This is a genomic window from Candidatus Zixiibacteriota bacterium, assembly GCA_040753875.1.
GTDB lineage: Bacteria > Zixibacteria > MSB-5A5 > GN15 > FEB-12 > DATKJY01.
Map to the genome: position 1 here is coordinate 1 of JBFMDV010000022.1, position 57,671 is coordinate 57,671.

The 57,671-nt window shown below is 55.7% G+C and carries 36 protein-coding genes, 1 tRNA gene and 1 pseudogene (1 of these 38 running past the window's edge); 15 read left to right on the forward strand and 23 right to left on the reverse strand.

Annotated elements, in window-relative coordinates:
* The 6 genes from AB1644_07340 to AB1644_07365 form a co-directional block, all read right to left on the reverse strand.
* On the reverse strand, positions 1-1,687 hold a 1,687-nt coding region (locus tag AB1644_07340; GenBank protein ID MEW6050859.1), incomplete at its 3' end, for an Ig-like domain-containing protein.
* Positions 1,688-1,702: 15 nt separating this feature from the next.
* The gene (locus AB1644_07345; GenBank protein ID MEW6050860.1) at positions 1,703-11,656 is read right to left on the reverse strand and encodes a tandem-95 repeat protein; all 9,954 of its coding nucleotides are present in this window, start codon (positions 11,654-11,656) and stop codon (positions 1,703-1,705) included.
* 23 nt (positions 11,657-11,679) lie between these two features.
* Entirely contained in the window at positions 11,680-14,331 is a 2,652-nt protein-coding gene (locus tag AB1644_07350) for a FlgD immunoglobulin-like domain containing protein (protein ID MEW6050861.1), read from the reverse strand.
* Positions 14,332-14,387: 56 nt separating this feature from the next.
* On the reverse strand, positions 14,388-16,814 hold the full coding sequence (locus tag AB1644_07355; GenBank protein MEW6050862.1) for a cohesin domain-containing protein: 2,427 nt from the start codon (positions 16,812-16,814) through the stop codon (positions 14,388-14,390).
* A gap of 562 nt (positions 16,815-17,376) precedes the next feature.
* Positions 17,377-19,962 carry a T9SS type A sorting domain-containing protein gene (locus AB1644_07360; protein MEW6050863.1) on the reverse strand — a complete coding sequence of 862 codons (2,586 nt, stop codon included), beginning with the start codon at positions 19,960-19,962 and terminating at the stop codon, positions 17,377-17,379.
* Positions 19,963-20,314: 352 nt separating this feature from the next.
* Positions 20,315-21,409: a hypothetical protein gene (locus AB1644_07365; protein MEW6050864.1), complete on the reverse strand. Its 1,095-nt coding sequence runs from the start codon at positions 21,407-21,409 to the stop codon at positions 20,315-20,317.
* Positions 21,410-22,212: 803 nt separating this feature from the next.
* Between AB1644_07365 and AB1644_07370 the strand changes: the two genes are divergently transcribed.
* The 6 genes from AB1644_07370 to AB1644_07395 all read left to right on the forward strand — a co-directional run bounded on the left by AB1644_07370 (position 22,213) and on the right by AB1644_07395 (position 27,796).
* Positions 22,213-23,118: an alpha/beta hydrolase gene (locus AB1644_07370; GenBank protein MEW6050865.1), complete on the forward strand. Its 906-nt coding sequence runs from the start codon at positions 22,213-22,215 to the stop codon at positions 23,116-23,118.
* A gap of 24 nt (positions 23,119-23,142) precedes the next feature.
* Positions 23,143-23,499 (forward strand): hypothetical protein, encoded by a 357-nt coding sequence (locus tag AB1644_07375; protein ID MEW6050866.1) that lies wholly within the window; start codon positions 23,143-23,145, stop codon positions 23,497-23,499.
* A gap of 89 nt (positions 23,500-23,588) precedes the next feature.
* Entirely contained in the window at positions 23,589-24,791 is a 1,203-nt protein-coding gene (locus tag AB1644_07380) for a hypothetical protein (protein MEW6050867.1), read from the forward strand.
* A gap of 11 nt (positions 24,792-24,802) precedes the next feature.
* Positions 24,803-25,690, forward strand: a complete 888-nt coding sequence (locus AB1644_07385; GenBank protein MEW6050868.1) for a metal ABC transporter substrate-binding protein — start codon at positions 24,803-24,805, stop codon at positions 25,688-25,690.
* Between the two features lie 2 nt (positions 25,691-25,692).
* Positions 25,693-26,526, forward strand: a complete 834-nt coding sequence (locus tag AB1644_07390) for a metal ABC transporter permease (protein ID MEW6050869.1) — start codon at positions 25,693-25,695, stop codon at positions 26,524-26,526.
* Positions 26,527-26,611: 85 nt separating this feature from the next.
* Positions 26,612-27,796: an FprA family A-type flavoprotein gene (locus tag AB1644_07395; GenBank protein MEW6050870.1), complete on the forward strand. Its 1,185-nt coding sequence runs from the start codon at positions 26,612-26,614 to the stop codon at positions 27,794-27,796.
* 4 nt (positions 27,797-27,800) lie between these two features.
* Here the strand turns inward: AB1644_07395 and AB1644_07400 are convergent, their stop codons facing one another.
* The 3 genes from AB1644_07400 to AB1644_07410 all read right to left on the reverse strand — a co-directional run bounded on the left by AB1644_07400 (position 27,801) and on the right by AB1644_07410 (position 31,093).
* Positions 27,801-28,868 (reverse strand): glycosyltransferase family 1 protein, encoded by a 1,068-nt coding sequence (locus tag AB1644_07400; GenBank protein ID MEW6050871.1) that lies wholly within the window; start codon positions 28,866-28,868, stop codon positions 27,801-27,803.
* A gap of 117 nt (positions 28,869-28,985) precedes the next feature.
* On the reverse strand, positions 28,986-29,747 hold the full coding sequence (locus AB1644_07405; protein ID MEW6050872.1) for a response regulator: 762 nt from the start codon (positions 29,745-29,747) through the stop codon (positions 28,986-28,988).
* Positions 29,748-29,749: 2 nt separating this feature from the next.
* Entirely contained in the window at positions 29,750-31,093 is a 1,344-nt protein-coding gene (locus AB1644_07410; GenBank protein MEW6050873.1) for a phosphomannomutase/phosphoglucomutase, read from the reverse strand.
* Between the two features lie 510 nt (positions 31,094-31,603).
* On the opposite strand from AB1644_07410, the gene AB1644_07415 reads away from it, so the two are divergent.
* Complete coding sequence (locus tag AB1644_07415) at positions 31,604-31,861, forward strand: FlgD immunoglobulin-like domain containing protein (GenBank protein ID MEW6050874.1); 258 nt, start codon at positions 31,604-31,606, stop codon at positions 31,859-31,861.
* Between the two features lie 117 nt (positions 31,862-31,978).
* On the opposite strand, the gene AB1644_07420 is transcribed toward AB1644_07415, so the two are convergent.
* The 5 genes from AB1644_07420 to AB1644_07440 all read right to left on the reverse strand — a co-directional run bounded on the left by AB1644_07420 (position 31,979) and on the right by AB1644_07440 (position 41,098).
* On the reverse strand, positions 31,979-35,248 hold the full coding sequence (locus AB1644_07420; protein MEW6050875.1) for a T9SS type A sorting domain-containing protein: 3,270 nt from the start codon (positions 35,246-35,248) through the stop codon (positions 31,979-31,981).
* 209 nt (positions 35,249-35,457) lie between these two features.
* Positions 35,458-37,611, reverse strand: coding sequence for a hypothetical protein (locus AB1644_07425; GenBank protein MEW6050876.1), 2,154 nt, complete (start codon positions 37,609-37,611; stop codon positions 35,458-35,460).
* Positions 37,612-37,746: 135 nt separating this feature from the next.
* The gene (locus AB1644_07430; GenBank protein ID MEW6050877.1) at positions 37,747-38,613 is read right to left on the reverse strand and encodes a hypothetical protein; all 867 of its coding nucleotides are present in this window, start codon (positions 38,611-38,613) and stop codon (positions 37,747-37,749) included.
* Between the two features lie 86 nt (positions 38,614-38,699).
* Positions 38,700-39,728 (reverse strand): hypothetical protein, encoded by a 1,029-nt coding sequence (locus AB1644_07435; GenBank protein ID MEW6050878.1) that lies wholly within the window; start codon positions 39,726-39,728, stop codon positions 38,700-38,702.
* 137 nt (positions 39,729-39,865) lie between these two features.
* Positions 39,866-41,098: an aminotransferase class I/II-fold pyridoxal phosphate-dependent enzyme gene (locus tag AB1644_07440; protein ID MEW6050879.1), complete on the reverse strand. Its 1,233-nt coding sequence runs from the start codon at positions 41,096-41,098 to the stop codon at positions 39,866-39,868.
* Between the two features lie 300 nt (positions 41,099-41,398).
* Between AB1644_07440 and AB1644_07445 the strand changes: the two genes are divergently transcribed.
* Both AB1644_07445 and AB1644_07450 read left to right on the forward strand, forming a co-directional pair.
* A complete protein-coding gene (locus AB1644_07445; protein ID MEW6050880.1) occupies positions 41,399-41,647 on the forward strand; it encodes a hypothetical protein in 249 nt (82 codons plus the stop codon).
* 202 nt (positions 41,648-41,849) lie between these two features.
* Positions 41,850-43,745 carry a YCF48-related protein gene (locus AB1644_07450; GenBank protein MEW6050881.1) on the forward strand — a complete coding sequence of 632 codons (1,896 nt, stop codon included), beginning with the start codon at positions 41,850-41,852 and terminating at the stop codon, positions 43,743-43,745.
* Positions 43,746-43,753: 8 nt separating this feature from the next.
* Here AB1644_07450 and AB1644_07455 read toward each other — a convergent pair whose 3' ends face one another.
* Complete coding sequence (locus tag AB1644_07455) at positions 43,754-44,314, reverse strand: IS5 family transposase (protein MEW6050882.1); 561 nt, start codon at positions 44,312-44,314, stop codon at positions 43,754-43,756.
* Positions 44,315-44,370: 56 nt separating this feature from the next.
* Positions 44,371-44,559, reverse strand: a pseudogene (locus AB1644_07460) (transposase).
* A gap of 76 nt (positions 44,560-44,635) precedes the next feature.
* Here AB1644_07460 and AB1644_07465 point away from each other — a divergent pair.
* Positions 44,636-45,418 carry a hypothetical protein gene (locus tag AB1644_07465; protein MEW6050883.1) on the forward strand — a complete coding sequence of 261 codons (783 nt, stop codon included), beginning with the start codon at positions 44,636-44,638 and terminating at the stop codon, positions 45,416-45,418.
* 208 nt (positions 45,419-45,626) lie between these two features.
* Here the strand turns inward: AB1644_07465 and AB1644_07470 are convergent, their stop codons facing one another.
* From AB1644_07470 to AB1644_07500, 7 genes are all read right to left on the reverse strand, one after another.
* Positions 45,627-45,830, reverse strand: a complete 204-nt coding sequence (locus AB1644_07470) for a hypothetical protein (protein MEW6050884.1) — start codon at positions 45,828-45,830, stop codon at positions 45,627-45,629.
* A gap of 580 nt (positions 45,831-46,410) precedes the next feature.
* On the reverse strand, positions 46,411-46,614 hold the full coding sequence (locus AB1644_07475; GenBank protein ID MEW6050885.1) for a hypothetical protein: 204 nt from the start codon (positions 46,612-46,614) through the stop codon (positions 46,411-46,413).
* A 918-nt stretch (positions 46,615-47,532) separates the two neighbouring features.
* Positions 47,533-48,780: a glycine C-acetyltransferase gene (gene kbl / locus AB1644_07480; GenBank protein ID MEW6050886.1), complete on the reverse strand. Its 1,248-nt coding sequence runs from the start codon at positions 48,778-48,780 to the stop codon at positions 47,533-47,535.
* 3 nt (positions 48,781-48,783) lie between these two features.
* Positions 48,784-49,029, reverse strand: coding sequence for an acyl carrier protein (locus tag AB1644_07485; GenBank protein ID MEW6050887.1), 246 nt, complete (start codon positions 49,027-49,029; stop codon positions 48,784-48,786).
* A 30-nt stretch (positions 49,030-49,059) separates the two neighbouring features.
* On the reverse strand, positions 49,060-50,796 hold the full coding sequence (acsA, locus tag AB1644_07490) for an acetate--CoA ligase (protein MEW6050888.1): 1,737 nt from the start codon (positions 50,794-50,796) through the stop codon (positions 49,060-49,062).
* Between the two features lie 40 nt (positions 50,797-50,836).
* Positions 50,837-51,817: an L-threonine 3-dehydrogenase gene (locus tag AB1644_07495; protein MEW6050889.1), complete on the reverse strand. Its 981-nt coding sequence runs from the start codon at positions 51,815-51,817 to the stop codon at positions 50,837-50,839.
* A 273-nt stretch (positions 51,818-52,090) separates the two neighbouring features.
* A complete protein-coding gene (locus AB1644_07500) occupies positions 52,091-53,254 on the reverse strand; it encodes a HAMP domain-containing sensor histidine kinase (protein ID MEW6050890.1) in 1,164 nt (387 codons plus the stop codon).
* A 286-nt stretch (positions 53,255-53,540) separates the two neighbouring features.
* Between AB1644_07500 and AB1644_07505 the strand changes: the two genes are divergently transcribed.
* The 5 genes from AB1644_07505 to clpX all read left to right on the forward strand — a co-directional run.
* A complete protein-coding gene (locus AB1644_07505) occupies positions 53,541-54,479 on the forward strand; it encodes a tetratricopeptide repeat protein (protein MEW6050891.1) in 939 nt (312 codons plus the stop codon).
* A 75-nt stretch (positions 54,480-54,554) separates the two neighbouring features.
* A tRNA-Leu gene (locus tag AB1644_07510) sits at positions 54,555-54,636 on the forward strand.
* Between the two features lie 110 nt (positions 54,637-54,746).
* Complete coding sequence (gene tig, locus AB1644_07515; GenBank protein ID MEW6050892.1) at positions 54,747-56,006, forward strand: trigger factor; 1,260 nt, start codon at positions 54,747-54,749, stop codon at positions 56,004-56,006.
* 40 nt (positions 56,007-56,046) lie between these two features.
* Positions 56,047-56,676, forward strand: coding sequence for an ATP-dependent Clp endopeptidase proteolytic subunit ClpP (gene clpP, locus AB1644_07520; GenBank protein MEW6050893.1), 630 nt, complete (start codon positions 56,047-56,049; stop codon positions 56,674-56,676).
* 45 nt (positions 56,677-56,721) lie between these two features.
* A protein-coding gene (gene clpX / locus AB1644_07525) for an ATP-dependent Clp protease ATP-binding subunit ClpX (GenBank protein MEW6050894.1) crosses the window boundary here: on the forward strand, positions 56,722-57,671 show its 5' portion. The gene runs 334 nt beyond the window's last position; the window shows 950 of its 1,284 coding nt (coding positions 1-950); it begins with the start codon at positions 56,722-56,724; the stop codon falls past the right edge of the window.

Here is a 57,671-nt window from a genome sequence, read left to right on the forward strand (position 1 = left end):
GCAGCGGCGTTGTGGTCGTGAAGGAGGGTGTCGTGCCGTCGGCATCAGCCGCCGAAACTACGAAATTGAGTGTTGCACCTTCCACGACCGATCGCGGACCGATCGTCGCCAGTACCGGCGCCTGGTTGACGTTGGTCACGGTTATGACCACTTGCTCGGAATCGATGATCGTGCCATCGGAAGCATAAAACATCACATTGAACGTACCAGCCTGGCTGAAGCTCGGATTGAAGTTGAATGTACCGGTGCCGTTGCCGTTGTCGGTAAACGTGGCGTTCGCCGGAAGCGGCGTGGTGGTTGTCAGGATCGGCGTGGTGCCGTCTGGGTCAGTCGCCGACACGCCAAAATTCAGATTAGCCCCTTCGTTCACCGAACGAGGACCGATCGCCGCCAGCACGGGCGCCTGGTTGACGTTGTTAACCGTGATGACAACCTGCTCGGAGTCGATAGCGATGCCGTCCGAGGCGTAGAATGTCACGTTGTAAGTGCCCGCTTGTGCGAAGGTCGGATTGAAGTTGAAGGTCCCTGTCCCATTGCCGTTATCGAGGAAAGTGGCATTGGTCGGAAGCGGTGTTGTCGTAGTCAGGATCGGCGTAGTACCGTCGGCATCGGTGGCCGAGACGCCGAAATTCAGGTTGGCTCCCTCGTTCACCGATCGCGGGCCGATGGTTGCTAACACCGGCGCAATATTGCCAAGGTATGTGTACCCTCCGGTAAGCGTGCCTGACAGAGCCGAGGCGGTGTTAGTCACGACCACATTGGCCGCACCGGCCGTGCCGGCCGGCGTGACACCGTTGATCTGGAAGGGGGATACAACGGTGACGGAGGTCATGGCGGCGCCGCCGATCGTGGCAGTGGCGCCATTGATATCGAAACCGGAGCCGGCAATCACGACCGAAGTTCCGCCAAACGCCGAACCGGTGTTTGGTGCTATGGAGGCTATGAACGGAGCTACCGGTGCAGCAGTGTTGACAGTCAGGATTGTGGAATGCGGGCCCAGGTTGCCGGAAGCATCCTGAGCGATCAGCAGGTAATGGAATGAACCGCCACCGCTAACAGTGTTATCAACGAAGAAACTGTCGGCCACACCGGGATTGGTCAACAAACCGGCAGGATTGTCAATCCGGAAGAACGAACCGCCGGAGGTTGCGGGGCGCCGATACACGTGATATGACTGCCCGGCCACGCGCGTCCATGTGAGAACAACTGAAGTGGTAGAAACCACACGCCCGGCCATACCGGCGGGTGACGCCGGCCACACCACCGTCCCCAGGGTAATATCTTCCTGCTGGAACGAGTTGTTCGGAATCGGCTTGGCCAGCACCGCCCCTTCTCCATTAGTCGTATTGAAGAACCGGTACATGTACGGGTTCCCGGGCGTCTTGGAGAGAAAATTCTGGAAATCATCGAACCAGTTGCCGGCATCGTACCCGGCGCCAATCGAGGATTCCAGTCGGATCTCATCGTCGGTGTTGTCGGTGAAGCCGTAAAAGCTGATCTCCCCGTTGGCCGGGGTGGTCAGATTGGCGTTCCGCACCACGCCGAATATGGAGCCTTGCGCGAACGCCACCGATGTATGCAATAACAGCAGCAGTATTGAAAGTCCAATCAACCTCTGCATCCTAAACAGACCTAATCTCCTTGCCACTCTGGCACCTCCATATATGTCGAAGCACTTTCTTCCCATAGCATTCTCCTGCCGTTAATGCGGAAAGACGTCGTTGATGGCATTGTTGGCCTGATACGGACGTCCTGCTCTCACCGGGAAATTGACGCCAAACCCTGCGGCAAAGCGCGACTGATAGCTCTGTGACGCCGCCACAAAGTTGTTGAGCGTGTTGAAGCTCCCGGGAGCGTTATTAAGCACATCCTGTGCGGTCAGGAACTGCGACTCTCGGTCGAAGGGTACCGACAGGAAACTGTAATCCGTGGTTGCGGTGGTGACCAGTTGGTAACTGATGGCCCCGGGGGCAGGGACACGACCCGCCACCGAGAAGATGGTCGCGGCGGCAGCGTTCACCTGATACACACCGCCGGGGATGACAGTGAAATTGACACCAAAGCCGGCGGCGAACCGAGATTCGAAGCTCTGCGACGTGGGCCGATAATTGTTCACCGTACGCACGCTGGTTCGGCCGATAGCGTCGATCAACTGATCAGCTGTTGTGATGCCGCTATTCTCAAACGGTACACAGATCAGGTTGAAGCTGGTTGTGGCCGTTGTAACGATCAGATAATCGTATTCGCCCACCCGGTTGGAGACCGCCGACCGGTTGCCGTAAATGTCATAAGCCAGGACCACATAGAAGTACTGGTGAAGCGTATCTCCGACCACATTGACGCCAAAAATATTGTTGTCGATAAACGTCTGCGTCGTCGCCGAGACAGCGCCGATGGAATCAAAGGAGCTGGGGGTGAAGTAGGCCATGGTATCCCGATAGACGATATACCCGCCAATGGAGGTCGGCACGTTGGCTGTGTCGACCGTAATCGCCGACCAGTTCAAAACAATGTTATCCGCCGAAATGGCTATAGCGAGGTCCGCGATGGCCTGCGGCGGAGCCGCGTTGATCGCGCTCACCTGAACCGTATCGGGAACGGAGAATAGGGAACCGTCGGACACAATGAGCTCGAACGCGTAGGTCGCCGGAAGCGGCGGGACGAACGAAGGAGTTGCGGTGCTGCTGCTGTTCAGTGTCACGAGCGGCCCGCTCACCTGCGTCCAGCCATATGTTATGGCCTGGGCGTCCGGATCGAACGACGCCGTTCCGTCCAGTAGGACCGTGGAATTCACGAATACATCTATCTGGTCGGCGCCGGCGTTCGCGACCGGCAGTCGGTTGGTATTGCCAACGGTAATAGCCACAACCTCACTGTCAACGTACTGGCCATCCGAGGCGTAGAAGGTGACGCTATACGCGCCGGACTGCGTGAAATTCGGAGTCCAGTTGAACGACCCGGTGCCGTTTCCATTATCGGCAAAGGTCGCGCCCAAGGGGAGTGCTGTCGTGGTCAGAACCGGGAAGGTTGCATCCGGATCGGAGGCCGACACGGCAAAGTTGAGATTGGCGTTTTCGTTCACCGATTTTGCCCCAACAGCAGCCAGTACCGGCGGCAGATTCACCTGATTCACGGTGATCACCACCAGTTCGGAGTCCGTGTCGACGCCGTCCGATGCATAGAAGGTGACCGGGTAAGTGCCCGCCTGAGCAAAAGTAGGCGTCCAGCTAAAGGCGCCGGAACCATCCCCGTTGTCAAGGAAGGTCGCGCCAGTTGGAAGTGTCGAGGTCGTCAGTGCCGGGATATTCCCGTCACCGTCAGTGGCCGTCACGCCGAAGGCCAGATTCACGTTTTCATCGACCGTCTTGGGACCGATAGTCGCCAGGACCGGCGGCTGGTTGACGTTGCCGACCGTGATCTGCACAACTTCCGAATCCACCGCGGCTGAGTCATCAGTTGCGAAGAACGTAACACTGTAAACGCCGGACTGCGCGAGGGTGGGGGTCCAGTTGAAAACGCCCGTGCCATTGAGATTGTCCACGAACGTAGCGCCGACGGGCAACGGTGTGGCCGTAAGCACCGCTATAGTGCCGTCAATATCGGTAGCCGATACGTTGAAGTTCAGATTGGCGGCCTCAGCCACCGACTTGGATCCGATCGGCGCAAGCACCGGCGGAGCATCGGCGTTCAGAACGGAGATGATGACAACCTCGCTGTCGCGCAGAGACCCGTCTGATGCGTAGAACGTCACCACGTACGAGGCCGCCTGAGTGAAGCCGGGAGTCCAGTTGAACGTGCCGGTCCCATTGAGATTATCGACGAATGTCGCGCCCAGCGGCAACGACGACGTCGTCAACGCGGGTGTCGTGGCGTCCGGGTCGCTGGCCGTCACCACCACGTTCAGATTCCGGTTTTCGTAGACCGATTTCGGCCCGATCGTCGCCAGTATCGGCGCCTGGTTGCCTGCCTCGATGACAGTAACCGACACGACCTCGGAATCCGTGAGGGCGCCATCGGTAGCCCTGAATACTATCGAATACGATCCGGCTTGTATGAACGTCGGCGTCCAATCGAATGTACCGGAGCCGTTGCCGTTATCGACGAAGCTTGCGCCGGACGGCAGCACCGAGGTCGAGAACGACGGGATCGTCGCATCCGGGTCGGTGGCCGAGACATTAAATGTCAACCGAATCCCCTCGGTGGTTGAGCGCGCGCCGATCGTTGCCAGCACGGGCGACTGATTGCCTGCCTCCGTGACGGTAATGACGATCCTCTCCGAATCCACCGCGACACCGTCAGACGCGTAGAACGTGACCGGGTAACTTCCGGCCTGGATGAAACTCGGTGTCCAGGAGAAATTGCCGCTGCCGTTGCCGTTGTCTACAAAAGTCGCGCCGGTCGGCAGGGTTGATGTCGTAAGAGCCGGAATTGTCGAATCCGGATCAACAGCCGTTATCCCGAAGGCGAGCAGTACATTTTCGGAGGTAGTTCGATTTCCAACCGCCGCCAGCAATGGCGCCTGGTTACCGGCATCGATCACCGTGATACTTACAACCTCGGAGTCAACCGCCAGCGAATCATCGGTGGCCCGGAACGTGATCGAGTATACACCGGCTTGATTGAAGACCGGCACCCAACTGAAAGTGCCGGTGCCATTGTTGTTGTCTACAAACGATGCGCCGCTCGGCAGCGTTCCGGTGGTCAGGGTCGGGGAGCCTCCCTCGGCGTCCGTTGCACTTATACCAAACGAGAGAATCACGCCTTCGGTCGTGCTTCGAGAACCGATAGCGGCCAGAACGGGCGGTTGATTGCCGGCATCGATAACGGTGATGACAATCGCCTCCGTATCACGCAGCACACCGTCGGTTGCAAAGAAGGAGACATTGTAAGTCCCCGACTGGACGAAATCAGGCGACCATGTGAAACTCCCTGTGCCGTTACCGGCATCGACAAAGCTCGCCCCGCGCGGCAGCGTAGAACTGGTGAGCACAGGCGTGGTGCCATCGGGATCGGACGCGATTACCCCGAAGGCAAGGGTGAGTCCCTCAGTGATAGACTGTGGCCCGACTGGCGCGATAATCGGTGCACGGTTACCGGCCTCAAGTACGTTTATCGAGACAATTTCTGAATCCGTCAACGAGCCGTCCGATGCACGAAAAACGACATTATATCCGCCGGATTGGGTGAACGATGGCGTCCAGTTGAACGTGCCTGTTCCATCGCCGTTATCGACGAAGGTCGCACCGGTCGGCAGCGTGCCGGTCGACATGATCGGAGTTGTACCGTCCGGGTCCGTCGCCGCCGTGCCAAACGTGAGGTTGACCCCTTCGGTTGTTGATTTCGCTCCGATCGACGCCAACACCGGCAGCTGATTGCCGGCATCGAGCACCGTAATTGCCACAACCTCCGAGTCCACCAGTAAGCCATCACTGGCCCGGAAGGTGACGTTGTACGTCCCGGCCTGAGTGAAACCGGGGGTCCAGATGAACGAACCGGTGCCGTTGCCGTTGTCTGCAAATGATGCACCGCTTGGAAGTGTTGAGGTCGTAAATGTCGGCGTCGTGCCGTCAGGATCACTCGCTGAAATCGCAAACGCCAGGTTGATCCCCTCTGTTGTCGTCTTGCTGCCGATGGTCGCCAGGACCGGCGGCTGATTACCGGCATCGATAACCGTGATAGCAACCGTTTCCGTATCTATAGCGACACCATCGGTGGTTCGGAATGTCACATTGTATGCTCCGGCCTGAATGAAGCTCGGCGTCCAATTGAATGTCGCGGTTCCGTTACCGTTATCGACAAACGTGGCACCGCTGGGGAGAGCCGAGGTCGTGAACGTGGGCGTCGTGCCGTCAGGGTCGGACGCGGAGATGACAAAATTCAGATTGACACCCTCGGTCGTAGACTTGCTGCCAATAGCCGCCAGCACCGGCGCCTGGTTGCCGGCGTCCGCCACGGTGATAGCAACGATCTCTGAGTCGGTTGCGATGCCATCGCCGGCTCGGAACGTCACATTGTACGATCCGGCCTGTACAAAACCAGGCGTCCAGCTAAACGTTCCGGTGCCGTTGCCATTGTCGACAAAGGTTGCGCCTGTTGGCAGTGTACCGGACGTCATGATCGGTGTTGTGCCGTCGGGATCGGTAGCCAACGTCCCGAACGTGAGATTCGCCCCCTCAGAAGTTGATTTGGCACCGATCGCGGCCAGTACCGGTGCCTGGTTTCCAGCTTCGTTCACCGTGATAACAATCGTTTCGGAATCTATAGCCGCGCCATCAGTAGCCCGGAAGGTAACATTGTACGGTCCCGCTTGCGTGAATCCGGGCGTCCAACTAAACGTACCCGTGCCATTGCCATTGTCGACGAACGTCGCACCGCTCGGAAGAGTCGAGGTTGTGAAGGTGGGAGTCGTTCCGTCAGGATCGGTTGCTGAAACGCCAAACGAAAGATTAATCCCCTCCGTAACCGATTTGTTGCCGATCGCCGCCAGTACCGGCGCCAGGTTGCCGGCATCGATAACCGTAATTGCCACCCTTTCGGTATCCGTGGCAACACCATCCGTAGTTCGGAAAGTCACATTGTACAATCCGGCTTGTGTGAAATCGGGCGTCCAATTGAACGTCCCGGTTCCGTTGCCGTTATCGACGAACGTGGCACCGCTGGGGAGAGTCGAGGTTGTAAACGTGGGCGTCGTGCCATCCGGATCGGATGCCGAGATCACGAAATTCAGATTGACGCCCTCGGTCGTCGACCTGTTGCCGATTATCGCCAGTACCGGTGCCTGGTTGCCGGCATCATTTACTGTGATGACTATGGTTTCGGAATCAGTGGCGGTGCCGTCGGCAGCCCGGAAGGTAACGTTGTACGGTCCAGCCTGCGTGAAACCGGGTGTCCAACTGAATGTCCCGGTTCCATTACCATTGTCGGCGAAGATGGCGCCGCTCGGAAGAGTGGAGGTCGTGAAGGATGGTATCGTACCGTCCGCATCAGTGGCCGACACATTGAACGTGAGGTTAAGCCCCTCCGTAACTGAACGGTTGCCAATAGCTGCCAGTACCGGCGTCTGGTTGCCGGCTTCATTCACGGTGATCGTCACGATCTCCGTATCAACCAGTACGCCATCGCTGGCACGGAAGGTGACATTGTATATCCCCGCTTGAGTAAAGCCCGGCGTCCACGTGAACGAACCGGTGCCGTTGCCGTTATCGACGAACGAAGCTCCGCCTGGAAGAGCCGAGGTCGTGAACGTAGGGGTCGTCCCATCGGGATCGGAGGCAGAGATCGCAAACGAGAGATTGACCCCCTCGGTAACCGATTTGTTGCCGATTGCCGCCAGCACCGGCGCCAGATTGCCGGCGTCGAACACCGTTATGACGATTACTTCGGAATCGGTAGCGACACCGTCGGTCGCGCGGAATGTCACATTGTACGGACCCGCCTGGGTGAAGCCGGGGGTCCAATTGAATGTCCCGGTCCCATTGCCGTTATTTGTAAATGTCGCCCCTGTCGGCAGAGTCGAGGTCGAAAGCACCGGCGTTGTGCCGTCGGGGTCAGTGGCCGAGATGTCGAAAGTCAGATTAACACCCTCAGTAGTCGATCGATTGCCCACCGCCGCCAGAACCGGAGGCTGGTTACCGGATTCGAATACATTAATGGAAATTCGTTCCGAATCGATCACCAGACCATCGGAAGCATAGAAGGTCACGTTATATGAACCGGCCTGGGTGAAACCGGGCGTCCAGCCGAAGCTGCCGGTACCGTTGCCGTTGTCGACAAAGGTGGCGCCGGCAGGCAGTGTCGAGGTCGTGAATGCGGGTATGGTCGAATCAGGATCCGCTGCTGAAACCTGGAAGCTGAGATTCACTCCTTCTGTAGTCGCCTTATTCCCGATGGACGCGAGAACCGGCGCCTGATTGCCGGCCTCAAGAACCGTGATCAGAACCACTTCCGAATCGACTGCAGAGGAATCATCGCGGGCATAGAATGTCACGTTGTACGAGCCGGCGCGATTGAAAGTCGGAGTCCAGACAAAGGTACCGGTCCCGTTCAGGTTGTCTACAAATGTGGCTCCGGCCGGAAGTGTACTCGTCGTCAGGCCCGGCGTGGTGCCATCGGGATCCGATGACGATACGCCGAACGTGAGATTGACACCTTCGGTGGTGGAGCGGTTGCCGATGGCCGCCAGGATCGGGGGTAGATTCACCTGATTGACTGTGATACTGACAATCTGCGAATCTCGAAGTGCTCCGTCGGATGCAAAGAACGTGACAGTGTATGAACCTGCCTGACCGAAGTCGGGACTGAATGTGAAGGTACCGGTGCCATCGAGATTGTCCACGAATGAGGCGTTGGTCGGTAACGGAAGCGAACTTGTAAGCGCCGGGATGGTGCCGTCAGGATCGGTCGCCGACACGGGCAAATTCAGCACCTGTCCCTCACTGACTGCCTGGGCGCCGATTGCCGTCATCACCGGCCTGAGGTTCACGTTGTTGACCGTGATCACGACCAGTTCCGAATCGACAGCCACGCCGTCGGACGCGTAGAACGTCACATTGAATGTACCCGATTGCGTGAAATCCGGATTGAAATTGAACGTACCGGTACCGTTGCCGTTGTCTACGAATGTCGCGTTGGCCGGAAGGGGCACGGTGGTAGTCAGCGCGGGAGTGGTCCCATCAGCATCGGTGGCTGAGACGCCAAAATTAAGATTTGCACCCTCGTTCACCGAACGAGGACCGATTGACGCCAGAACCGGTAGCTGATTCACTCCGCCGACAGTGACCGTCACAACTTCCGAATCCGTGATCGAGCCGTCGGACGCATAAAACGTGATGGTATAGACTCCCGCCTGTGTGAAATCAGGGCTGAAATTAAACGTCCCGGTCCCGTTGCCGTTGTCGATGAACGTCGCATTGGCCGGAAGCGGTGTAGTCGTGGTCAGGATCGGCGTCGTGCCATCCGGATCGGATGCCGAAACACCGAAGTTCAAGTTGGATCCTTCATTTACGCTGCGAGGACCAATGGTGGCAAGAACGGGCGCTTGATTCACGTTGTTAACAGTGATGACTACTTGCTCTGAATCAATGATCGATCCATCAGAGGCATAAAACGTCACGTTGACCGTCCCGGCTTGAGTAAAGTCTGGATTGAAATTGAACGTGCCGGTACCGTTTCCATTGTCAACGAACGTCGCGTTGGTCGGCAGGGGGGTTGTGGTTGTCAGGAGCGGTGTTGTCCCGTCAGCGTCAGTCGCCGAGATGCCAATGTTCAGATTGGCGCCTTCATTCACAATGCGCGGACCGATTGCCGCGAGAACGGGCGCCTGATTCACATTGTTGACAGTGATGACGACCTGCTCTGAATCAATGATCGAGCCATCCGACGCATAGAATGTCACGTTGAACGTACCGGCTTGCGTGAAGTCCGGATTAAAATTGAAAGTCCCCGTGCCGTTCCCGTTGTCAACGAAGGTCGCGTTGGCCGGCAGCGGTGTAGTCGTGGTCAGGATCGGTGTCGTGCCATCCGGATCGGATGCCGAAACACCGAAATTCAGGTTGGATCCTTCATTTACGCTGCGAGGACCAATGGCGGCAAGGACGGGCGCTTGATTCACGTTGTTAACAGTGATGATTACTTGCTCTGAATCAATGATCGATCCATCAGAGGCATAAAACGTCACGTTGACCGTCCCGGCCTGAGTAAAGTCCGGAGTGAAGTTGAACGTCCCCGTCCCATTGCCGTTGTCAACGAAAGTTGCGTTGGTCGGCAGGGGGGTTGTGGTCGTCAGGAGCGGTGTCGTCCCATCGGCATCAGTCGCAGAGACAGCGAAGTTCAGATTCGCGCCTTCATTCACACTGCGCGGACCGATTGTCGCGAGTACCGGTGCCTGATTCACATTGTTGACCGTGATGACGACCTGCTCGGAATCGATGATCGACCCATCAGATGCGTAGAACGTCACGTTGAACGTCCCAGCCTGAGCGAAATCCGGGTTGAAATTGAACGTCCCGGTCCCGTTCAGATTGTCAGTAAAGGTAGCGTTGGCTGGAAGTGGGGTCGTGGTGGTCAGGATCGGTGTTGTCCCATCGGCGTCAGTCGCAGAGACAGCGAAGTTTAGATTCGTGCCTTCATTCACACTGCGCGGACCGATTGTCGCCAGTACCGGAGCCTGGTTCACATTGTTGACCGTGATCACGACCTGCTCTGAATCAATGATCGATCCATCCGAGGCATAGAATGTCACATTGAATGTGCCGGCTTGCGTGAAGTCCGGATTGAAGTTGAACGTTCCGGTCCCGTTGCCGTTGTCAATGAATGTCGCATTGATCGGAAGCGGTGTGGTTGTAGTTAGTATCGGTGCTGTACCATCAGGATCGCTCGCGGACACGCCAAAGTTCAGATTCGCCCCCTCATTTACTGCCCGCGGTCCGATCGCAGCAAGAACAGGTGCTTGATTCACATTATTGACCGTTATAGCCACCTGTTCGGAATCTATGATCGCCCCGTCGGACGCATAGAACGTCACGTTGATCGTCCCGGCCTGCGTGAAGTCCGGATTGAAGTTGAATGTTCCGGTCCCGTTGCCATTATCCACAAATGTCGCATTGGCAGGCAGCGGCGTCGATGTTGACAGAATAGGTATGGTGCCATCGGCATCGGTCGCTGATATGCTGAAGTTCAGATTGGCCCCTTCGACGACGGAGCGCGGGCCGATGGTCGCCAGAACGGGTGCCTGGTTGCCTGCCTCGGTCACCGTGATCGCCACGATCTCCGAGTCGATAGCCGTGCCGTCGGAGGCACGAAACGTGATGTTGTACACACCGGCCTGGGTGAAGTCCGGAGTAAAGTTGAATGTGCCGGTCCCATTGCCGTTATCGATAAACGTGGCGTTGGCGGGCAACGGCGTCGAAGTCGTCATGATCGGCGTCGTACCATCCGGATCAGTTGCGGAGACGTTGAAGTTCAACGTGGCATTCTCTGCTACTGAGCGCGCACCAATTGCGGCCAGGATCGGAGTCTGGTTGCCGGCCTCTGTGACGGTGACCGCGACAATCTCGGAGTCAATCGCAGTGCCGTCCGAGGCGCGGAAGGTGATATTGTAGACACCTGCTTGCGTGAAGCTTGGGCTAAAGTTAAACGTGCCGGTGCCGTTGCCGTTGTCAACAAACGTCGCATTCGTCGGCAGCGGCGTTGTGGTCGTGAAGGAGGGTGTCGTGCCGTCGGCATCAGCCGCCGAAACTACGAAATTGAGTGTTGCACCTTCCACGACCGATCGCGGACCGATCGTCGCCAGTACCGGCGCCTGGTTCACATTATTGACCGTGATTGTAACCTGCTCGCTGTCAACGTCGGTCGTGACAGCATCGGTGGCATAAAACGTGATAATTATGGTGCCCGCCTGAGTGAAATCCGGGTTAAATGTGAATGTCCCTGTACCGTTGAGATTATTGACAAACGATGCGTTCGGCGGCAACGCAGAGGTGGACATCACCGGAGTGGTGCCGTCCAGGTCGGTGGCCGTATCGTTGAAGGTTAATGTGAGCCCTTCGTCGATAGCTCGCGCACCGATCGGATTGAGCACAGGCGGCGCGGTTTGCGCCGCGGCAGTGGCCACAATGACCGTCAGAAGCCCCGTGAGGAGAAGCAGTCTCTTATGCATAACAGTATCCCAACCTACTTGCCCTATTTGAGGAAAAGCATCTTCCGGGTTTGACTTTCAGACCCCACCGTCAAGCGATACAGATAGACACCGGTCGCAACCCGTTGCCCGGAATTCGAGGTTGCATCCCATTCCACTTTGTGATCGCCTGCGCTCATAGGTCCATCAACGAGCGTCTTCACCCTCTGCCCGAGTATGTTGAAGATATCCAGATTCACCTGCGATTCGCCGCCACCGGCGACATAGAACTCGATGGTCGTCGACGGGTTGAACGGGTTCGGATAATTCTGCCGCAACATGAACGTCTGCGGCAACTCAGCATCAACTCCGGACACTTCGACGGCCCCGGCGGTCGAGGTCGACAGCAGCGCCTGGGTCAGCCGGAGCTGGCTCTTGTTTCCTACTTTTATATCGGAACGAGCGATGATAGGTACATTCACCAGGTCCGCCGTCCCCACCTGAAGCAACTCGTTTTCCTTGAACGGCGCCATGTGATACAACACGATTTTCAGTCGGCCGTTGCCGTCATCACGATACTGCAGTGTGAAATTGCCGTTGTCCGCCGTCTTGGACGGCATCCCCAGACCTACCGAGCTCGGGTCGTACTGAAGCTCCAGTTGAACGCCGGCGATCTGCTCCGGAAGCTCCGATTTGACTTTAAGAATATCCTGGCTCCCCTGGGACATATCACTGTACGCCAGCGATACGATGGCATGGTCCTTTGGGGTGACGGGCGCCGGTGAAACCGGTATGCCATAAATAAGATTGACATCGGCTACTAAGTCGAACACGTCGACGAATAAGTCGGTGATCAGGTCACCGGCATCGAACTGCCGCGAGTTCAAATTGAAGTTGCCGATAATACTCCCGACAATACTCACCGGGTCGGCCACGTCGATAATCTGGTCGAGGTTGACGTCTCCGCGCTGGTCGATAAACACGACACCCGAATCGGTCACCAGCTCAACGGATCCGATATTGGGATTCGGATTGATCGACTCCCGTCCGCCGGTCAGTCTCATTCGGGCGTTGTTCCACGGAACGGCGGTGGAATCGATCGATACCACCACAAACAACACAGCCGTCGGGTTTAGCGTGTCAGTCGTGTCCTGCTCGATCACCGGTTCATTGTTGAGCCCGAATGTCACGACGCGAATATCCCCCGGTGTCTGGCCAATGTTATCGTATATGACATACTCAGGAATGCGTCCGCTCGGAACAACCGAATCGACCGTCAGGACAGTGCGCGGATAATTGAGGTCAAACTGAATACCATAGACGGTCTTTGAACTCACCAGGTTGACCGGGAAAAACACTCCCTCTTTGCCGGGCAGACCGCCCACCGGCCGCTGACCTTCCACCGAGGTGGAAAACAGTCGGTCGAACTGAAGCTGCTCGACCACGATGGTAACGGTGAGAGTCCCCACATTCCCCTGTGGGTCCTGCGCCCGAAATTGCACCTGGAACGTCCCTACCTGGCTTGTGCTCGGCACCCAACTGAACGAGCTGCTGACTGAGTTGAGATTAGTGGCCGACGGGAATGATGCCCCTAGCGGCATGGTCGCCGAATTAGCCGACAGCGTTATCTGCCCCCCCTCCGCATCGGTGGCTGATACAGTGAATGAGACCGTCTCGCCGGCCTTGAGTGTATACAAGCCTTGTGGCGCTGTAACAACAGGCGCTCCGGCAGTAGTTCCACCTACGGTGATCGTGAGACTTGCAGTATCCCGGTTTGGTTCGTTATAGGCAATCGCTCGGTACGTTGTCGTCACCGTCGGGCTCACGTTCACGATACCAACAGAGGAGGTGCTGCTTCGGAACGGCGTCGTACTGGGCAAAGCAAAAATGGCTACCGAATCGGCGTCAGTGGTGAGCCAGGTCAGAGCCACCGTTGCACCTGCTGTTATGGACGAGTCGGTCGCCTCAATTTGCACCGTCGGCACTGCTGCCAAGGGAGTAGTGTCTACTTTGAAGGCGGTCGTAGGCGTCTGCGGATAGACAGTGTTGCTGAAAGTTGCGCCTCCCAGCGTCCAGGCCTGTGCCTCTTCGGTCATATCGCAGGCAATCGCGATACTGTCGATTCCGTTTGGCGCAAGAACACGCGTCGTTTTCATGAAGAAATTGAACTGTCCGGAATCTCCAATCGCGGCAAGTGGATTCACTATGAACTTTATTCCGAACACAACGTCATCGCCGGCCTCAATACTGTCCAGCACGAACTCCGGACTTGTCGTATCGGTAGGATCGAAATAAGGGTTCGGACGATACGAGGCCAGGACGCTCACCACATCCCTTCGATTAGGATAGAAGAAGGCGCTAAACCCATTAAGCGTGTCGGTGTTGTTTTGGACCGGATATGTTGTGTCGACAAGATAGCGTGGACTCATGATCACAAACTCGATTGCCGTAGAATCGGTAGGTGGGATCATCGGACTGAGCTTGGTCGTATCATATTGGATGAGCATTCGGAAGCTGACGATGTTGGAGTCGTTCTTGATACGCACCGGGGCAACGACCGTGTCTCCGGGACCACCATTGAAACGCTGAACATATACCAGGTCCAGAGGGGATCGCCCGCGGTCCTCGCAAGGCGTTACCGGTGTCTGCGCCCGCAGGTCAGCCGAAAACACCCCAAGAAGCACCAGGCTCAAAAAAACAAGCTTGATTAGTCTCATAGCCGCCTCAGTATGTAAATATGACATCTTCTCCATCACAGTTCTCCCATCACCCTCTATTTCAAAAGCATCATCTTTCGTGTTTCATTCCCAGCGGGCGTCTCCAGACGGTAGAAATAAACTCCGGACCCGACCGACTCTCCCCGCTCGTCCCGACCATCCCACACGACCGTGTGATTTCCAGCGGCGTAGTCGCCATCGGCAACTGTCCGCACCGTACGTCCAAGCAGATCGAACACAGTCAGGGTGATGCGCCCGCTCTGCGGAAGCGCAAAACTGATTGTCGTCTCAGGGTTGAACGGATTCGGATAATTCTGCCCGAGCACGAACGTACTCGGCACATTCGACGTGCCCGAACTCATCGTTACATTCACATACCGCCCGTCGGCGCCGGCCATATCAACCCTGGTAATCTCCGACAGACTCACACCTGCCATGCTCAGAATGTCGTGCATCCCTGCGGGCATGGCGTGCCCCTCGAGGCTGTATATCAACACTCGCGTAACTGAGCCGTCCTGTCGGACCTCCGTGGTCATATTCGAGATCGCGGGGAATTGGGACACCAGGTCGGCACTCCCCTGATATTCGAGGTATATGGCGCCAACGGCAAACGAAGCGTCGTACGACAGCACGCAGGCATCCGCTCCGGCGCTGCAACAGACTCGCGCCTCGAGCGGTGAGGTTTCGACCGGCTTGAGCGCCTCCAAACCCTGTACAATGACATTTATCAGCCGAACCAGATCGGCTACCGTGGCGACATAGCCATCGCCGTTGACATCCGAATTGGCAAACTGCAACGCATCGAACGGATACGCTGTCGGATTCATGAAGTGGTTGGTGAAATTCACCGCGTCGGCGATCTCGAACGGAATCCCGTTGAGGTTGATATCGCCGATACGAACGACCCCGATACTATTGATCATCACGAGGCCGTTCGTGTAAGCGATACCGGTTTGCGGAATTTTCACGCCGACGCTGTCTTTCATGGTGTTGTCGTTGTACACCGGTGTGTCGAAGAATACGAATCGAACCGGTATCCCCATCCCGGCGTAATCGATCGAATTGGCCGCCCGAAAGGAAATCGTAGTCACTGAGCCAGTTCCGACCCCAAGCGGCGTTCCGACACCAACGGCAGCGGCGCTCCCAATGATGCGAAGCCGTCCGGCAAAACCGCCATCGTTGTTTGTCACGGTATATGATTCGAAATACTCCACCCGTGTCCCGGTCTTGGTGGCCGTCATAAACGTCAGCACCGCCGGGTCGTAGCTGATGAGCAGATTGAAGGCCGACACAGGAAGTTCGTTCTGAAGCAACACGGTCACATCGACCAACTGCCCGGGGTCCACGGCCACCGTATCCAGAGACAACGTGTATAGCGTAGCCCTCTCCACCTGTATCTGCACGCGCGCCGTATCCGTCAGGCCGCCTGGATCGGACACAACAAAATCGACCGTCTTCAGACCGCTGTCGGTAATACCCGGCGTCCACGAGAAAGTGGCGGGGTTTGAGCCTGTCAGAGTCGACCCTGACGGCTGATTGAGCACCAGCCAGGTGACCGACTCGAAGTCCGGCTCGTATACGCTCAGACCAAAACTCAGATTCTGCCCGGCCTTCACGCTTTGGGACAATGGCGCCGTTATGACCGGGTTCCGGTTTTTGTTGGTGACTGTCACGAAAACATCCTTGTCGACCGAAAGAGCGCCATCGGAAACCCGGAAGGTGCACCGAAACGGCGATCCAGCCGACGAGTTCGGGCCAAGGAAATCCGGCATCCATGTCAACAGCCCGGAACCGTTCGTCCCTGGCGTAAAAACCGCTCCGGTCGGCTTGGTGAGGCAGGTCAAAGTGAGATTGTCAAGATCGGGATCGGTAGTCTGTATACTGAACTTCAGGCTGTCACCCTCCGCCACGGTCGGTTCCAGTGAGGGGACGAATTGCGGTGCGCGATTGACCGGTATCACGACAATCTTGCCGGCTTTGAACGCGGGGCGAATACTGGTCGAGGTCGTATTTTCGGTAAGCACCAATTCGCCGCCGGGTGCCATAAACTGTGAATCGATAACCAACACTTGTCCCGGAACAGCGCTCGACGAAACCCGAAACTGCAATGTGAAGATCATTCCGTCACCGACCGGAACGGGCGCTTCGGCAAGTTTCACCACGCTGACGACAAAATGGCCGACTATGGCAGGAACGCTGCTCGGGCTGATGATCTTCGACTGGATATATTCGCACCGCGATCCCACAAAGCTTATCGCAGTCAACGACAGCGTCGATGTGTCATATGCGAGCGGGACCGCAAGCGAAGACAATAGCTCATCGTTGCGCAAATTCACCCGGACGTTCACATCCTGCCCCGGATATGCGGTTAACGAGTCGATATACACGTTGTCAACTGCCCCAAAGTTGTCGGTCTGGGCGAGTAACGGGTCGCCGACAATGGTGAATACTACAATAAGTAAAAGTACCTCAAAATACCTCATAATCCCCAACACATAGCCTTATTCACAGCATGCGTCATCACAGGATGAGCAAGATTCGGACCAGAACACCTCTGTTGCTCGATTGGCGGCCTTTGGCTTCCGTGGCGGCCATCGATCAGTTTTTCAGCATGCCCAGGTCTTCTCTCAAGTCCCTGTAATGAGAAGCTACTTAGGGGCTTACCGGCACTATGCCGTATCAAACTCAGTCAGTAGCGATTTGGGCGGTGGGGCCTCTCTTTGTAAAAACGGCTGTGAGGTATTGCAAGGCGGGGTGGACTCTGTAACGCGGAGTCTGCAATCGTACGCAAAGCCGCAAGCGGCTGCGCAGCAGGCCATTCTTTAACAAAGGAAATCCGGCCTAAGTAATTGACGACGACAAAGATAACGTCAGTACAGTCACGTCGATTCAGGTCGTTGGTCATCGTCACTCTTCTCGCCGGTTCATCTCAACCGATCATTCTGTCAATCCGTTAGCTTAGTGCTCGATTTGGTCTCCTTCCGAAGTTATCCCCCGGAAGGGCGTGTGCCTTTCCGGGGGGAAATGAAGCAGTAATCGAAATGATTACTTCACCAGCATCATCTTCTTGGTATCAGAGAAGCTGCCGGCGTTCAGGGTGTAGAAGTACACGCCCGAACCGAAGTTGCTCATGTCGACTGACTGTACGACCGGACCGGCCTGGTTTTCACCAGCCAGAGTCATCACTTCCTGACCAATCACGTTGTAGATGGTCAGGGTCCACTTGGTGTTGACCTTCAAAGTGAAGCTGATCTGGGTGTTCGGGTTGAACGGGTTCGGATAGTTCTGATCCAGCGAGAAGCTGGTCGGAACGTTCTTCGCCGTCACCGGAGCACCGTCGGCTGTCGCCATCTCGATCGATACGATCTGGCCAGGAACGCTGACAAACGAACCAGAGAAGCTCTGGGTCGAACTCACGCCCTCGAACGGCGGGTAGACCAATATCTTGGTGTTCACGCCATCGAATTCATGGGCAATCGCCATGTTCTCGGCAAGCAGGGTCGGGGTCACGTTGCCCTGGGCCACGATGTACGCAGCGCCCATTTCAGCATCAACCGACACCACACCGTCCGTGACCGCGTAGTTCACGGCCACCGGGTTGATCTTCGGATACGGCTGAGCATCGCCGATGACCACACGAATCAGGTAGACCAGGTCGGCAACCGACAGGCCGATACCGTCAGCGTTGACATCGGAGGCAGCGATCTGACCATTCACGTTGATCGTGAAGGCGGCCAGACCCTTGATGAAGTAGTTGGTGTAGTTGACCGCGTCGGCGATTTCGTACGACAGACCGTTCAGGTTGATGTCACCGCGAGCATCGACGGAGTCGGCGCACACGATGTCAATACCACCGTTGATGAAGTCGATCGCAGGCACCGGCGCCGGCTTGCCCTGACCACCGCCGACGAGGCAGAAGTCCTGCACGCCGAGGTAGGTCGGGAAACCAACGCTGCCGTTCGCGATGTTCACCAGCGTGAACTCGTAGTCGGCCACGGTGCAGCTGACATACAGCTTGTCACCAGCGTCGTTCGAGAAGGTATTGTCTTCGCAACCCAGCCAGAAGAACCGGATCGGTACATACTGGCATTCCAGGGTCAGGTCATTGCTGACCAGGAAGTTCAGGCTGAACAGAGTCGTCGGAACGGACGGAGGCATGGTGCAAGCCGGATGGTTCGGACCATTGTTGGTCTCGGCCAGACCGACCACGCGGACCAGACCGCTCGGGCATCCGCCGCTGCAGTTGCCATCAGCGCCGTAACGATAGGTGAAATACTCCCAGCCGCAACCCGCCGGACCGAAAGCGGCGCCGAGAGAAGCGTTCTGGAAGGAGAGAGCGGAGTTGTCATAGGCGATCAGGATGTTAAAGCCGCCGAAACCCTCACCCGCGTCGCCGCGAATCAGAGTCACCGGCACTGACCAGTAACCGCCCTGCGGAACATTGTGCTCTTTCGAGATCTGCAGACCAAACGGGCAGCCCTCGATAATGTTCACAAACAGGCTGCAAGCGTCTGACAGATTGCCATCAGTTGCCGTCACCTCGATACCGAACAGCCCGCCCGGTGCGACCGGGTTGGCCGTGATCAGCCCCGTGTTCGGGTCGATGCTGATGGTACCGTTGTAGCCGGGATCCACAGTCATCGAATAAGTCAGCGGGTCGTTGCAGCCATCAGTCGCGTCGACATCGATGAGTCCGGTGTTACCGGTCGAGATCAACGTGGTGGTGCCGCACACGGGTGACTGAAGCACAGGCGCTTCGTTGGTCACAACGATGTTGACCGTGCAATCCGAACCGTCCTGAGCATCATTCGCGTCCACTACCAGAGTGATAGAGGCACCGACATCACCAAGCGTCGCACCATTCCACGACCATACGCCCGTGTTCGGGTCAATGGAGCCGGGGCCGGAAACGAGCTCGAACGTGTACGGATCCTGCTCAGGATCAGCAGCGTCGAAATCATAGGTAAAGGTGGTGCAGTGGCTGCCGGTAATGTTTACCGGGCAGTTTGTGATGTCAGGAGGAAGATTCGGTACGTTGTAGATGGTGTAGCAATATGGGCCACCCCATGACGGGAACCAGTTCAAACCACCGGGACCGGCCCATTTCCAGGTACCACCCGGACGGAAGAACGCAGAGTCGACACACACGTGCAAGCTGTCATCAGCCATATCAAATGTACCGATGCTCAGGCCATACGGCACGCCGTTGAAATTGGCCGGCATGCCCGCTGCGCTGATCTTCGCCCCGATGATACCGATAGTATCGGCATCCTTCGGAGTGTCGACCCCAGGCAGCGTGTCGAAAATGTTCATGGCGAAATTCAGATCCCAGTTGGAACGCGGAATCGCGCCGGTCAGGGTGTCGCCTGCCACCGGGCCGGACCACGTGGCGCCATCAGGCGAGTAAATCTCATATCCGTTGGAGATATTGAAATTGACTGCCCCGGCGTCAGTGTTGTTGTAGCGCAGCTTGAAAATGATCGGCGTGTTGGTCTTGACCGTGTCGATCGCACCACCGCCGAATTTCCCTACCACGTCATCAATCGTGATAGCACCCTGCTGCGCATACGAGAGCCCGAAAGAAAGAACGAGCACTGAAAAGAGAGCAACTAAAAATGAAATGCGCTTCATTTTTGTCTCCTATGTAGTTCATTACCAATTGCGAGTTGCTACGTCCGACAAAATCTTTTGCTTTCCCCTCAATTCCACTCTGCCTATCTCGGACGAGAGCCAATCAATCCAGGAAGGCATCGCGAGAATATTGGATTTCATCAAACGTTCTTTCTTTGAGCGCGTGTAATGATACCTCTTCTAAGCGTCCTCCTTTCCAGCTATGAATGTTTCCCTTGAGTTCGTGGCCCCGGTCGACCGGGGCCGGTTATCATTCGGTTCTGTTTTGTCGTTCATCTATCATATTGGCGTGTTCGGCCCGTCTTTGAGGCCGGTTATTTCCTCGTTAGGCGTACGCCGCATCAATTCACCTCTACGGACACGGCGGCAGCTCCGCCCCGAAGAACAAAAAGTCGATCAGTTTCTGCAGGTCCGAGATATCCACCTCGCCCGCCGGACTGCCATCCACATTTGCTTCATCCAGGCAGTCATTGACCTGCCCGCCGAAGAACAGAAAGTCGATCATGGTCGACAGGTCGGAGATATCGACAATATCACCCGGGTCCCCGTCGACATTGCCCGTGCTGCTCCCATTGCAGCAGCCCGGGAGCACGGTCAGCGAGCCATCCACCAGGAGAACCTTGCTGGTATCCAGAATCGCAACGGTATCGGTTTCGTAGGAGAGAGAGTCACAGGGAGGGAAGGTCACTTTGCGCCAGTCGACGCAATTGCCGCCAAGATACTGGAAACATCGCCAGCAGACCGTATCCGGTACATATATATGTGTAATGCCGATCGAGTTGCCGTTCGGCTTGGAGAAACTGAACTTGTCCATAAAATCGTGCTGGATGAATATCCGCACCGTCCGGTCCTGAAGGGTATCCGGGACGCTGAGAACGTCAGCCCGCAGCTTGAATAACGTTCCGCCCGACTGCGGCGGCCGCGGAGGTGTGGTAGGCCCCCCCAGTTGGTTCGCCAGGCCGGTCACCAAGAGGTCGGTGCCAACGCCCGACAGGGACCGCGTGGTGACATATTCCCAGCCCCGGATCAGGGTCCCCACAGTATCGATATTACCGATCTGGGCTTCGACCGTGTCCACGTGCATGAAATGCCAGCCCACGGACGTGTCCTTGGGAACCGACACGGAATCCACACAATTGGGGCCTGAATACTGGGTGCACCGCCAATACGTGGTATCCACCACCGTATCGAGTTCGGTCTGGAATTTGATGATGTCCGGACGGTTGGTCTGAAGCCAGACCGTGAAACCGGCGATCGTGTCAACGTAGTTGTCCATGTAAACCGTGACAACCGAGTTCTGTTCGCCGGAATTGCCGGTGGTGTCGCTCACGGTCACGACCAATTGGTAGACGGCCTGGGCGTTGGGAGCGAGGGTGAAAAGTGTTGTAAGCCCTAAAAGAAACCCGAGAAGCGCACTTGCTCGCCGAGTCCGAGAGTGACAGGACATGCCTGCCTCCTTCCTGACGTTGCTGAGAACCATCCCTTAGCTTTCTCCTTACAAAACGTGCCGCAAGCCGACCCTGACACGACACGATTCATCCGGCTGAGCCAAACGAACCCGCGCGAACTTGAAGTCGCCTCAACAGCCTCTGGCTATGTCGGTTTCTTTAGCAGTAGTGCGTTTGTAAGTAACCTGTTTGTAACCTTTCGGAACGCCCCCACAGCCGTCCGAAAAGGAGACCAACACTGACAGTTCAGCTTCGGAAAAGTCGCCGGCCCCTACTGAGCCGTGAGCAAGTGTGTTTCTCTACCTTGGAAATCGTCACCTATCATCCAGCGTCGAATATACCGACGAACGTGACTCTTGTCAACACAAAAAAGGGGATTCCTCACACTTTTTGGCGTCAATGGCCGATTTTCCTCTGATCATTGTCAGTCGCGCACACCAAGCGACCCGAATATGTCCCCTTGATGCGCGCACGGTTACATTTGCGTTTTTGAAACGCCACCGCCGATCCGGGTCTGCCGCCATGCAGCCAGGCATATCAACATTTTCGTCATTCCGCCGCGTGTCTTTATTGATCATGGCGCCTGCTATGGCTCTCCTGACCTGCCTGATCTGGCCGGGAGCATTCTCGTGCTCCCGGGAGCACGATTCGGAGCACGCGGGGAGGCCGATACGAGCATGGTCCGAACGTTTGTCCCCGCCTTAGACAAGAACCGTTTATTTATAGATTGACGGCGGCGGTTCCAGTGCCCAGATTCCGATGCAAAGCAATTGCCTTTTAAGACGTTAAGGGGATACCGGCTATGGCCAGGCTGTCGCGACAAACTCGTGAGAACATAAAGATAGGGATATTCATCGCCGTGGTGGCCCTTCTGCTCACCGTGTACGTGGTGTACCCGCTCAACCGCAGCAAGGAGCTTATGGGGCGGGAAAATATCGACGATTTCGAGCAGGACTCCGTGTCGCAAAACGACCCGACCCCGTTTGCCGAAAAGGGGCTGGTGATCGACACCGTTCGGATTGAAAGTGATGGTCTCACCAATCTCGCCTGTTTGTATGTGGCACCGGTTCAAACGGCCTCTCCCGCCCGCGGAACCGTCATTCTTATTCCCGACGAGCGACAGGACCGAAGAGCGCTGGTCGGCCTGGCGGCACGCTTGGCCGATACCGGGTTCGCCGTTATCACGTACGACCAGCGCGCCTCGGGTCTCTCGACCGGCCAGTTTCACGGTGAAGGGCAGCTCGAAGCAGGCGACTTGGAAGCTGTTATCGGTCATTTCGAACTTCGCGGAAAGATCCAGCATCCGCTGGTCGTGGTGGGGTTTTCGGCCGGCGCTGACGCCGCGCTGCTGGCCCGGCCCGAGGGGAGGCGAATCGATGACATCGTTGCAGCAAATCCATACCTGTCGACCGACCGAATGTTCGACCGGCTGTTCGATCGGCACGGCACTTTCTGGTACCCGTTTCGCACCGGAATCACCTGGTGGTGGTACAACATCCGGTCCGGCTACGCCGCTCCGTTCCGGAGCCGCGACAATATCACCGCCGCCACCAGCCGGACAATCCTCATCCTGCCGCCCGAACAGATCAATGATGCTGAGGTCACCCGTTTCAAGGAACTCTCCGGCGGGGAACTTCTGCAGGTACAGCCGGGTTCAAGCAGCGAGGAAGAAATTCTGGGCAGCGTCTTGCTGCTTACCAGCAAATAGACAGGGATATCTGTGCGACAGTCTATGTACGAACCAACCGGAGCCAACGCAAGGCCCGGTCGATCATTGTTCGTAGCCTATTTCCTGGCCTTCCTGACCATCCTTGCCCCTCTGCACAGCATCGCACATCTGCCTGCTTCGTGTTCCGACAACAGCGCTCTCGACAACGCATCGCTTGACAGTTCGCTCTGGCGACACGACCAGGACCGATGCCAGCTCTGCAGGACCGGCGGCCATCCGGAGTTCCTGCCGATGATCTATGCGACGCCGTTGCACGCGTCGATTACAGGTGCTGTGCCGGCGGTCCCGTCTATCCAACCGGCGAACACTTTGGCCGCGCCAACTTCACCCCGTTCTCCTCCGACATGGTTCACTTTCTGAACCTGAGTCGTTAAGCATCAACACAAGAACGAATGACGAACCACAGCGGCAACTGCCGCTTCGGTCCGTATGTGCATAGGAGAACGTGAATGAGAATACTCGTGTTTACGACTGTACTTCTGTCCGCCGGTGTATCGCTTGCATTAGTGCAACCCGATATCTCGGCGATCGGTGATTTCCGGGCATTCACCGGCAACTGGACCGATTCTTTGGGCAGCAAATCACCCCGGAACGGAAATCTGAACATGAAATTCGACGAACTCGAAGTGGTGATCGCCGGCTATCTGAATCCGTATGCCAAGGGTTGGATCACCGTGTCGTCGCCGGGAGATGGCTTTGAAATCGAAGAGGCCTACGCGACGGTTTTCCAGGGACTTCCGTTGAAATCTGAATTCAGGGCCGGACAATGGCTCATCGATTTCGGGAAGCTCAATATTTCACACACTCACGCCTATCCCTTCATCGATCGACCGCTAGTTCACCGAGTGTTTCTCGGAGGTGATGGCTGGAAAGATCAGGGTATCAACCTGAACATGGTTTTGCCCACACCGTTCTACAGCAAGCTTTCGCTCAGCGCCCTGAAAGGGAAGATATTCGAATCGGAGGAGCCGCCGGAAGACCCCCTTGACGGCCGGTACACGGAAACGCCCGTCTTTACGGGACGTTTCAGCATCTTCACGCCGGTCGGACAGAAGGGGAATATGGATATCGGTGTGTCCGGAATGTTCGGCAGATACAAGGGTCAGGGAGCTAATGGGACAGGCGACAGCACGAGCGGCTTTCGAAATCTGTATGCCAAGATGGCGGCGGTTGACGCCAAGTACAAAATCAGATGGAACGACTATACCAACCTGACTCTTCAAGGCGAGGCTATCTTCAACAAGCGTGACCTGTTCACCGACCAATTTGAGACCCGCTCCAATTGGGGGGCGTTCGCGTATGCCGATCTGCGGTTTCGCAAGCGGTACAATATTGGCGTGGCATTCGACCGTGTCCCAGGAATTTACGATAACGGCGAGGACGACTACGAACAGAATATTCCCGCCAGTCGTTTCAATACTGAGTTGGCCGCCTTCGACGAAAAGAACGCCAGCACCGCGATAACCATCTTCACCGGTTTTTCATTGCTGGAAGAAACGACGCTGTTCCGTCTGGCGGGCCGCTGGGTGTCCTACTCGATCAACGATTCGAAGCTGCTTGTCGATCCAAGCGAGACTTCCAAAAAGAGCGAGTTCACGCTGATAGCGCAGATGCTGTTTTCACTCGGTCCGCACAAACCGCATGACTTTTGAGGAGAACGATCATGAAAAGAATATGTATAGTCCTTATCCTCCTGGCACTCTTCATTGCCGGCATTGCAAATGCCAAAGTGAAAATCGTGGCGTCATCGTCGGACCTGGCGTCCATCGCGACGTTCGTCGGAAAGGAACTGGTCGATGTCACCGCTATCGGGCAGGGGAGATCGAATCTGCACTTTGTTGAGGTTTTGCCGAGCTACATGTATAAGGTCTCAAAAGCAGACATCTATCTGAAGAACGGATTGATGCTTGACCAGTGGGCGCAGAGTGTGATCGATGGCGCCCGCAACGGTAAACTGGTCGTAGTCGATTGCTCCAAAGGCATCACCGTGCTCGATAAGCCGACCGAGAGAGTCACAGCGCTCATGGGGGACATTCACCCCGAAGGGAACCCGCACTACTGGCTTGATCCACGCAACGGCAAGATCATCGCAGAGAATATTACTGACGGTCTCTGCACGGCCGACCCATCGAATGCGGCAACCTACCGGGCGAACCGCGACGCTTTCGACGTTCAGATCGACAAGAAATGGGACGAATGGCAAATGAAAGCCGCGTCCTTCAAAGGGACCGAGTTCATCTCGTACCACAGCACGTTTGTTTATTTCGCGAACGCTTTTGGAGTAACTGTGGCGGGGTATATCGAGCCGAAACCGGGAATAGAACCAACCGCTTCACACAACAGTGAACTGATCGACCTGATCAAGGCTCGGCACATTAAGGCAATTCTCCGCGAACCGTACTATTCGGCCCGGACCCCGGAAGCAATCGCCCGACAAACTGGCGCCACCGTGTATGAGGCGCCTTCATCGGTCGGAGGTACGCCAGAGGCCAGGGATTACTTGGCGCTGTTTGACAGTCTGATCGCCATTCTTGAGAAGGCCGCAGGATAACCATGCTGGAATTGTTGCAACAGCCATTTGTCGAGATCGGCATCACCGTGGCGCTGATTCTCGCGGGAATACACGCCTATTTGGGTTTTCACGTTGTCAGCCGAGGGGTCATCTTCGTTGACCTCTCACTAGCGCAGGCAGCCGCTTTCGGATATGTGGCGGCCATTTTCCTCGGCGTGAGAGAACACTCCTATGTATCATATCTCATCGCGCTTGCCTTCACCATGCTCGGCGCTCTGCTGGTTTCGATCTCACGCGACCGCAATGAATTGATCCCGCAGGAAGCCTTCATCGGGATCATCTATGCCGGATTCGCAGCCTTGGCGATCCTCTTCCTGGCTCATCTGCCCGACGGTACCGAGGTGATCGCCGAGATCACCAACGGTTCGATCCTCAGTTGTTCGCCGCGCGAACTGATCTTCGTGTCGTGTCTCTACTCGGCAGTCGGATTGTTTCACTACCTGTTTCGTGACAAATTTTTCCTGATCTCCGAAAGCCGGCAGAAGGCATCCTCCCAAGGGGTGCATACTACCCTGTGGGACTTCCTCTTCTACGCCTCGTTTGGACTGGTGGTGACCTCCTCAGTGCATCTGGCTGGTGTGCTTATGGTGTTCTCCCTGCTGGTTATTCCACCAGTGATTGCTCTGCTGGTCACCAGTAGCAAGGGGAAGCGGCTCGCACTTGGATGGACGGTGGCGGGAGTTGGGGCGATCCTTGGTATTCTTGGGTCACTCTCTTTAGACCTCCCCACCTCCCCCTCCATTATGGTGGCATTGATTGCCCTGCTGATACTGGCGGCATTGACCCGAAAACTGCTTCGGACAAAGCCGACGTGAGCCTTGTGCCGTACGCACACTGGGTTATATTCAGTAAGTGCATTCGTGACCGTGGTGGTCCCGTGTCGAATTGGAGTACCTGTCGATGAGTTCTGTTTCCATAGCCGAAGACGTCTACTGGGTCGGCGTGAATGACCCGGGACTTCGCCTCTTTGATATCATCATGCCGACTGAGTTCGGCACCACATACAACTCCTATCTCATCAAAGGCGAGAAGACCGCTCTGATTGACACCGTCAAGAAGGAGTTCACCGACGAGTTTTTCGCCAACCTGGCCCAGGTGGCCGCGATCGAATCGATTGATTATCTGATTGTCAACCACACCGAGCCGGACCACGCCGGCGCCATTGCGGAACTGCTGCAGAGAAATCCACGCGTGAAAATATATTGCTCCGGTGCGGCCGTGCCATTCGTGAAGGCTACCGTCAACCGGACAATCCAGATCGAAGTCGTAAAGGACGACCAAGTGCTGAACCTTGGCGGCAGGAAGCTCCTGTTCAAACTGATGCCGTACATGCACTGGCCCGACACCATGATGGAGTATCTGCCGGAGGACAAGATCCTGTTCTCATGCGATGGATTCGCTTCGCATCTTGCCGGTGAGTCGCTTCACTCCGACGAGTTGACCCACAACCTGGGGCATGAATTCCACTATTATTATGATTGTATCATGCGGCCGTTCGCCGGGCATATCAGGAGGAATCTGCCGAAACTGGATAGTCTCGATATCGCCATGATCGCAGCCTCGCACGGGCCGATCCTCCGCTCCAATCCCCGCAAGTGGATCGATCTGTACAAAGAATGGACGGCGGACCGGACGGCCGGAGCGGCGCGTGTCACCGTGTTTTATGCCAGCAACTATGGCAACACTAAAGAGATGGCCGATCTGTTGGGAGATGAACTGACCGCGCAGTCCTTTCAGGTCTCACTTATCGATATGGTGGAGATCGAAGAGAAACTGGCGCGGGATCTGATCGAATCCAGCAGCGCAGTTGTGATCGGAACCCCGACCTTCAACGGCGATGCCCCCAAACCGGTCTGGGATCTGGTGGGACTTTTCGCCACTGTGTACAATGTGGGCAAAAAAGCGGCCGTGTTCGGCTCCTATGGTTGGGGCGGCGAGGGACCGAAGCTGGTTCAGGACCGTCTGGCGGGCTTAAAACTCAGAGTGTACCCGGAACCATATCGCGCACGGTTGATCCCGTCGGATGAGGAAATGGCGAATCTGAGAGGGTACGCCAACGAACTGGCCAGGTTCTTCCACGGGTGATCGCTCATGATTTGCCGCCGGTCGACAGCACTCTATTGTAGAGAGTCAGCAGTCCTTGCATGTACCGTTCCCATGAAAACATTTGGGACCGCTCCCTCCCCTTCTCGATCATCTCACTCCGATACGGTTCGTCTTCCAAAAGGCGCGTGAGTGCTGCCACGCTCTGAGCCGGTGCGTCCGAGTCCACCAAAGTCGCAGCATCGCCGGCGACTTCGGCGCAGGCCGACCGATTGGACGTAATCACCGGTGATCCGGCCGCCATTGCTTCCAGCACCGGCATGCCGAACCCTTCCTCCCACGAAGGCAACAGCGTGCCGACTGCGTGATGGTATAGGGCGGTAAGGTCGGATGGCGACAGACGCGCGAATCGCATGAGACGATCCGAGGGGATGCGCACAAAATGCCGCGCAACGATTTCATCGTAGCCAAACCCTGGCTCCCCCACAACGACCAGCGAAAGATTCGGCACGCTCCGTACCGCATCGACAACATGGCCGAGGTTCTTCCTGTTCTCGATCCGCCCCACGAACAGCACATAGCGCAATGAAAGAACCTGTCGAACCGGTTCGCTGAGCTCGGTCGGCTGAACTGTTGGCGGGATCACCACACCGAGCGGTACGGCGTGACAAGTGCCGGCCTCGGCCAATCCCAGCGCGACCAGCCGCTGCCGGGTCCATTCGCTGTCCGTGACTATCATGTCGGAGCGCGCAATATCGCGCTTCATCCGTTTTGCCAGCTTCTTCTGATATGATTCACCCTGATATTCATTGGTTTCAAGCGACCAGACATCGTGAACGGTGTAGATGGTCTTGCGGCTCCGCACCGGCGGCAATCGGTGACACAACGCATGCACGATATCGTACGTCGGAGAGCTGATGCAGCTAAGAATCGTGCTGCGCCTGCTCGGGACGGATGTCTCTTTCAGGTTGTCTGGATGGCCGTGTCTGTACAGCGCCAATGATGACAAACCTGGATGACTGCCTGCCAGTTGCAGCGTGTGATAGCACGCCCGGGCTATCCCGCCATAGGGGGACACTGCCAGCGACGTTACCTCGTATGCAACACTGATCATCGGTTAACGAAGTTCGATGCATCCTCAAATGTCAAGAGATTCGCAAAGCTGTCGGTCATTACCCGATAACGGATTTACATACGGGCTTGGCTTTTGACATCCGATGGTGCGTGCGGGTCAATTCTTGGCGGGACCGGCAGCCGGCGCGAGGTGGTTGAGCAGTTCGATCACTGCCCCGGCATTGAATGGCTTCTGTAGATAGCTGTCGAACGGCGCACTCTGACCGGCCATCGCAACGGCCAGTTGTTCGGAGCCGATAAGAATGACCGGCGTGGCGGGGGACTTTTCCTTCACTCGGCGCGTCAACTCCAGTCCATCGAGCGACGGCATGTTAAACTCGGCAATGACCGCATCGAAGCGACCTTTGTCCAACTGGTCGAGTGCCTGCGGACCATCCTCAGCAGCAAACGGCACGTAATGGCCAAAACTGAGCGCCTCGATGAGACTGGTTCGGAACTCGGCATCACGCTCGATCACGAGAACGGTTCGCAGGGAACGAGTCTGCGGCTGCCGCTTGCGCTCAAGAGTGGCTTCGATAAGCGCCTCAATGTGTGAAATGCGGAACGGCTTGGCCAGGAAGCCGTCGGGCGATGCCTGCCCGATCATCTGGGGAGTAGCAAAACCGCTGATGAACAACACCGGCATCTCCGGGTAGTGACGGCGCACGCGTTTAAGTAATTGGATACCGTCAAGGTCCGGCATCTTGATATCGGTCACCATCAATTCGAACACCTGTTCTTTGAGCAACTCCAGCGCCTTCACACCGCCGTGCGCCGCTGTTGTCCTGTACCCCAGCGCCTGTAGCGTATCGACCAGCAGATTCAGCAGGTTGAGATCGTCGTCGACAACGAGCACGTGGGCTTTGGAACCGTTCGTCATAATCACGACCGAATGATCTTTAGGAGTTCCTTTGTTTTCGCCTCCAGCAACTTCCGGCTGTTGGCCTCGATATTAAGTCGCAGCAATGGCTCGGTGTTCGATGGTCTCAGGTTAAACCACCAGTCATCGAACTGGACCGTGAGCCCGTCGATGGTGTCCTGTTTACCCGACGCATAGGACTCTGTCACCTGTTGTATCTTAACGGGAATTGATTCCACCCGGCTGTTGATCTCGCCGGAGCGGAAATATGGGTCGATCACCTGTACCATTTCATGCAGAGGTGTTCCCTCAACGGAAATGAGCTCAAGACAGACGAGGAACGCGATCAATCCGGAGTCGGCGAACCAGTTGTCGCGGAAATAGAAGTGTCCGGAATGCTCGCCGCCAAAGATGGCATTGTTCTTTTTCATGAGCGGCTTGATCAGCGCATGACCGACCCGCGTGCGAATCGCATTGCCCCCCAGTCGGGTGACCAACTCTGGTACCGCCCGCGAGCAGATGAGATTGTAGAGGATCGTTTCCCGGGGATGTTTACTTAACAGCGACTTGGCCACCAGCGCCGTCACCATATCGCCGCCCAACTGGCGACCATCCTTATCTACAAGGAACATCCGGTCAGCATCGCCATCAAATGCCACACCAAAATCAGCCTTTGTCTCGGCGATTTTCTTCTGAAGGTCCCGCAGATTCTCCAGTTCAATGGGTGACGCCGGATGATTCGGGAAACTCCCGTCAAGTTCAAAAAACAGACGCGTAACTTTGACCGGCAGATGCTTGAGTACCGGCGGCAGTGTTGCTCCCGCCATGCCGTTACCGGCATCGATAACGATAGAATACGGCTTCACTTTGGTAACATCGATAAACGACAGACAATGCCTGGCGTATTCCTCGCTGATATCCCGGCGAACCACCATCCCTTTTGTCGATGCTTCGCGAAGCCAAGTCCCCTCCTGAATCGCCTGTAACATCTGATTCAGACCTTCCGAACCGGAAAGCGGCTCGGCGTTCTTGCGGCATATCTTGAAGCCGTTGTACTCTTTTGGATTATGACTCGCCGTTATCATGACACCGCCGTCGTAGCCGAACTTCCCCACTGCAAAATAGAGCGCATCGGTGGAGATAAGTCCGAGGTCGATAACGTCAACGCCGCTGTCATTGATTCCCCGAATGAGTTGTTCCAGTAGCTCGTCGGATGAAAGGCGCATGTCCCGCCCAACCGCAATCGTTCTGCACTCGAGATAGCCGGCCAGCGCGGCGCCAATCTGGTACGCCACCTGACCATTCAACTGTCTTGGGTAAGTTCCGCGAATATCGTATGCCTTGAATATAGATGGATCTACGGGCATGGGTATGGTGTCCTTCAATTCCTCACTGACCTTTTCCGCCAGTATCGGCTCCTCCTGTCGATTCCCCTATAGTACATTCGGCGGCCAAACGCAACTTAAAACCTTCGCTTAAGTCCCCGACCATCAACGAGTTTGCGGCTTCGTCTTTTTCGTACAAAGTCTGGTTTTCCGTATGCCGATACTAAGGGTATCGAGCATTTTCCCCCCTCAAAGGAGTAATCGATGAGAAGGTACGCCCTGCCTGCTACTATGACTGTTTTCATTGTAAGTTTGGCCCTTTTGGTCTCCGGGTATCCGTCAGATTTCTTTCAAGCGCGGATCCATAGCGTGGTAGGTTGGGTTCCGAAGTCCGCTTCGGACGAGAAACCTGACATGGAAGATTCGGCCATTCCAGTTTGTAGGTCAAAACCCCAACAGAGGATCTATGGGGGAGGGGGTTTTGACAATTCGGGAGCATCGGAGGCGGGAGATGTCAAGACCCCAACCCCGGGTTGGTCCCCTGATGGGGTCTTGACCTACAACTACCCGACCAACCGATCGGTTCGAATCGAGTACAGTCTCCCGAAGACATCCAGTGTCGATATTTCGGTATTCAACGTGATGGGCCAATGGGTCGCCGACTTGTCGCGCGGCGAGCAGCCGGCCGGACATCACACCGTACTTTGGAACGGTGCCGACTCTTTCGGCCGCCCGGTCCCTCGTGGCACCTACATCTTCCGGATGCGGGCGAATGGATACGAGCAGATAAATACAATCGCCATGAAGTAAATCGAAGGTCGGGTTCCGAGGTCGCTTCGACCGAGAAACCCGACCTCACTGTTGTCCCGTTGTGTCAGGTCCTGCCGTCCGCCACAGGCGGACGGTGTGACCTGACACTCTCCTTGCCTACTTCAACAACAACATCTTCCTCGTCTCCACAAACTCCCCCGCTTGCAGACGATACAGGTACACGCCACTGGCTGCCTCTGCGCCATCCCACCGAATGGCATGGTGCCCCGCCTCCAACGTCTGATCGAGCAGCGCCGCCACTCTCTGCCCAAGCACGTTGAACAACTCCAGCCGCACCTCCGCCGCCACCGGCAGATCAAACGATATGTCGGTACTCGGATTGAACGGGTTGGGGTAGTTCTGGAAGAGGGTGAACAAGCCTGGGAGTTTCTCTTCGCTCTCGTGCTTATAGGCAATGTTCTCTATATCCGAAGGAATGCTGCCTGCGGGCAACATTTTACCGTAGTTGATAAAGCCTCCAATCAGGTTGGCCCCGATGTACGAGCGCAGGGGACCGTAGTGATCATACTCGGGCATCCAGCTATCCGGCAGCCACAGCACTTCCGTTCCAGGCTCGTTAATCAACATGTCGCAATAGGTGATGGCCTGACTGACAGTCATGCTGTCTTTAGTGATCGCCTGTGTTTGGCTGATCTTACACGCTGCAACATTCAGCATCAACGCCACAAGTTCGGCTTTAGCCAAACGCTTGACAAACGGTTCCTCGGTGACGACCGGCCAGAGCGGCAGCAAATCCTTGAGCGCAAGCAAACTATCGTTTTGCGTTGCCGGTTGCGGCACGGTGTAGATTTCAACAGAATTCAATCTATTGTCATTGAAATGCTGGCCAATCAAACTCGCGAAGCGCGAGAAGTCAGCGCGGGTGTACTGCTCCGGCTTATTCCAGAGCGCCTTCTGCAACTGCATCCCCCAAAAGCCACGCGACCGGGGCACAGATGTGATTTGCGCAGGAACTAGCGTGAAGTTCACATCGACCACGTCACTACTTCCGTCGACAACGACGGTCTTGATCGAAGTGTCACAGGTGAATCCGAGAGGTGGAATTACGGCGACATGATACTCGCCGGCCATCAGCTTGCCGGTCTGGTCGAGCCTGTCGGCATCTGTGAAGAGTTGTACAACAAGTGAATCTCGAGCGTCGTAAACATCCACTGCGACCCCCGTTGCTGAGAAGTCAGCTTCAATAGTTACCGAAATCTGAATGTGTGCACTGTCACTGGTCGACGTGGGAAGAAGCCGCGTATCTATGTGACTATCTCCATCACGGTCAATCTCCATTACAAAATTCTGCGATCCGGCCGCTATGTCGTTAAGTGTCGCGGTGGTAGTAGGAGTGCACTCTATGTTTTCATATCGGACTTCTACCGTTTGGGCGTCGTGCATAGGTAGGAACATTGAAAACGAAAACATCCCACTCTCGCGACCGAGTAAGCTTATTTGATAAGCGGAACTGGGAGGTAGTACCAAGGCTTTGGAGTGATCGAGCATGGTGCCCGATGCATATGGCGTTTGAGTAACGACACTCCCATCGAGGTAAACGATATTGGAGTTGCCTCTATCGTCTACCGCCTGCAAGTCCATTGGGGAGCACAAGAGAAGCCCTATCCCACCACCAGGAATATACTGACGTAATGGCAACATGGAATACTGACGCAGAGCAACACATCCATCTACAAAGACAGAGGCACATCCAGCATTCTCAAGGAATTCCGTTTGCACTGAACTAATCACACCCAAGACCACGCCCAGAGCCTGCAGTGATCTATCCCATCGCCAATTGTGTTGATTGATATAGTCGCCGACATTGTCATTTACGCAACCCATCGCCGAAGTGAGTGCTCTGAATACACAGTTGCCCCTTTCTTCCGCACTCAGGCTCTGGTCAAGGGCACAGGCCCCTTCTGACTGCAGTGTTAATATACATTCGTCAAATCGAGACAGTGCATCTGCTGTCATTCCAAGCATAGCCATCGCCCCCTTTGCCTCGTCCAACCCCGTGGCTACTATACTGATAAGTTCGAAGGCACAGTTTGAGAGAGCATCTGGGTTCGTGGCAACGGTGAAGTTTGTGAAGTAGTTGTCTATAGAAATCTGATCGCTTCCGTCAATCGGTGTGGTTCCGTCAGTTGAAGAAAGTTTCAAATATATTTGGTCAGTGTAATGCGGCGATACGAAGGTAATTGGGCTCGACCAACTTACTCGACCTTCTCGACCGCTGGGGCCAATAGCGGGGATGCGCAGTGTCGACGTGTGTGTTTCTCTGACAATCGATTCGCCTAGCCCCCATATCTTGCACCAGAATGAGTTTACGACCCCCTGATCACATCTGTCCAATACAAACAACGAACACACGACGTCAACTGGGGATGACCACGCATCGCCAATGTTTCTGACCACAAACGAGAGGTCTTGCGGAACACCGCAGGTAGCACCGGTCGGTAGTTCGCTGTTTCCAACCAGGGATAGTTTGGAGTAAGCCACCCCCCCGCACCCGCTCACGTCCATCAAGTAGATATCCCCGTCCGAACAAGAACTGAAAGCGATCTTCGTGCCATCCTCTGACCATGAGGGCCACGTAGCCCCCTTGCCAAAAGTGATTTGCTGCGGAGAGCTGCGATCGAGATTTATGGTCCATAGATCACCTTGTCCACACGGCGGGGCAAAACTTGGCGCACCAAAGAAGACCAGCTTCTGGCACTGGTTTGGAGACCAGTCCAGACCGCCACCGCCATCATTTGAATTGTTGATCCGAGTTGATACTTGGCGCTTTCCTGAACCATCAACTGCGCTCGCCACCCACACGCCGTAATTGCTGTAGCTCTCGTACGCAACTAACAGACCATCTTTTGAAAGCCGTGGGTGTGCGCCTCTGATGTTCAGTGGAGCATTCGTTCTAGTCAACAGGTTGAAACGGTACAAGTAGTCGCCGAGGTAATAGATGAGAAAGGTTCCATCAGGTGATAGCTGCGGATCGGAACCAGTGACAACAAACTCACTCGTTGCGGAGCCAATTCGTTTGCGGTAGATTCTCGGCTCCGCTCTTACCGTGTAATACAGCCAGTTATCCGAACTGAGAACAGGCTCGGATTCATGGGCAGGAGCATCCGTGAGTCGTTCTGGTGTCCCCCCTTCTGCAGGAACCCGAAAAATGTCGAAGTTCCCATACAGGTTGGAAGAGAAGAGCAGATACTGTCCGTCCGGTGTCCATCTCGACTCCGTCTCAAATGCAGTCGGATCATTTGCACCCGCAAGCTTGGCGGGAGTTCCGTAAGAAACCTGACCGCTCACACTCCCGCCGAAACAGGCAAGGAGTATGAACAAGAGGGCCATAAGCCCTTTGCGCAGCATTACATACCCGTGTGCCATCGCACACCTCCTTTAATTGGGTAAGACGTTTTCCTTGGCGGCCACGGTGTGACCGCCTGGGTTCTCTATATAAAGGAATAGTGGCAATGGCTCAGGTTTGCCGGAGCAGATCGCAGATTTTTTTACAGAATTGTGAAGAATTCCCCCGAGCGATTCTCACGTCGGTCATGCCAAAGGCATAACCTCCTCAGAATGACGGGCTTAGAGTGTTACCGCCCCGCTGCTCGCAATTCCCCCTCGGTCACCCACCCGGAATCGGTCCAGTATGCCACCGCGTCGTGCACCATCCCCATGTAGTCAGGGAGTAATGCAGGCGATCGTAGTTTTCCACCACTTCGAAGATCCTCACGCACCTTCTCAAACGTGTCGTTAGGAACGGCCATCACGACACGGAAATGCTCATCCAAATAGTACAAAATCTCCGCGGTAACACCTCGCCAGAAACACTCGGCTACATGCGCAACAAGCAGTGATGAGTCCGTTGTAACAATACCCATCGGACTTGGCTGATTATAGGGTAAAGGCGAAATAGAATCACCAACTTCGGTAAACGGAAACGACACATACACATCCTGGCTGCCGTGCTTAACCCAGGTCAGGTCCATTTCAGAATCCTCATAAGGCGGCGAACAACCGTATGCGGAATCGGGCTTTATTGCGAGAAATGACGTCCTATTGAGGCGATTATTGTAGCACAAGGCAAGAATCTCGTCGCGTCCGTCGCTATCGTGGTCCTTTGCAAGGATCGGCCGACTGCACCCCGCGTTGATATACCATCCCAGCGAGTCCCCATTCGCACTCCAAAACCGCATATGCGATCTGGCCGGCGTGCTGGCGAAGACATTGGTGACGATTACCGGCTTGCCGTCGACCCGAAAGACATTCAGGTCTTCACTGTCATATTGGACACCGGCCGTATCATTGGGATACTGGTTGAGGACAAAACAGTCACGCCAGAACATCAGTTCACCTTCGCTTGAATAACAGTAGAACCGATTCCTTTCCTCACAATTCTGCTCTGATGCAGGCATGAACAGGACCTCGTCGGCCTTCGTGGTGGTATCGAGATTCGCGAATTGGATCAAGGCGATCTGGACCATGCTGTCCCGTATCTTGCACTTCGGCTCGATCGTCCACAGTTTATCCCCCTGAGCGTTGAGAACTGTGACTATATTAGTTTTCATGTTGACCGAAGCTTGTGCTGGATTCCTGTCAAACGGTTGTCCCACAATATAGACAAGCACCCCCGCCAGCACCACCAGCACCGGAACTTCCACCCACACCGTGCGACCCTTGCGGAACAACTTTCGAAGAATATACCAGAACGGATTGCGGGGCTTCCGACGGATCAACCGCTGGTCGTCCGCGACACTCGCCAAGTCGTCAGCCCCTACCAGCTCCAGTTTCCTGCCGGGCAACACTGCTTCAAGCTCCTTCAGATACTGCCACGCCTCGCTGATATGTGCGCGGGGTATTACCAGAAACTTAAGATGCGAGTAGAACGCCCGCTTGATTTTCAGCCTCAGTCCCCCACCGTCGATCGGCGACAATTTCCCTCCGGCCGAAAGCGCACCAGTGAACGATGCCTGCGGGGGCACGCTCAGACGCTCGCGAAACAGCTCCACTTTCTCGACCGCCACAATTGCGCCCACCGCAAACGCCACGCCGAGCGAATCGCCGGTGAATCGCGCGCCGCTAGAGTTTACCTCGAACGTAAACTGATAGTGCTTCTTGAACGGAAGACCATAGTGGTCCAAGAGATACTGCCGTGCGGCCTGAACCGAGTCGCGCGCCTGCGCCAGAAAACGGTCGTCCGGCTTTTCCGTGGGGTTCTTGACCACCACGTCGTCCTCGCCCCGCTTCCTGCCGGTCAACGGCAGGGCCGAGACCGCCAGCGTCAGAATTCTCCCGCGAGGAGCCAGCGCTGTTTCGGACTCCGGATAGTCCTCCACGAACAGGCAATTGACATTCACCGCGGATGCATGATCTGCACGCTCCTGTGTTTCGAGTGGCGCGGCGATCGCACTGTAGGTGCTTTCTATCAACGCACCGAGACGTATGAACGGTTCCACGTCACTGGGTGCGACAATTGATGTCGGTTGTGCCTTGAGCAGATCAAGAAACACGGCGAGAAGCGAAATTTCATCCGGCAAAAACTCATGCGGCCTGGATTTACCTGCAAACGGAACCAGCAGCGGCAGGAATTCCCGTAGGTACGGTTCCAACGCCCGCGACGTGGAGGACTGATACTTCTCGAAAAAAGCCAAGCCAAGGAGGAGCCGCAATTCTGCGGGAATCTGTTCGTTGTGAAGCGAGCGACGGAGCCGGTTGGCATCACTTTCCATTTCAAGAAAGGAGATCATAGGCCACTCTTTCAGGGATGACTGGAATCGAGGCATTTTCAACAAGCCCCGGCATGCGCGCACTAGAGTCCCAATATTCTGACCAAGGATTTGAGCAATTCTCGCACATCGACGACCCCCGCATCACTGCACCCCCTACTGAAACAAGAAAATCTCAATCGGCTCCACGGCTTTGACATTCTCCACGGCGGCCCGTTGCGGACGGCTCGTACTCAGCAGCACTATATCGGCACTGCTCCCCTCGCGCACCGCCACCCGTATCGGAGTATCGCCCGTCAATCCGGTCAGATTCAGGATCTCTATCTCCACCCGTTTCGTCCGCTCCGACTCCGTCAGCACCACCCGGATCTGGTCACCGTTGGCGGCGGTGAGTGTGGCGCTCTTCTCTTCTTCGCGCCATTGCAGCGGCGTGAGCGTAAACAGGGCCAGCGGCAGGCGCACTTCGGCCGTGTACATGTCGGGCGCCGGCCATTCGGCTTTGCCCAGATTGATTCGCCCCTCCGGATCGGTGAGAAACTCGCGCTCCAGACCAAACGGACGAACCAGCACGTTTCGATACATAGCGGGATCCTCGTGGACCAGGAACAACCAGATTTCACCCGTGCGAACATCGCGCACTGCTTTGAGGATTAGTTGCTGGTCATCCGACGCGAGCGTAACCGCGACCGGCGGCCGTGACTCAGCCTCCGCCTTCGCGGCTAATCGGAGGCTCATATCGCCGGCCTCGCGCGGGTCCTGCCAATGTCTGAGGTGAACCACGCGCGCGGTTCCGACAGCCCGGTACGATTCAGCCACCGCTGACAGTTCGTTCAGGAGGTGAGCCACAACAAACCGACAATTCGGGCAGTGTTGCAGATGATCATCTGATGCCGTAGCGCCGGCTGTTTTTTCGTCGAGCAGATACCGTACCCAATCATCGCTCGTAGGGCAGGTCGATCCGTTCATTTGACTCAGGTCCTTGCGCATCCGCTCATCCTCACGTTCGGCGTTGGCCGGTTCCACGCCCTGTGCCGTCTCCCTTGCCCCAAGTGCCGTTCCCTGCTGTCCTCATATTACTATAGTGACGATCCGACACCTTTGCCGCCGGATTAACCGTAAAATTCGCGCAAAATTTCAGAAAAACGGCCCTTGGCCCACAGGGCTACGTCATCGAATCTGCGATATTCCAGCCGGTAGGATTCTCCAGTCAGCCCAGGCACAAATTCCTGGAGATAGTGCCAGTAGCAACTGTGGTCCCCTGTCTCGACCAGGTCGGCAAGCAGCCGTTCGACAGCCTTTGTGAAAATATGCGATAATCTTGTGTCTCCCCCGGTCTCATCGTTGAGCTTTTGAAGGTGCGAAGGCAGTTCAACCATGACCTTCCCTGCCGCCTCCCTGGCCGCCAACTTGAGCTTGATGTTTTCAGTCGGCGTGTCGTTCTGTTCAGCGTATATATCGAACGCCAGCTTCCGATCCGCATCGCGCAGCGCCAGAAACAAGAGCTCCCTCGGTATCGCCGCCTGTTTGCGGGTCTCGGCAGCCACTTCCTGTAGAATCGCATTCACTCGGTCAGCCAGCTTCTTGTGCGGACCTGCCTGCGCCATCACGATTGACAACAGCTCCGGCAAGGTCCACAGTTCCGCTGTCTCCCGGTAATCCGGAAGGTCTGCCAGTCCGACGAATTGCGCGTCAACGGAAGGAAAGCACCGAAAGCGCGGATCTTTGTGCAGAACCTCCCGCAACAGCCGGTGAAGCCGCGCTGCGTTGGGATCAGTCTCCCGCCATCGATGATACAATTCGTAGTCAACCGTTTGACTCACCGCATGCCGGAAACACAACACGACTGTTGCCAGGTCCCCTTTGACAGTCTCGCCCATCCCCTTGGCCAGTTTGCCTGATTCACCCGGCTTATCGAACAGAGGTGCCACCAGCGATTTGACCATAGCTTCGAATTCAACCCCCTCCCGCTCCCTTGCGCTTGCGATCCGATAGTGAAGCGCCGGGTGGAAACGAACGATTACAAGTGCGGCCGCCAACAGACGCTCACAGCATCCTTTCGTCGGCGTCCCGTCGCACCAGTCGCGAATATCCTGCACCAATGCGCGAAGTGCATCTCGATCGTAGGCGGGTAAATGCATGCTGTCCGTAATGCGAGCTAGCCATGCCCTTTGTCTGTGAAATCCCGCTAAAGTATACCAAACGACCCCTATTCATGCAAGAGATTTGGCGTATATGAATGGGAGTTGAAAGCGAGCGCTGATACCACGCGCCGTGACTAAACCGCCTGCGCGAACTGCTTCAGCACGTTCAAAACGTAGTCGATATCGTGCGCCGTGTGGTCGGCATTGATCTGAAATCGAATCAACTGTTCCCCCCGTGGCACTACCGGATAATTCAGCCCGGTCGCAAGCACGCCATGATCGCGAAGGAACTTCACAAGTCGGGTCGTTCGCTCAGTATCACGCACTAACAGCGGTGTCACCGGGTGTGGGCTCGCCAGCGTTTCATAGCCAAGTGCAATCATTCCCTTTTCAAACCGCTCCGTCATGGCATGCAAATGCGCCAGGAGCTTGTGCCCCTCATCGCTTTGCAAAATTTCCAGCGATGCCAGCGCCGCGGCCGCTTCTGGTGGTGTGATTGGGTTAGTGTAGATATACAGCGAGCACTTCTCGCGAAGATACCTGATGATCTCCTTGCTCGACACCACATACCCGCCGTTCACACCCAGCGCTTTGCCCAGCGTGGCAACAAGGATATCGACTCCTTTGGCGTTCATCAGCTCCTCGGTGCCGCGGCCATTCTTGCCGAGTGCTCCGACACCGTGTGAGTCATCTACCATAAGGACAATATCACGCGGAAACTCGTGATTGTACTTGTCTGTCAGCGCGCAAATCTGGTCAAGCGGAGCGAGCACACCACGCATGCTGAACACGCCGTCGGTAATAATCAGAAGGTTATCACAGCGTCCGATCGATTCTTTGATACCCTCTTCGAGATCGTACATGTTGAGATGCTTGTACACCTTCTTGTCTTTCGGACGCGCCATCCGCATGCCGTTGATAATGCAGTTATGATTGAGCTCATCTGAAATGATGATTGTCTCCGATGTTGTCAGACTGGTGATGACACCGAGCACAGAGGAGTACGCCGAACTCGTGAGCATGCACGCCTCACGGCCATGAAACGCAGCGAGCCGTTGTTCCAGTTCGACATGCACGTCGTATGTGCCACTGATAAACCGTACCGCGCCGGGCCCGACACCATATTTGTGCGCGGCGGTCTCTTCGGCCCGAATGACTTTTTCACGGAGCGACATGCCGAGATACGAGTTGGAGTTCATGCGGATAAACTCCTGGTCGCCAAAACCGTGAAGTTTGAACCGTGCCCCTTTGTCTCCCGTTGGTGGAATCACTTCGACGACGATCAGCTCTTCCCCCTTGGCGACTCCGCCTGCCTGGAGCATCTCGATCTCAGATGTGAGATTTTTGACAAATCGTTTCAGCGGCATGGCAGCAGCGAATCTTTCGTGGTCTAAGTATATCCAGTTACGGTTGTTTTGCGGTCGGTAATATAGGGGAATGGAGCTAAGGTGCAAGAGGGAACACCAGTCTGTTAAGTCACTCACAAATCGGGCTACAGACAAAAAAACTTCACTTCTCTCAACATTTCATTTGACACTTAGGGTACTGATTGCGTCATATAGTCAAGTTTGGGTGAGGGACCCGAGAGGCGGAGGGATCGCCCCATCGAGCCCCAATTAAGCTGAAAAAAACTGTGAGCGCATTGAAATGTGTTCGAAGGAGGGGTAATGGATCAAGCTCGGCGCCGCACTGCGCACTTGTGGCCAGTTATTCTCGTTTCTGTTCTGCAGGTATCAATGGGTACCAGAGCAGCAGCATCTCAAGCAGAACCGGTACAGATTTCACCTATTGAGCGAGCAATGCTTGCAATGAAGGCATTGGAGGATGCCATCAACGATCCGAACCCGCTCAATCTTTCTATGATTGAAGCACTGTTTCCGCCGGACGAGTGGCCATGTGGCCCTATCATCGAATAAAACGAAATAATTGACCGATTATTCAATTATGATTTGTATCCGGCATCCGTTTGTCAACGAGATTGTTCGGAGCTATTATTTATTTTGCAGGTCCGCAATGGCAAGTGCAGAAAACGCTTGCATATATAGTCAAGGAAGCCATATTAATTTTTAGGTCATACAATATCCGCCACGGGTAACAGCCTCTCGAACCGGTGTAGTTATGTCGCCATCAACACGTGTTCTCACAATCGCTGCTTCTCTGGCACTCATTCAGCTCGGATGTACCAGTGACTCTGACCGAAGCATCACGCCGGGCGGCCATGACTATCCTGATGCGCCCGGCTGGGTGGAACAGAACCCTTCCCCAACCGCCAAATCGCTGCGCGAAGTGTACTTTGTCTCTGCGACCGAAGGCTGGGCGGTCGGCAATTTCGGGATCATTCTGCACACCACTGATGGCGGCGAACACTGGATGACTCAGCAGTCGACCGCTGGTGATCTGTGGGGGGTGTATTTCTGCGATGCCCGCCACGGCTGGTCAGTCGGCGATGACGGCACGATCGTAGCCACCGACGACGGTGGCGTAACCTGGCGGCAGCAACAGAGCGGAACGACCGAAAGCCTCTGGGATGTCTGGTTTGTCGATACCCTGAAGGGAGTGGCGGTAGGCATCCGGAATACTGTCCTTCGCACAATTGACGGCGGAGAGACGTGGCAATCCAAAGACATCGGTCTGGATCGCAACGGCTTGCGCAATTTCCTCACGGGTCTATATTTCCTCAACGACAGTGTCGGCTGGTTGGTCGGGCTGAATGGCACGGTAGGCTATACTACCGATGGGGGCGAGAATTGGTCGCGGCGCGACCACGGCTCCGGCTCATTCCGACGCGTTTGGTTTGTCAACGATACGGTAGGCTATGTGGCCTGCCAGTTTGGCTGGGTTTTGAAAACCACCAACGCCGGCCTTACCTGGTCGATCATCTACCGAGCCCTGCCCGACATCGATCTGTCTGATGTCGTCTTCACCGATGAAAGTCACGGCTGGATAGTCGGCAATTTCGGCTTTCTGGCCAGTACCACGGACGGCGGCCAGATCTGGCAAATACTACCGACCGGCACCGATGCTTGGCTGACCGGTTTGTCATTTCCCTCTGCTGACACAGGCTGGATCGTCGGTGACGGCGGGCAGATACTGCGTAGTACAGATGCTGGCCAGACTTGGCAGAGAAAGACCCGAGGGATAACAGGTGATTTGTACGACGGCGATTTCGTCAATGATGCTACCGGCTGGGTCGTCGGTGAGAATGGTACCATCCTGCATACGACCGATCGGGGTTGGCATTGGCAGGAACAGGCGAGTGGCACGGCCAACACACTGTACAACGCCGATTTCGTGGACGATCAGACTGGCTGGGTGGTTGGTTCGGGCGGGACGATACTGAGCACGACTACCGGCGGCCGACAGTGGGCTCAGCAATCGTCCGGTACTGCCGCCATGCTGCTCGGCTTGCGCTTTCTTGATGCTTCGCACGGCTGGGCAGCCGGCAGCAGTGGTACGCTGCTCAGTACAAACGATGGGGGAATAACCTGGACTAAACACGAAATTGGCACTACCAACACTCTATGGTCAGTAGAATTTGTTTCGCCAGCCCGGGGCTGGATCGCCGGAAATCGGCTGGTTCTTCGGACCGACGACAGCGGCCGTACCTGGCAACCGGATCCGGGAGTCGTGCCGGAGCAGTACGATCTCACGGTGCAATGCGTGCAGGTTCGTTTTATCACTGATTCGCTAGGTTGGATTGCCGGTCTTCCGGGGGTTACCTACATCACGCGAGATGCCGGTAACACATGGGAAGTAAGCCATATTCCTACTGTTGCTAACTATTTCAACCTGTGGTGTCTCTCCGATCAGGTCGTCTGGGCGGTTGGTGATAAGTACGTGGGCGGTACCCCCCCCATCATGTACTACAGCACCGACAGGGCGTTAACGTGGACACGAATTTATCCGCAGCACAACAACAGCATCAATGGCATCTTCTTCTGGGATCAGAAGCTTGGCTGGCTGTTTGGCGATCATGGCATGATTTTGCACACTACTACCTGCGGCATTGAGTAGAAGCCATTTCATAACCTCTTCAGCGTGATGAGCAGGCAAGCGACATGAAAAAACGCCTCATAAACCATAATATCGCGGTCCCAGCGGACCACCAAGCGACGATTATTTCCCAGCCAGGCAAAAGTTCGCTCCACGGTCCATCGACGCTTGTAGCGTCGCAGCTTGCGGCCATCATGATACTTCCGCTTGTGGTTGTTCCTCCGGTAGGGGCAAATCAACTCGATGCCCCGATCTTTCAAACGCTTCCGCAACGGATCGCTGTCATAACCTTTGTCGGCGATAATCCGTCGGGGGGTCTGTCGCGGACGACCCCGGCCTGGGCGCGGGACGGCAATGGTCGCTATGGTCTTTTCGAGCAGCGTGACTTCCGCCGGGGACGCCGAGTCCAGGTAGTTTCCCAAAGGAAGACCTTGGCCGTCAACCACCACCATCCACTTCGTCCCCTTGCCCCTTTTGGTCTTGCCGACCTTCTCGCCCCCTTTTTGGCGGGAGCAAAACTGCCATCCACAAACGCTTCTGACCAGTCCAGTTGGCCTCGTTCGTCCAACATGGCCAGAAAGGCCCGCCATAGTTTGAGCCAAACACCTTGTTCTTCCCAGCGCTTCAAGCGACGCCAACACGTTGACGGACTGGGGTACCGTTGGGGCAAATCCGCCCAGGGAGCGCCCGTACGCAGAATCCAGAGAATCCCTTCAAACACCTGGCGACTATCCGCCCAGGGACGTCCTCCTCTCTGGGACTGCTTCAGTGGGGGCAATAACGGTTCTATCCGTTTCCAGTGCTGGTCGGTTAACTGCCACCGTTCCTTGGCCATTGAACAACTCCTTTCAATGGCCGGGTATCATAAGCCGTTGTATGACACAAGCTTAAACTGTGCCTAATGTCAGGTTATGAAATGGGCGCTCGGCAAATTCGCAGTTGGGGACGACGCCGGTATTGTGGAAATCATGCAGTTCCCTTCTGGCGGGCCGATCGACTGCTGCACCAAAATGGCACACCACGGTTTTGCCGGGATTCGGAAGAACAACTATTCCGGCGCAGACCTCGTTGGTGTAAAGGCGAACTTTACAACGAAATATGGGGCATTTCTCTGCGGAACTCCAAGCGACACCATATACACGTTCAGCCTTGTTTGGCTTGAGGTTGGTTATGACACCACGCTTGGTGTCAATGGCTATGTCTGGGCACAGGCAGGATTCGGCAAACACCGAATTGCAGGATTGAACACTGTCTGGCAAGCACGGTTTCACGAAGTCCACAGAGGAGTTGCTGGGGATTTGGTCGACCGAATGATTGACATCAACAATTCTGGCATTCCTCCAGACGGAGAAATCCATGAGTTTAAGGAGGAATTCGACCTGTCAAGCCAACGTTGGATAGTATACTATGATGGCTCAGCCTACGATACCGCCGTAGCAATCCCGTTCTGGCAATCAGTAAGAGGTTCATATAGTCGCTACGGCGGTGAGGTCCGGCACCTAGAAGACGACATGGCCGGGACTGCTTCTTCGCCGTGTCGCATATTTGATTGCACCACCAAATCTGTTGGTGGCATATACAACACAGTGACTTTCCGTTTGAGCAGCTCCTTCCAGTGGGAGAATCGGAGCCAATGGATGGCGGATACCGCTGATGCAAACACTGTGTTAATCTGGGACGTCCATCCGCGATGAATCAGATTCTGAGAATTTCCTCGAAATGGAGGTTTGAACAATGATAGCTATTATTCGGCAAATCTGTTTCCTGTTGCTTGTTGTATCGGCGACAGTCCAAGTGGCGGCCGACACTCTCGAGGATACCGCCCATAGCACGCCCTCGGTGCTCCGACTGAAGACTCCACAGGAGGCACACGAATTGGCTGTGCGATATACGGGGTTCACTTCACGCCTGGTCGATTCGCTCGACAACAGCGGGAGACAACAAGCCGTCGCACGGCTTGAACTCATGCCCGACGACAATACCCCATTCCTGAGCCAGCAGGTCATTGGTCGTGAAATTTGGAAAGTCACCTTCGACAGCGTAGTCCTCGACCTCCCCTCCTGGAACAAGGATTGGGTACGTGCGTGCAGTCCCAAGAGATTTCATGTCTTGCTCGATCCAAAAACAGGTCAGTTGATCAGAGTCTACACTACCTATGAGGGTCACGATCTTGTCTTGTCTCCCGAGCCTCAGGCTGATGTCGCCACTGAGACACTGAGACAAACTGGGGAGGTGTTCCTTGAGTTTGCCTCCGAACCTCCACCTATCCCCTTTCTCAAGGCTCTCGATATGGCTATCGGCTCAAGCCCCCTCAAAGCAAAGGAGATAATTGGCCTGTGCATCTTCGAGAGGCGACACGGTAAGGATTCTCGGCTGGTTTGGTCAATTATCGGTCGCGGTATTCCGCCTCTGAGTTTTCACGAGGTCGATTCTGAAGATCGACTCAGCCGTGAAAGAACCGTAGTTGATGCGACTACTGGCCAGCCCCTGTTCATAACAAACAGACCATGAGTTCATAATGAAAGCTCTACCGCATCAATTCTGTTTCCTGTTGCTTGCCGTATTGGCGACAGTCCAAGTGGCGGCCGACACTCTCGAGGATACCGCCCATAGCACCCCCTCGGTGCTTCGCCTTAAAACCCCTCAAGAGGCACACGAATTGGCTGTGCGATATACGGGGTTTACTTCACGCCTGGTCGATTCGCTCGACAACAGCGGGAGACAACAAGCCGTCGCACGGCTTGAACTCATGCCCGACGACAATACCCCATTCCTGAGCCAGCAGGTCATTGGTCGTGAAATTTGGAAAGTCACCTTCGACAGCGTAGTCCTCGACCTCCCCTCCTGGAACAAGGATTGGGTACGTGCGTGCAGTCCCAAGAGATTTCATGTCTTGCTCGATCCAAAAACAGGTCAGTTGATCAGAGTCTACACTACCTATGAGGGTCACGATCTTGTCTTGTCTCCCGAGCCTCAGGCTGATGTCGCCACTGAGACACTGAGACAAACTGGGGAGGTGTTCCTTGAGTTTGCCTCCGAACCTCCACCTATCCCCTTTCTCAAGGCTCTCGATATGGCTATCGGCTCAAGCCCCCTTAAGGCAAAAGAGATAATTGGTGTATGTGTTCGCGAGCGCGGCCATGGTCTGAATCCCAAGCTGGTTTGGTCAATTACCGGCCGCGGGATTCCTCCTTTGAACATACACGAAATTGCTTCAGAAGATCAACTAAGCCGTGAAAGGACTGTGGTTGACGCGACCACTGGTCAGCCCCTTTTCATAACGAACGAACCATGAGTTCATAATGAAAGCTCTACCGCATCAATTCTGTTTCCTGTTGCTTGCCGTATTGGCGACAGTCCAGGTGGCGGCCGACAACCTCGAGGATACAGTCCGTAGCACTCCCTCGGTGCTCCGACTGAAGACTCCACAGGAGGCACACGAACCAGTAACACACCAATTCTGGTGTGAGATTTCACCTTAACACCCCGAATACCGAATCCCATAAACCGTTTGTCCGAGCACTCATTCCCGCTGTCCGCCAAATTCCCTGCCGAGCCTCTACTATTCGCTTATCTGCACCACTTACCGACATCGAGCCGACACAAAATCTCCCTCGGAGAAGAACAAAAAGACACAAAATGACAAAACGAACCCAATCGGTCATTGCGGCACAAGCGATTAGCGATCCAAGCGGTCAAAAACGAACCCATTTGGCAATGCGCGACCCAAATGAAGAACGGCAGACCGGGAGGTCTGCCGATCACAGTTGTCGCGTGGTTCGACTACGCTCACCACGACGATTTGCTCTTACGCCCCGTACATCTCCGTAATCTCAGCCTTGGACTTGCCCAGCATGTTGTACTTCTTCCCCACCTTGACAAACGCTTCCAGCGCCTTGTCCAGATGGTGCTTTTCGTGGCCGGCCGATATCTGCGTTCGTATCCGCGCCGCCCCCTGCGGCACCACCGGGAAGAAGAACCCGATCGCGTAGATTCCCTCGGCGAACAGATCGCGCGAGACATCCTGCGACAGCTTGGCGTTGAACAGCATCACCGGCACAATCGGCGTGTCCCCTTCCTTGAGGACAAACCCGGCCTCGGTCAGTCCTTTGCGCCAGTAGGCGGTGCTGGCTTCGAGCTTGTCGCGCCGCTCGGTGCTGGCCGATAGAATATCGAGCACGCGCAACACGCCGGACACAACAACAGGAGCGATGGTATTCGAGAACAGATATGGTCTCGCCCGCTGACGGCACATTTCGACAAGCTCGCGTCTCCCGCTCACGCATCCGCCCGATGCTCCGCCGAGCGCCTTGCCGAACGTGGTGGTGATGATGTCGATCTTGCCCAGCACGCCGTATTTCTCGTGCGTGCCACGTCCGGTTTTGCCGATGAACCCGCTGGCGTGCGAGTCATCGATCAAAAGCATGGCGTCGTATTTCTCACACAGTTCGACCATCGTGTCGAGCGGCGCGGTGTCACCGTCCATCGAGAAAACGCCGTCAGTAATCACCATCTTCAGCCGCTTGTCGGCATGAAGTTGCAGCTTTTCTTCCAGATGCTCCATGTTGACATGCTTGTAGGTATCCTGCATGGCGCTGCAAAGACGGATACCGTCGATAAGCGAGGCATGCACCAGCCGATCCGAGATCATCACGTCCTCTTTGGTCAGCACCGCCTCGAACACGCCGGCATTGGCATCCATGCACGAAGGGAACAAAATGGTGTCCTCGGTGCCAAGGAACTCCGTGATCTTCGCCTCGAGCTGCTTGTGGATATCTTGCGTGCCGCAGATAAATCGCACTGACGACATGCCGTAGCCACGACTCTCCAGCCCTTCGTGCGCCGCCTTGATCACTTCCGGGTGACTCGAAAGCCCCAGATAATTGTTGGCGCACATGTTGATGACCTTCTTGGGAGAAGAACCGGTCGGAAATTCCACCTCGATATCCGGCGCCTGCACCGAATGAATGAACCGCTCCTGCTTGAACAGGCCGGCTTCCTGAATCGATTTAAGCTGGCCCTGATAAATTACCCGGACCGCGTTGGAAAAAGCCATGGCTCACTCCTTCACGAACTGCTTGACCAGGAGGACAATCTTGTTGACCGAATCGAATGCCTCCGGTGTCGCTTTGTCGTCCGGGATCGAAATCTTGTACTTGTTCTCCAGAAACCGCTTGAGCGATACCATCGAAAACGAATCGACAATCCCGCCCGATATAAGCGGCGTGTCGAACGTGACCTCCGTATCGTCTTCGACATATTCGTTAATGACGTATTTCCGGACAACTTCTTTCATATCTTCCATCGAAAACTCCAATCTATGTCAGGTTACAGCTCAATCATCTTCAAGGGTGGAGGTGTCGCCGACTTGCTGGCCCCACTCTTGTGCCCTCAGCATACGGCGCATAATCTTGCCGCTGCGAGTCTTGGGAAGCCGCTCGACATATTCTATCTCCTGCGGCATGGCCAGCGGCGAGAGTTTCTTGCGGATGAAATTCATGATCTCAAGTTCCAAATCCGGACTGGCGATGAAGTTGGGCTTGAGCATCACGAACGCTTTCACCACTTCCATGTTAACCTCGTCAGGCTTCGCTACCACGGCCGATTCGGCGACCGCCTGGTGCTCCAGAAGCGCCGATTCCACCTCGAACGGACTGACCAGATGCCCGGCGGTGTTGATTATGTCATCGTCGCGCCCGGTGAACCAAAAGTACCCATCGCGGTCGATACTCGACCTGTCTCCCGGCAGGTACCAGCCATTCTTGAACTTCCCCTGATAGGTTGTTTCGTTATTCCAGTATGCGCGCATCATAGAGGGCCAGCCGGGTCGGAAGGCGATCAGACCGACTTTGCCCGGCTCCGTGATCGGCTCGTACGTTTTGGGATCGACCACAACCGCCGTAATTCCCGGAAACGGACGCCCCATCGAGCCCGGCTTGATCTTCATGCCGGGGAAATTGGTGAGCATAATGGAGCCGGTTTCGGTCTGCCAATAGGTATCGAGGAACGGCAGGCCGTACACGCGCTCGGACCAGATAACCGCCTCAGCGTTGAGCGGTTCGCCGACCGAGGCCAGATGGCGAAGCGAGGAAAGATTGAATCTTCTCACTACCTCTTCCCCCGCTTTCATGAGCGAGCGGATGGCGGTTGGCGCGGAATACCAGACCGTAATCTTGTTTTTCTCGATGAAACGGTACCAGTTTTCGGCCGCGAACCCTACATCCAGTACGCATTGGGTGACGCCAAGCGCAAACGGCGCGATGATTCCGTAAGAAGTACCGGTCACCCAGCCCGGATCGGCGGTGCACCAGTAGATGTCGTCATCGCGGAGGTCCAGCACCCACTTGGCGGTAAGATACTGGGCGATCAATGCATAGTGCACATGCTTCACGCCTTTGGGTTGGCCAGTGGTGCCGGATGTATAATGAAGCACCGAGGGGGATTCAGCTTTTGTCGGATGAATCTCCAGTTGCTCGATTTTGGGAGCGTCGTCAAGCGAGAACGGGATCTCCCGTTCCCCGAGCGCTTTCTTGCCATCGTGATCCACAATGATCAGATGTTTGAGATTGGGCAAACGGTCCAAAATCTTGCGGACTTTGGGGGCATGTTTCTTCTGCGTGATTATGGCACTGGTCTGGGCATCGTTCAGGCGGATGAACAACGATTCATCGCCGAACGCCGAAAACAACGGCTGTGCGATGGCGCCGATCTTGAGGACGCCCAAAAATCCCAGATACAGTTCCGGAATCTTATCCATGAACAGACAAACGCGCTCTTCCGGCTTGATGCCAAGTTCGCGGAGGAAATGACCGATTGTGTTACTGGCCAACCGAATATCGTTGAAGGTATACTTGCGGTCCGGAGCGCCGGTTCCTTCCCACAACAGCGCGAGCTTGTTCGCTTTTCCCATCCGGCAGATGCGGTCGGAGCAGTACCAGCCGATGTTGAGCACATCGCCTGGCCTGTATTCCAGTTCCTTTTCTGCGATGGACCAGTCGAAATTCCTGAGGCGGTCCTCGTAGGAGCCAATATTGGACATCGAAATGTTCCCTTGTGTATCTGTGACGGTCATGTGGTGACCTGTTGATTGCCCGGTCATGGTGAAACTGAGGTTAGCGGGCAGCGGGCTGGCCGGCTTTGTCCCCCAGTAGGCGCTTGCGCAGGACGCGCAGCATATCGTCGGTCATGGCAGGTAATTCGTATTCATGTTTCCAGCCCCATTCGTTGCGGGCACAGGAATCATCGATGGAGTTCGGCCAGGAATCGGCGATCGCTTGTCGTACCTGGTCGATCTCGTATTCGATAGTGAACTCTGGAATATGTCTGCGTATCTCTGCGGCGATCTGTGAAGGCGTGAAATGCATGGCGGTCACGTTGAAGGCATTGCGGTGGATCAGGCGTGAGCTATCGGCCTCCATCAGTTCGATCATGGCGCGGAGCGCATCCGGCATGTACATCATGTCGAGCGACGTGTCCGCTCGAAGGTTGCACGTGAACCGCTTGTGAAGGATGGCTTCGTAGTAGATAGCGACGGCGTAGTCGGTGGTGCCACCCCCAGGTTCCGTCACATACGAGATCAACCCGGGAAATCGAAGACCACGTGTGTCAAGGCCGAACCGCTTGAAGTAGTAGTCACAGAGCAGTTCGCCTGCCACCTTGGTGACACCATACATAGTATCCGGTCGCTGAAGTGTATCCTGCGGGGTGCCGTCAGGCGGAGTTGACTTGCCGAATGCGGCGATGGAGCTGGGCGTGAACAGTGCACAGCCATATTCGCGGGCGACTTCGAGGACGTTGTACAGTCCATGAATGTTGACATCCCATGCCAAATGCGGTTTCGACTCTCCGTTGGCCGACAGTATGGCCGCCAGATGGTAGATAGTCCCGATATGGTACTGCTTGACCACCCGCCCGATATGCTGCGGTACCACGACATCGACAAATTCAAAAGGGCCATCGCCGAGAAGACCCGGCTCGGTGGGCAGACGGATATCCGAAGCGATCACGTTATCGTGACCGTATCGGCGCCGGAGTTCAAGGATCAGTTCCGAGCCAATTTGCCCGATTGCGCCAGTGACCAGAATCTTCTTCATAGCGGAAACCTTCGGTAAGCAGCCATCACCAGTTGTCATTGGCGGGGGAGTGCGGGCCGGTCAAGCCAGACCCTACCGCCGCCCCTTCATTGTGGCGAAACATACGCAACGGCGCGGGAAAATCAACGACAAAAGGGGCAGACGGCACGGTACGTCGTGTCACAGAAGAAGATATTCTCGGGAATCAGGACATGAATGGAGATGATTGGTAGCCGTCAACCGCAGGCCGACCAGCGATGTCAGGTGGCGCTTAATTGATTGACATGTGGTAATTCAGCTTTTCCCATCGCTCCCCTGCGTCCGGTCCACCGGATGAAACGGAAACGTGAACGTGAATGTCGCACCCTGACTGGGCTCGGATGAAACCGTGAATGACGCGTCGTGGTTCATGATGATCCGCGCACAATTCACCAGCCCATAGCCACGGGCGTTCGGTTTGGTGGTCAGATGGGCGCGGAACAACCGGTCTTTGATATTGGCCGGGAGCCCCACGCCGTTGTCGGTAACTGTCAGAATGACCCCGGTATCAGTCGCAACTGTTGTTACGGTAACGGTGCCATCTGCCCGACCAGATTCGATTATGGCATCGGCGCCATTGTCCAACAGACTCAGGAGCAAGAGCGCAATCTGATTGGGATCGAGTGCAAAGGGCGGCAGGTTGTGACAGAGCGCAAGGCGTACCTCGACACGACCAAATTTCTTCTGGGTACGGGCGAACGCAGCAGTATCTGAGACAACATCGTTGAGATTGAGAAGCGCTTTGCGCGTTTCCATCCGAGTGGATTCAGCAAGAGCCGAGGTAAACTGCTCCGCTTTCCCCACGTTCCCTTTGAGTTTTTCCAGCGTGGCAGTCACTTTTTCGAGATTCCCTTTTCCGAGATTGATCTGTGCTATCTCCACGCCACCAAGAATCATGCCGAGGAAATTGTTCATGTCGTGGGTGATCCAGGAAAGCAACGAGCCCCGCTCAGCGGCAGTGTGGAGGTTCGCCTGGCGCTGCAGGTTTGTCAGTTCTTTGGTGACTTCGCGAAGGGAAACCACGCGGTCACCCGATGAGCTCCCGTTGCATCGGCACGAATCAACCGTGGCGGCGAAGTGGCGGACAGTATTCGGCGTTTCATATCGAATCAACGTGGAGACGTTTGGCTCGACAGTGGCGGTTACCGATGTCAGAATATTCTGCCATCCGGGAAAGCACTGCCCGGCAAACAGTTCGCGCCATTTCAAACCGACAGCTCCGTGGGCAGAAGGCAGATTGACGCCTATCGAACGTAGCAGGTTGTTGGCGGACTGATTGAGATACGATAGCTCCCCTGCACTGTTCACCAGGAATATGGCCTGACCAAGTGATTCGACAATCGGCTGTGCTGTCGTGTTGGTGTGGTCAGCATTGCTCGATAGGTAAGTTGTTGGCTCATTTGCGACTGGAATATTCATAGACGCCCAACTGTTCTCCGGTTGTCATTTTATGGGCGGCGCTGCAGACCGCGCCGGCCCCGGCATTCCTCGTCTCCACCACCCTTTTGGCAGGACCAATCATCCCCTGTATCGGCAGGACCGCTTGGTTACTTCATGAGGTCGCAGAATTACGTCCCGGGCCGACACGGACCGATCGAGGTTACCTTGACGTCCATCTCAAGACGTAGTAACATTGACTATATTTATCGATGATAGCGTTCTTCTGCCAATGGATGTCGTCCTCGGAGATCAGGAGAGAAACAGTATGAGACAGGCGTTAGTGAGCGTGACAGCAGTGATATTCGTTGCTCTTGCCACAGCCGACAGCAGCCCCTTGCCGACGTTTGATTCCCTGTGGAATTACGACCAACCAGCCGAGACGGAGGTCAAGTTTCGTGTACTGTTGCCGCTGGCGCGGGAATCAGGTAATATCGCATACCTGGCGGAGCTCATGACGCAGATCGCCCGAACGGCGGGACTTCAGCAACATTTCGGAAGGGCTCACGCCATTCTCGATAGCGTGGAGGCGCTGCTTCCGAAGGCTGGAAGTCAGCCAAGGGTCCGATATCTGCTGGAACGGGGACGGGCATTCAATTCGTCACAGCAACAGGAGCGGGCGATTCCGCTGTTCACCGAAGCGTGGGAACGGGCACAGAAGGCGGGACTCGATGGTTTCGCGGTCGATGCTGCCCACATGCTGGCTATTGCAACGCCTGCGGACCAGCACATGAACTGGAATAAAAAAGCTCTGGCCCTGGCACAGAAATCGCCGGACCCAAAGGCCCGGAAATGGCAGGGGAGCCTTTTCAACAACATTGGCTGGGACTATTTCGATCAGGAGAAATATGACAGCGCGCTCGACATGTTCCAGAAGGCGTTAGCGTTTCGCCAGGAGCAGAATCAGCCAGTGCAGATCCGCTTTGCCAAGTGGTGCGTAGCGAAGACCTATCGTGTGCTTGGAAGACTCGACACGGCCCTCGTCATACAGCAGGTGCTGGAGAAGGAATGGAGTGAATCGGGCGAGAAACAGGACGGCTACGTGTACGAGGAACTGGCCGAATGTCTGCTGGCCCTGAATCGCCCCGATGAGGCTACCCCCTATTTCGCCAAGGCTTACACTCTACTGAAAGAAGACCTTTGGCTATCACGTGATGAGCCTGAGCGGCTGGAAAGGTTGAAAGAGATGGGGAGGGTTGGACAATAACCATTCACGAGTAGACCTTCCCACTTCCCCGTTGCTTCCCCCTGTCAAAAACCCTAACTTATTGCCGCTAAAGACGCGAGAGTGGCGGAATTGGTAGACGCGCTGGACTTAGGATCCAGTCCTGAAAGGGGTGGGGGTTCGAGTCCCCCCTTTCGCATAGATTATGAGATCAATCGGTGGTTGACCGGGTCCGGCGACCGGGAACGACAGCCGCCCCCGGCTGTTCCATCGTGGTACCAAGTCGCCGCTTGCGAGGAGCTATAGAGCGTGAAAGTTGAACTAAAACAGGGAGAGGGGTTGGTGCGGGAACTCTCAGTCGAGATTCCGGCCGCCACCGTCCAGACCGAAACTGAAAAGAAGTTTCAGGAAGTCAAAGAGAAGACCACCCTCAAAGGGTTCCGCAAGGGGAAAGCCCCGCTCACCATGATCCGCTCCATGTTTGCCGAACAGGTGAAAGCGGACGTGGTCGATGATCTGATCAAGTCCACTCTCCCCGAAGCAGTGAAGGGGCAAGCTCTCAATATCGCTTCCCGCCCGACGCTGACCGATTTCAAGTTCACCGATGACGGCGGCTTTGTCTATGTGGCCAAGGTCGAGATATTCCCGGAAGTTACCACCGTTAAATACGATGGTCTCAAAGTGACATCCACGCCTGTTGACGTGAATGACGAGGAGGTCAACGACGTGGTCGAGCATATTCGCAAGAAGCTTTCGGAACTTCGGCCGGTGGATCGCGAATCCCGCGAAGGGGACCTGGTGGTGGTTGACCTCAAGAAAGTGAAAGACCCGAAGCTGGTGATAAAGAGCACTGAGTTCCTGGGCTCCGAGGTGGACCTTGGGAACCCGATGACCGTCAAGGAATTCCGCGATCAGTTGATCGGCGTGAAAGCGGGCGAGGTGAAACCGGTTGAGGTCAAGTACCCCCAGGACTATTCTGATACCCAGTTTGCCGGCGCGGAGATCTGGTATGAGGCCACTATCAAGCAGGTGAAAGAGCGGATACTCCCGGAGCTTTCGGATGCCTTTGCGAAGCAGACCGGCCAGGCGGAGACACTCCTGGAATTGAAGCTCAAGATCCGCGAAGATATCGGCAGGCAAAAAACTGAGGCGCAGAGCCGCATGCAGCGCCGCGAGATTGTCCACCAGATATGCGAGATAAACCCTATCCCGATTCCCGACGGCATGGTGGAGGACTACCTTGACGCGGTGGTGGAGGATTTCAAGAAAAACTACAAGGATGCCGATGAGGCGGAGATCCGCAAGGGTTACCGCCAGACCGGCGTGGATACCATGCGCTGGGATATCCTCTGGCATACGCTGGCCACGCAGGAAAAACTGGAGATTTCGACGACAGATACCGAAAATTGGATACAAGGGTTTGCCGCGCACAATAACCTGACCATGGTGCAGGCGCGCGAGGCCCTCTCCCGTTCCGGTCGGGCCAACAGCCTGCGCGAATCGATGCTCGAGGAGAAGGTTGTGGAGTTCCTCCGCACCAGGGCGCAGACGGTGACGATTGGCGCATAGACAAGGATGTATGAACCGTTAGTTCAGGAATAATGATCGTATGAAGAATGACATGACCGACAAGATCGTTGCTAACTATCTGGTCCCGATGGTGGTCGAGCAGACCGGCCGCGGCGAGCGTGCGTATGATATTTTCTCTCGACTGCTCAAGGACCGGATCATCTTTATCGGGACCCCGATCGATGACCAGATCGCCAACCTCGTGATCGCCCAGTTGTTGTTTCTGGACGCCGAGGACCCGGAGAAGGATGTGTTCGTGTATATCAATTCGCCGGGCGGTTCGGTGACGGCCGGCATGGCCATCTACGACACCATGCAGTTCATCAAGCCGGACGTGGTGACTACTTGCATGGGGCTGGCTGCGTCTATGGGCTCATTTCTCCTGGCGGCCGGAACCCCCGGCAAGCGGGCAGCGCTCCCCAACAGCCGAATCATGATACACCAACCCTCAGCCGGCACGCAGGGGCAGGTGTCCGATATCGTGATCATGACGGAAGAATTCACCAAGACCAAGAAGCGTCTCAACGAGCTGTTGGTGAAGCACACTGGGCAGAAACTGGATAGGATCGAAAAGGACACGGACCGAAACTTTTTCATGTCGCCCGACGAGGCCAAGGAATACGGCCTGATCGACAAGATCTACGAGTTCGGCAAGCAGGAGCGGAAGTAGCGGACGCACATGCGCGTGCTCACCAAAGCGAAGGAATAGGAAACCATGCCCCACGCCAGCAACAATCCACCATCGTTGCCCCACCGCTGCTCGTTCTGCGGGAAACCCTACGGACAGGTCAAACGGCTGTTCTCAGGGCATGAGTCCTATATCTGCAACGAGTGTGTCACGCTCTGCGCCGACCTTCTGCAGACTGCGCCCGATGTCGAACCCGCCGATGAACTCCGAGATCTTCCCCGCCCCGCCGAGATAAAGAGCTTCCTCGACCAGTACGTGATCGGCCAGGAAGATGCCAAGAAGGCCGTTTCAGTAGCGGTCTACAACCACTATAAGCGCATAAACTACCAGGCAGGGCATCGGAGCACAGGGCAACTTTCGCAAAGTGAGCTCGATGTCGATCTGGAGAAATCCAACATTCTCCTTTTGGGTCCCACCGGCACCGGCAAGACGCTGATTGCCCGCTCGCTGGCCAAATTCCTCAAAGTGCCGTTTACGATCGCTGACGCTACAGTGTTGACGGAGGCAGGCTATGTGGGTGAGGATGTCGAGAACATCCTGGTCCGTTTGTTCCAGGCCTCCAACTACAATGCGGCCAAAACCGAGCGCGGCATTGTGTATATCGATGAAATCGACAAGATTTCACGCAAAGACGGCAACCCCTCAATTACACGAGATGTCTCCGGCGAGGGCGTCCAGCAAGGGCTATTGAAAATCCTCGAAGGCACAACGTCCAACATTCCACCCAAAGGGGGGCGTAAACATCCGGAGCAGGCGTTCGTGCAGATTGACACGACCAATATCCTGTTCATCTGCGGCGGAGCGTTTGATGGCCTGGAAAAGATCGTCGCCCGCCGATTAGGCAGCAGGATAGTCGGGTTCGAAGCTAAGAAAAAATACCTTGGCGCCTCATCAGATGAGATCCTTGACCATGTCATCCCGGCAGATTTGATCGAGTACGGTCTTATTCCCGAGATGGTGGGGCGGCTGCCTGTAGT

Coding starts and splice junctions, on each gene's coding strand:
- AB1644_07450 (MEW6050881.1), top strand. CDS start 41,850: ATGTCGCCATCAACACGTGTTCTCACAATCGCTGCTTCTCTGGCACTC.
- AB1644_07380 (MEW6050867.1), top strand. CDS start 23,589: ATGAGAATACTCGTGTTTACGACTGTACTTCTGTCCGCCGGTGTATCG.
- AB1644_07375 (MEW6050866.1), top strand. CDS start 23,143: ATGTACGAACCAACCGGAGCCAACGCAAGGCCCGGTCGATCATTGTTC.
- AB1644_07475 (MEW6050885.1), bottom strand. CDS start 46,614: ATGAAATCTCTTGGGACTGCACGCACGTACCCAATCCTTGTTCCAGGA.
- AB1644_07355 (MEW6050862.1), bottom strand. CDS start 16,814: ATGAGGTATTTTGAGGTACTTTTACTTATTGTAGTATTCACCATTGTC.
- AB1644_07495 (MEW6050889.1), bottom strand. CDS start 51,817: ATGAAGAAGATTCTGGTCACTGGCGCAATCGGGCAAATTGGCTCGGAA.
- AB1644_07440 (MEW6050879.1), bottom strand. CDS start 41,098: ATGCCGCTGAAACGATTTGTCAAAAATCTCACATCTGAGATCGAGATG.
- AB1644_07345 (MEW6050860.1), bottom strand. CDS start 11,656: ATGCATAAGAGACTGCTTCTCCTCACGGGGCTTCTGACGGTCATTGTG.
- clpP (MEW6050893.1), top strand. CDS start 56,047: ATGAAGAATGACATGACCGACAAGATCGTTGCTAACTATCTGGTCCCG.
- AB1644_07485 (MEW6050887.1), bottom strand. CDS start 49,029: ATGGAAGATATGAAAGAAGTTGTCCGGAAATACGTCATTAACGAATAT.
- AB1644_07505 (MEW6050891.1), top strand. CDS start 53,541: ATGAGACAGGCGTTAGTGAGCGTGACAGCAGTGATATTCGTTGCTCTT.
- AB1644_07500 (MEW6050890.1), bottom strand. CDS start 53,254: ATGAATATTCCAGTCGCAAATGAGCCAACAACTTACCTATCGAGCAAT.
- AB1644_07455 (MEW6050882.1), bottom strand. CDS start 44,314: ATGGCGGGCCTTTCTGGCCATGTTGGACGAACGAGGCCAACTGGACTG.
- AB1644_07370 (MEW6050865.1), top strand. CDS start 22,213: ATGGCCAGGCTGTCGCGACAAACTCGTGAGAACATAAAGATAGGGATA.
- AB1644_07365 (MEW6050864.1), bottom strand. CDS start 21,409: ATGTCCTGTCACTCTCGGACTCGGCGAGCAAGTGCGCTTCTCGGGTTT.
- AB1644_07390 (MEW6050869.1), top strand. CDS start 25,693: ATGCTGGAATTGTTGCAACAGCCATTTGTCGAGATCGGCATCACCGTG.
- AB1644_07425 (MEW6050876.1), bottom strand. CDS start 37,611: ATGATCTCCTTTCTTGAAATGGAAAGTGATGCCAACCGGCTCCGTCGC.
- acsA (MEW6050888.1), bottom strand. CDS start 50,796: ATGACCGTCACAGATACACAAGGGAACATTTCGATGTCCAATATTGGC.
- kbl (MEW6050886.1), bottom strand. CDS start 48,780: ATGGCTTTTTCCAACGCGGTCCGGGTAATTTATCAGGGCCAGCTTAAA.
- AB1644_07350 (MEW6050861.1), bottom strand. CDS start 14,331: ATGAGACTAATCAAGCTTGTTTTTTTGAGCCTGGTGCTTCTTGGGGTG.
- AB1644_07395 (MEW6050870.1), top strand. CDS start 26,612: ATGAGTTCTGTTTCCATAGCCGAAGACGTCTACTGGGTCGGCGTGAAT.
- AB1644_07470 (MEW6050884.1), bottom strand. CDS start 45,830: ATGAAATCTCTTGGGACTGCACGCACGTACCCAATCCTTGTTCCAGGA.
- AB1644_07435 (MEW6050878.1), bottom strand. CDS start 39,728: ATGCATTTACCCGCCTACGATCGAGATGCACTTCGCGCATTGGTGCAG.
- AB1644_07405 (MEW6050872.1), bottom strand. CDS start 29,747: ATGACGAACGGTTCCAAAGCCCACGTGCTCGTTGTCGACGACGATCTC.
- AB1644_07360 (MEW6050863.1), bottom strand. CDS start 19,962: ATGAAGCGCATTTCATTTTTAGTTGCTCTCTTTTCAGTGCTCGTTCTT.
- AB1644_07465 (MEW6050883.1), top strand. CDS start 44,636: ATGAAATGGGCGCTCGGCAAATTCGCAGTTGGGGACGACGCCGGTATT.
- AB1644_07410 (MEW6050873.1), bottom strand. CDS start 31,093: ATGCCCGTAGATCCATCTATATTCAAGGCATACGATATTCGCGGAACT.
- AB1644_07420 (MEW6050875.1), bottom strand. CDS start 35,248: ATGGCACACGGGTATGTAATGCTGCGCAAAGGGCTTATGGCCCTCTTG.
- AB1644_07385 (MEW6050868.1), top strand. CDS start 24,803: ATGAAAAGAATATGTATAGTCCTTATCCTCCTGGCACTCTTCATTGCC.
- AB1644_07445 (MEW6050880.1), top strand. CDS start 41,399: ATGGATCAAGCTCGGCGCCGCACTGCGCACTTGTGGCCAGTTATTCTC.
- AB1644_07400 (MEW6050871.1), bottom strand. CDS start 28,868: ATGATCAGTGTTGCATACGAGGTAACGTCGCTGGCAGTGTCCCCCTAT.